Consider the following 56192-nt stretch of genomic DNA (forward strand, 5'->3'; position numbering starts at 1 on the left):
GTCTCCAGCTCCGCGACCGCGGCCGCGATCTCCTCGAGGATGCCGGCGCGGGCCTGGGCGGTCGTGTAGCTCATGGGCGCAGCCTAGTCGCCGCGCTGCAACTTCTCGTGCATGCCGCCCTCCCCGCGCGGCAGACTCGCCGCATGCTGCAGCTCGAGAACGATCTCGCGGCCGAGCTCGAAGCCCGCGACGAGCTGCTCGTCGCGTGCCGTGAGGTCCTGGCCGGCACGGGAACGGGCGCCGCCTCCGCGCTCGTCCAGCACATCGACGCGGTGCTCGACCTGGGCGCGGACGACCTGCGCCACTGCTGAGCGGCGACGTCGCCGTCGCCGGACGGGACCGTCGGAGCCGACGCGGCGGCAGGGACGAGGCATCGCGGGACGCCCGAGGCCCGAGGCGCGTCCTGGACCCGCTGCGTCCGGGAGCTCGCTGGGATGCGCGCTTCCCGGACGCCGGGCGTCCGGACGTTCCGCCGTGGACTAGGGGCAGACGACGAGCAGCTTGAACTGCTCGTCGGTGGGCGTCAGGTCGGCGTGGGAGCCGACCCGGACCTCGACGACGCCATCGGCCTCGTTCACGATGTTGGCGCCCGCGCGGACGGACAGCTTCTTCGTGTTCGCGAACACCGAGCAGCCGGTCAGGTTCGCGGGGAAGTCGACCTCGGCGAAGCCGGTGGCGCCGGGTGCGATGACCGGAGCCGGCGACGACGACGCGATCGGCGTCGCGGTGTCGGTGACGCCCTCGACGAACAGTGACACGGCGTCCTGACCGGCCGTGCCCGCGGGACCCGTCGGGCCCGTCGGGCCGGCCGCGCCGGACTGGCCGGCCGCACCGGTGGGCCCCTGCGGGCCGGTCGGGCCGCTCTGGCCGTCCGCGCCTCTGGCGCCCTGCGGGCCGGCGGCGCCGTTCGCGCCGACGGGGCCCTGCGGGCCGGCGGCCCCGGCCGGACCGACCGCGCCCTGATCGCCCGTGGCTCCCTGGTCGCCCTTCGCGCCCTGAGCACCGGTCGCACCGTCGCGGCCGTCCTCGCCGGCTAGTCCCTTCTTCGCCGATGCCGACAGATCGACCAGGCCGATCGAGCCGTTCTTGATGTCCTTGCCGGTGATCAGCTTCGCGGCGACAGCCGTGGCGCCGAGGACCAACGACATCACGAGCGCCACCACGAGCGGCGCCGAGATCTTCTTCATGTCGGGGTGTCTCTCCTGTGGGTCGGGCGCCGTGACACCACGCCACAGCGGCTCCACCGTCGAGATCGGACGGGACCTGGGGATCTGAAGGAGCAGCAGGCCCGCGGACGGCATCCCCCGGGCCTCGGGCGGCACGCCCCGCAGAACGAGTTCAGCCGCCTGATCCGGCGGCTGAACTCCCTGCTGGTCTTGTCCTTCAACGTCACCCGACTCGAACGAGCCGGGTCCCAGTGGAGACGGCGGGAATCGAACCCGCGTCCGCGACCGCGGACGAGCAGCGTCTACGAGCGTAGCCGGCACTCTGATCTCATCCTGGGCTCGCCTTGCCGGCCGGGTTGCTCAGGACCAGCTCCCTGAAGATGTCCCCGGTTCGGCGGAAGCGGACCTCCCCGGGTGAGTCGGCATCTGATCCCGGCGATCCCCGCGGCCGACAGGCAGGGGCCGAGACCTCACGGCTCTAGCGGTGTGCTAGGCGGCGAGGGCGTACTCGTGAGAGTCCGCACGTATGGTTTTTCCGGGGTTTTACGAGGCCACCCGGAACCTCGACTCGCAACCACCCGCCCGAAACCGACCACGTCGAAGCCTGTCGTCCCCGGGGTGAGTGTCCTTCGCCACGAAGTGTAGCGCGACGAGGAACTGGCGCCTCGCAGTGATCCGGTAGAGGATGAGCGGCGAACACTCTTCATGCCGGGCGCGGGAGCGCTCCGGCGCGGGAGACCCCACACCACACCACCTGGAGGACGCACGCACCATGCGCAAGCTGTTCCTGAGCCTGTTCGCGATGATGTTCATCGCGACGGGCCTCGTGGTCGCCGGCTGCGGTGACGACGACGACAACTCGTCGTCGTCGTCCAGCACGGCGACCCAGACCGACGGCGGCACCGCCGACGCGGCCCTCGGCACCGAGTCCGGCGCCGCCGAGCTCCGTGCCACGCTGACGTCGACGCTCGACGAGCACGTCTACCTCGCCGCGATCGCCATCGGCCAGGGCCTGGGCAACGGGCTCGACTCGGGCGAGTTCAAGGCCGCCGCGGCGACCCTGGACAAGAACTCGGTCGCGCTGTCCGATGCCATCGGCTCGGTCTACGGCGAGGACGCCGGCAAGGCGTTCCTGCCGCTCTGGCGCAAGCACATCGGCTTCTTCGTCGACTACGCGAAGGCCAAGGCGACCAAGGACAACGCGGCCGCCGAGAAGGCCGCCAAGGACCTCGACGGCTACCGCACCGACTTCGGCGCGTTCCTGAACGGCGCGAACCCGAACCTCCCGACCGAGGCGGTCGCCGAGGAGCTCAAGCCCCACGTCGAGTCCGTCTTCGCGGTCGTCCGCGCGGCGGCCACCGGCTCGCCGAAGGTCTACGAGCGCATCGTCGAGGCGGCGTCGCACATGCCGAACACGGCGAACGTCCTCGCGGGCGGCATCGTCAAGCAGTTCCCCGACAAGTTCTCGGGCGCGACCGACGCGGGCGCCTCCGAGCTCCGCGCGCTCCTGACCGACCAGCTCGTCGGCCATGAGTACCTGGCGGGCATCGCCATCGTCACGGGCGTGACCGAGGGCCTCGACTCCGGTGCCTTCAAGGCCGCCGCCGAGGCGCTGGACACGAACTCCGTCGCCCTGAGCGAGTCGATCGGCTCGGTCTACGGTGACGACGCCGCCAAGGCGTTCCTGCCCCTGTGGCGCAAGCACATCGGCTTCTTCGTGGACTACACGAAGGCCAAGGCGGAGAAGGACGACGCCGCTGCCGAGAAGGCCGCCGAGGAGCTCGACGGCTACCGCACGGACTTCGGCGCGTTCCTCGAGGGCGCGAACCCGAACCTCCCGGCCGACGCGGTCGCCGAGGCCCTGAAGCCGCACGTCGAGGCGACGTTCGCCGCCATCGACTCGGTCGTCGCGGGCGACGGCAAGGCGTTCGACCTGCTGCAGACGGCGGCGTCGCACATGCCGATGATCGCCAACACCCTCGCGGGTGGCATCGCCAAGCAGTTCCCGGACAAGTTCCCGGCCTCGTAGCACTTCGGGCGCACACCGAAGGATGTAGGTGACGTACGCGGGCGGGTCCGAAAGGACCCGCCCGCCGTCGTCTAGATTGGATGTCATGAGCACCACTGAGCTGGACGTCGCCTGGAACCTCGAGGACCTCGTCGACGGCGAGGGCGCCGCCGGTGTCGACCGGCAGCTGGACGAGGCGACGAGCCGCGCCTCCGCGTTCGCGCAGCGGTACGCCGGGAAGGTCGCGCAGCTCGACGGGCCGGGTCTCGCCGAGGCGATGGCCGAGCTGGCCGCGATCACCGACCTCGTCGGCCGCGCCGGCAGCTACGCGTCGCTGCAGTTCAGCGCCGACACGCAGAAGCCCGAGCACGGCGCGCTGATGCAGAAGGTGCAGGAGCGCGGGACCGTGATCGAGACGACGCTCGTGTTCTTCGACCTCGAGTGGGCGGCGATCGACGACGCGCGCGCCGAGGAGCTGCTGCAGGCCGACGGCCTCGAGCAGTGCCGTCACCACCTGCGCACCGCGCGCGCCTACCGGCCCTACCTCCTCTCCGAGCCGGAGGAGAAGCTCCTGGCCGAGAAGGCGGTCAGCGGCCGTGACGCCTGGTCGCGCCTGTTCAGCGAGCTGACCAGCGCCCTGCAGGTCCACCTCCCCGACCAGGACGAGCCGGTCGCGCTCGACGTGGCGCTCAGCCGCCTGCAGGCCGGGGACCGCGAGGTGCGCCGCACCGCCGCCGAGGCCGTCACCGCGGCGCTCGAGCCCGGGCTGCGCACGCGCGCCTACCTCTTCAACACGCTGCTGCACGACAAGGCGGTCGACGACCGGCTGCGCGGCTTCCCCTCCTGGATCTCCTCGCGCAACCTCTCCAACGAAGCCAGCGACGAGTCCGTGCAGGCGCTCGTCGACGCCGTCAAGGGCGCCTACGACATCCCGCGCCGCTGGTACACGCTGAAGGCGAAGCTGCTGGGGATCGACCGGATCGCCGACTACGACCGGGCCGCGTCGGTCACCGGGGACGAGGAGCAGATCCTCTGGGAGGACGCCAAGGACCTCGTGCTCGAGTCGTTCAACGACTTCTCCCCCGTGCTCGGCGACACCGCCCGGCGGTTCTTCGACGAGCGCTGGATCGACGCGCCCGTGCGGCCCGGCAAGCGGGGCGGGGCGTTCTGCGCGTACACGACGCCGACCGTGCACCCGTACGTGCTGCTGAACTACACGTCGCTGCGCCGCGACGTCCTGACGCTCGCGCACGAGCTCGGCCACGGGCTGCACGCCGCGCTGGCGATCCCGCGCGGCCCGTTCGAGCAGCACACGCCCCTGACGGTCTGCGAGACCGCCTCGGTGTTCGGGGAGACGCTCGTCTTCAAGCGCCTGCTCGGGCAGGCCGACACGCCCGAGTCGCGGCTGTCGCTGCTCGCCGGCAACCTCGAGGACGGCATCGCCACCGTGTTCCGGCAGGTCGCGATGAACCAGTTCGAGCACGCGGTCCACACCGCGCGCCGCGAGGAGGGCGAGCTGTCGGTCGAGCGGTTCGGGGACCTCTGGCACCAGACCCAGCACGACCTGCTCGGCGACGCCGTCGAGCTGACCGACGGGTACCGCAGCTGGTGGTCCTACATCCCGCACTTCATCGGCTCCCCCGGCTACGTGTACGCGTACGCCTACGGGCAGCTGCTGGCCCTGAGCGTGTACCGCCGCTACGAGGAGGAGGGCGCGTCGTTCGTCCCCGCGTACGTCGACATGCTCGCCGCGGGCGGCTCCAGGAGCCCCGAGGAGCTCGGGAAGATCGCCGGCCTGGACCTCACCGACCCCGGCTTCTGGACCGCGGGCCTCGGGCTCGTGCGTCAGCGCCTGGAGGAGGCGGAGGAGGCCGCCGAGGCGGTCCTCGCCACCCGCGGATGAGCACCCCGGGCCACCCACCGACCCCGCCGGCGGGCTGGCTGCCACCGGCCGCCGCGCCGGACCCGGCGCGGCGGCCCGACGCGGCGGCGGGCACCGGCCCCGACGACCGACCCGGGCCGCCCGCGGGTGTCCCGTCCGACCCGCCGCCGCGCCCCGACGGCTGGCGGCGCTACGTCGGCCCGGTCGCGGTCGTCGGCGCGTTCCTGCTGAAGTTCGGGAAGGTCGCGTTCGTCGCGCTGAAGGGCGCGAAGTTCCTCACCACGAGTCTGTCGATGCTCGTGTCGATCGCGGCGTACTCGCTGATCTGGGGGATCTGGTTCGCGATCGGCTTCGTCGTGCTGCTGCTCGTGCACGAGCTCGGGCACGGCCTGCAGATGCGCCGCGAGGGGATCAAGACGTCCCCGATCGTCTTCGTCCCGTTCATGGGCGCGGTCATCGCCATGAAGGACCTCCCCAAGGACGCGGCGATGGAGGCGCGCGTCGGCCTCGCCGGGCCGGTGCTCGGGTCGCTCGCCGCGGCGCTGTGCCTCGTCCCCTACGCGCTGACCGGCGACGAGTTCTGGCGGGCGCTGGCGTTCGTCGGGTTCTTCCTGAACCTGTTCAACCTCGCGCCCGTCACGCCGCTGGACGGCGGCCGCGCGATCGCCGCGCTGACGCCGTGGATGTGGTTCGTCGGGCTCGGGCTCGTGTTCGTGATGGTCTTCACGTTCCCCAGCCCGATCCTCGTCCTCATCGCGCTGCTCGGCGCCTTCGACGTGTACACGCGCTGGAAGCGGCGCGCCGAGCCCGGCGGCCGCGAGTACTACCGCGTCCCGAAGGCCACCCGGGCGCGCGTCGCCGCCGTGTACGTGACGCTGCTCGTGGCGTTGGCCGTCGGCATGGACGCGACGTTCCTCGAGCGCGACCTCGACGACGTCTGAGCGCGGGTGCGGCTCAGGCGTAGCCGGCGTCGCGCAGGGCGCGCTGGGTCTCGCGCTCCTGGTCGCGCTTCTTGATCGACTCGCGCTTGTCGTAGGCGTTCTTGCCGCGACCGAGCGCGATCTCGACCTTCGCGCGCGGCCCCTTGAAGTACAGGCGGGTCGGCACGAGCGTCAGGCCCTTCTCCTTGACCTGGAGCTGCAGCTTCTCGAGCTCGCGGGCCTTGAGCAGCAGCTTGCGCGGCCGCTCCGGCTGGTGGTTCTCGCGGGACGCGGGACCGTACGGGGGGATGTGCACGTTGTGCAGCCACAGCTCGCCGCCGGAGACCGCGGCGTACCCGTCCTTGATCTGGGCGGTGCCGACGCGCAGCGACTTCACCTCGGAGCCGCGCAGCACGATGCCGCACTCGAGCGTGTCGAGGAAGTCGAAGCGGAACGCGGCCTGCCGGTTGGTCGCCACGTCCCCGGAGGCCATCTTGCGCTTGCCCTTGGACATCTCCGTCTGAGACTACGCGGTGGCCGCGCCCGGCAGCGGACGCGTCACGAGCCCCTCGGCGACCGCCCACTCCATCGTGCGGCGGAACGTCTCGCGCACCGGCGTGTACTGCAGCCCCAGCTCGCGGGTCGCGCGCGAGCCGTCGTAGCGGTGCCCGTGGAGGATCGTGTCGACGCGCGCACGGCAGATCGGGGAGGTGCGGCCGGTCACGGCGAGCGCGCGCTCGACGAGCGTCGCGGTGCCGCGGGCGAGCGCGGGCGGCACCATCGGCACCTTCCCGCCGACCCCGGCGAGCTCGGAGACCAGCAGCAGCGCCTCGGTCGACGTGATCGTCGCGCCGTTGAGGACGTAGCGCGACCCGGGCGTCCCGGCGGTCTCCGCGAGCACGTGCGCCGCGACGACGTCCTGCACGTCCACGACGCTCACGTAGGTGTCGACGAACGCGCGCAGGCGGCCGTTGAGGTAGGCGATGATGATCGCCCCGTTGCCGCCCCGCCGCGGCGGCCCCTGCACCGAGGACGGGTTCAGCGCCACGACCTCGACCCCGTCGCGCTGCGCGGTCGCGAACGCGACCCGCTCGGCCTCGTGCTTGCTGCGGTCGTAGACGGAGAGGTAGCTGCCGCGGTGCGGGGAGTCCTCCGTGCCGACCGTGCCGTGCGCCTCCCCGAGCGACGCGGCCGACGAGGTGAAGACGACGCGCCGGACCCCGGCCGCGGCGGCCTGGCGCACGACCGTCTCGGTCCCGCGGACGTTGACCGCCAGCAGCCGCTCGGGATCCTTGGGGCAGTGCGAGTTGACGCCGGCGACGTGGTGGACGACGTCGCAGCCCGCGAGACCCTGGGCGACCGCGGCCGCGTCGAGGACGTCGCCGCGCACCACCCGGGCGCCGAGCGCCTGCAGGGCGGCGGCCGCGTCATCGGTGCGGGCCAGCCCGACGACCTCGTCGCCGCGCTCCACGAGCCGTCGGGTGAGCTGCCCGCCGATGAACCCGCCACCGCCGGTCAGGAAGACGCGCGCCATCAGGCCGCCTCTCCCCCGCCCGCGCCGTCGGACGCGGCGGCGTCGGCGCCCGCGCGGGCCGCGCGGCGACGGGCGAGCTTCGGGTCCGGTGTCGTCCGGGCCCCCTGCTGCTCGAGGAACAGGCGGACCTGCTCCATGACCTCGAAGCGGTCGTCCTGCGGCGTGGCGCGGATCGGGGCCCCGAAGGTCACGGAGATCGGGTGGCGCGAGAGCCGCGAGGGCCGCTCCATCCAGCGCCGGCCGGTCGGCATCGCCACGTGGGTGCCCGCGGTGTGCACGGGCACGATCGGCAGCCCGTAGGTGGCGGCGAGCACCGCGGCGCCGGTGCGGAGCTTGCCGACCGACCCGTCGCGGGAGCGGGTGCCCTCCGCGTACACGACGAGCGACCAGCGGTCGTCGATCAGGCGGCGCAGGTGCGCGGTGGCGTCCTCGTCCAGGCCGCCGCCGCGGCGCTCCAGCGGGATCGTGCCGAACGCCAGCGACACGCTGACCGCGAGGTGCTGCTTGGCGTAGAAGTAGTCCGCGGCGGCGGCCACCGCGGTGCGGCGCCGCCAGCGCGGCGGCAGCGAGCGCAGCAGCACCGGGGTGTCGGCGTGGCTGGCGTGGTTGGCGACGAACAGGACCGGCGCGTCGAGCCCGTCCAGGTGCTCCTGCCCGCGCACGGTGCGGTGGCAGTAGAAGGAGATCAGCGGGTCGAAGACCCCGCAGACGATCCCCCTCGCGGGCCAGCCGCGCCGGCGGGGTCCGCGCCCAGGACGTGTCGTACATCGTCAGACGATCTTGCCGGGGTTCAGGTTGCGCCCCGGGTCGGTGCCGTCGAACAGCGCGCCGAGCAGCCGCACGCCCGGCGCGGAGATGTCCTCCTGCAGCCACTGCGCGTGCTCGGTGCCGACGGCGTGGTGGTGGGAGAGCGTCGCGCCGTTGTCGACGAACGCCTGCTGGATCGCCTGCTTGACGACGTCGTACTCGGCGAGCATGTCGCCGCCCGGCGAGGGCGGGAACGCGAACGTGAAGTACAGGCAGGCGCCCGCGTGGTAGCTGTGCGACAGGTGGCACATCAGGTAGCCCTGGACGCCGAGCTGCGCGAACGCGCCGTGCCCGGCCGCGGTCACGGCCGTGTGGACCGCCTGCAGCTTCGACCACGGCATCGCGGTCTCCGACACGTCGGCGGCGGCCCCGCGGTCGAGCAGGAAGTCGCGGATGTACGGCGTGTCGAACTTCTTCTGGTCGTACAGGACGCCCGGGCTCGCGCCGATGCAGAGGCCGCCGTGGCGGCCGACGATCCGCCCGACGCCCTTGCGCTGCGCCTTGACGTGCTCCGGGGAGCCCTCGTAGCCGATGAACGACAGGCACATCTGCTCGAGGTCGTAGCCCTTGCGCTTCTTCAGGAACAGCTGCAGCGCCTTGGACTGGACGGTGTCCAGCAGCGTCGACGCCTTGCGCGTGGCGAACGAGAACTGCGTCTCCGGGGCGTCGGAGACGCGCGTGACCGACGGGGTGTACTCGCTGGCCGCGATCTCCTCCATCGCCGCGAGACCGGCCGCGAAGGTCGGGAACAGGTAGCCGAGGATCGTGCGCTCGGCGGGCAGGCGGCGGACCTGCACGGTCGCCTCGGTGATGATCCCCAGCCGGCCCTCGCTGCCGAGGACCATCTCGCGGATGCTCGGCCCGGTCGACATCGTCGGGTTGGGCTGCACCACGAGCGTGCCGGTCGGGGTGACGACCCGCAGGCCCTTGGTGATGTCCGCGACGTCCCCGTAGCGGTCGGACTGCATGCCCGACGAGCGCGTGGCGATCCAGCCGCCGAGCGTCGAGTGCGTGAAGGAGTCCGGGAAGTGCCCCATCGTGAAGCCCTGCGCGCCGAGCTGCTGCTCGAGGTCGGGGCCGTACACGCCGGCCTGGACGCGCGCGAGCCGCGACGCCGGGTCGATCGCCAGCACGCGGTCCAGGCGGCTCATGTCGACCGACAGGACCGGCCGGGTCTCCTCCGCGGGCGGCTCGATGCTGCCGGAGATCGAGGAGCCGCCACCGAACGGGATGACGACCGCGTCGTGCTCCAGGGCGGCCGCCAGCACCGCGGCGACCTCCTCCTCGGTGCCCGGGCGCAGGACGGCGTCGGGCACGCGCGGCAGGTCGGCGCGACGGGTGCGGATCAGGTCCCGGATGGACTTGCCGCGCGCGTGGATCACGCGGTCCAGCGGGTCGACCGAGACGTGCTCGGCCCCGACCGCGGCCCGCAGCGCGTCGCCCAGCGCCTCGGGGAGGGTGGGCTCGGGCACGCCGAGGTCCTCGAACCGGGCCGGCTTCGCGGTCGCGGTCGTGATGTCGAGGCCGATCCGCTCGCGGATGAAGCCGGCGAGCTGCGGCTTGTCCTCGTGTGTGAACTCGATCCCCTCGAGGCCCCAGCCCCACCACTTCATCGCCTGCGGCATGCCCCTGACCCTACCCGGCAGGGGGTTCAGGACGGCTCCAGGTCCACCCGTCCGCGGGGTGCGTCGATCCCGCGTACCCGGACCCGCAGCGGGTCGCCCAGGCGCACGGCCCGGCTGCGCCCGTCGCTCCGCAAGGCGGTGCCTTCCGGGTCGAGCTCCCACCAGTCGTCGCCGAGCCGGCGCACGGGCACGAAGCCCTCGAAGCCGTCGCCGAACGCCACGAACGCCCCCGCGCCGATGAGGCCGACGACCTCCCCGTCGAACTCGCGGGCGCCCGCGCCCTCGAAGATCCGCCGCTCCAGCAGGAACGCGCGGGCGACGTCGTCGGCGGCGCGCTCGACCTGCATCGCGTCGCGTTCGCGCGCGGACGCCCACAGGCCGGCCTCCTCGAGCCGCGCGGCGCGCGGCGGCTCCTCCCCGCCCCGATCGACGCGAGCAGCGCGCGGTGGCAGACGAGGTCGGGCGAGCGGCGGATCGGGGAGGTGAAGTGGCAGTAGTGGCGCAGGCCGAGCCCGGCGTGCCCGGTGGGCTGCGGGGAGTACGCGGCCTGCTTGAGCGTGCGGAGCACCAGCGACGTGAGCGCGGCACGACCGTGGCCGCGCGCGCGGACGTGCTCGTCGACGCGGCGCGAGACCTCCGCGACGAGGGCCCCGGCGCGCGCGGGGGTCAGGTCGTCGGGCACCGCGGGGACCGGCACGTCGAGCGTGGCGAGCTGCGCGAGGAGCCGCTCGACGCGGGGCGGGTCGGGCTGCTCGTGGATCCGGTACAGGGTCGGGAGCCCGCGCTCGGTGAGGGTGCGGGCGACCTGCTCGTTGGCCGCGATCATCAGGTGCTCGATCAGCCGGTGCGCCTCCGACGCGACGCTCGGCGTCAGCGCGGTGACGTGCCCGGCCCGGTCGAAGCGGAACTCCGGCTCGGAGGACTCGACGGTGAGCGCGCGGCCGTGCGCGTCGCGGCGCTCCTGCAGGGCGGCGGCGACGCGACGCGCGACGGCCAGCGGCGCGCCCCACGGCTCGGCTGCGGTGGCGCGGCCCTCCAGCACGCGGTCGACGTGGTCGTAGTCCAGGCGGGCGTCGCTGCGCACGAGCGAGCGGTGGAACGCGACGCGCACGACGTCGGCGCCGTCGAGGTCGAGCTCGACGGTCACCGCAAGCCGGTCCTCGCCCGGCACGAGCGAGCACGCCTCGTCGGAGAGGGCGTGCGGCAGCATCGGCTCGACGAGGCCGGGCACGTACACGCTCGTGCCGCGTTCCATGGCGATGCGGTCCACCGGCGACCCCGGCCGCACGAACGCGCTCACGTCGGCGATGTGCACCCACACGCGCGCGCGGCCGTCCTCCAGCTCGCGGGCGCTGATCGCGTCGTCGAAGTCCTTGGCGGTGACCGGGTCGATCGTGAACGTCGGCAGGTCCCGCAGGTCCACGCGCGCCCCCGCCCCGGGGTCCTCGCCGCCGAGCACGCGGTCCCGCGCCTGGACGGCCGCGGTGGTCACGCCGGGCGGGAACCGCCGGTGCAGTCCGCGGTGGACCATGAGGCCCTCGAGGACGTGCCGGGCGACCGTCGGGTCGCCGAGCACCCGGTCGATCCGCGGCTTCGCGGCGCGCCCGCCGCCGGCTCCGGTGCGCGCGACGACGAGCCGGCCCGGCCGGGCGTCGTGGTGGGGCGGCACCGCCAGCGGCCGGCCGCGCTCGAACAGCGGCTCGACGAACGTCAGCTTCCCGCGGCGCGCGACGGTGCCGACGAGGAACGGGCGGATCGGTGCGGGCGCACCGTCCCCGTCGCGGCCCCACGCACCCGTGCCGCGCCCCGGACCGCCGCGGCCGCCGCGCCCCGACCCGCCGGAGCCGCCGCGTCGCGGCTGCCGGCCGTGGCCGCGGCGGGCGCTCACAGCTTCTTGCGCAGCTCCGTCAGCGCGCGGTCGAGCCCCTCGTCCTTCGTGGTGTCGAGGTCGTCCTGCGCCCGCACGTCCGGCTGGATGCCGGCGCCCTGCTTGACGCCCTTGCCGCCGAGGTTGCGGCCCTTGGGCGTGAAGTACTGGCCGGCGGTGATGTCCAGCGCGCCGCCGTTGGAGAGCTGGATGACCTCCTGGAAGACGCCCTTGCCGAACGTCTTGGTGCCGACGACCTCGGCGCGGTCGCGGTCCTGCAGCGCGCCGGTGACGATCTCCGACGCCGAGGCGGTGTCGCGGTCGACGAGCACGACGAGCGGGATGTCCTTGGCGACCGGGTCACCGGTCGCGTTGAGGGTCCGCGAGGGCACCGAGCGGCCGCGGGTGCTGACGATCGGCCCGTCGGGCAGGAACGCGCTGGCGACCAGCTGCGCCTCGCTGACGAGACCGCCGCCGTTGCGGCGCAGGTCGAACACGATCCCCTGGGCGCCCGCGGCGAGCGACTTGCGGATCGCCGCGTACACCTCGGCGTGCGCGCCGGAGGAGAACTGCGCCAGGCCGATGACCGCGAGCTTCTTCCCGTCGACCGTCTCGACGCGCGAGGCGACGACCGGCACGCTCACCCGCGCCCGGGTCAGCTCGTAGTCGCGGCGCTTGCCGTCGCGCGACACCGTCAGCGTCACCTTCGTGCCGGGCGGGCCCTTGATGCGGTCGGTCGCCTGGCCGGACTTCTGGCCCTTCAGCGACCGGCCGTTCACGGCGACGATGACGTCCCCGGCCTTCAGCCCCGCGCGCTCGGCGGGCGTGTCGTCGTACACGTCGGAGATCCGCAGGCCCTCCGGGTGCTCGCCGACCGTCAGGCCGACTCCGGAGAACTCGCTGTTCTGCACGTCCTGGAACTGCCGGTACTCGGCGGGCGTGAAGTAGTTGGAGAAGCGGTCGTCCAGCGACTGGACGGCGCCCGCGATCGCCGCGTCGGTGAGCTTCTCGGGCCCGACCTTCGCGTAGTAGCGGTCCTCGATCGTGTCGAGCGCCTCGCGGACCACGCGGGTGTCCTGGTCGCGGACGAGCGCGTCACGGGCGAAGTCGGGCAGGCTGTCCGGGTGCCCGCCGAGGTAGATGCCGCCGGCGAGCAGGGCGAGGCACAGCACGACCGCCACCACGGCGGTGCGCACGAACGGGCCGAGGCCCGCGGGCGGTCGGAGCGGGCCACCGGCCGGATCGTGACCGGGCTGGTGGCGGGGATCGTCGAGCATCACTCCCAGGGTACGGGCTGACCCGTCACCTGCGGATCACCGTGGGCGCCCGGACGCGCTCAGACGCGCAGGAACCGGCGCAGCGACAGCCCCGAGCCGATCGCGCTCACGGCGACGCTGGCGACGAGCAGCAGCGCGGCGAGCGCGCCGAACCCGAGCGTCTCCGGCGTGCCGATCAGCGGGAAGTTCGAGGCGAACGGGTCGACGATCGCGATCTTCCCGACGAGCAGCAGCAGCACGGCGGTCCCGCCGCCCAGGACGCCGAGCACGATGCCCTCGATGACGAACGGCCAGCGGATGAACCAGTCGGTCGCGCCGACGAGCTTCATGACCTCGACCTCGCGGCGGCGCGAGTAGAGCGACAGCCGGATCGTGTTGGAGATCAGCAGCACGCTCGCGAGCACCAGCAGCACGGCGAGCAGGCCGGTGACCCACTTGATCGCGCCGGTGATCGTCAGCAGCTTCTGGGTGTCGTCCTTGCGGTTGCGGACCTCGTCGATCGCGGGATCGATCGTGGAGCGCGCGCCCGACGCGGTGACCGGGGACAGCTCGTCGCGGAGCTTCGGCGCGTTGGCCGGGTCGTCCGGGGTGACGCGGAAGGCGTCGGGCAGCGGGTTGGAGCCCAGCAGCTCGTAGGCCTCCGGGTTCTTCTTGCGCTCGCGCTGCAGCGCCTCGGACTTCGAGACGTACTCGACCTTGCCGACGTAGCGGGTGTTCTCCGTCAGCTCCTGGCGGACGCGCTCGACGTCCGCGTCCTTGGCGTCCTTCTTCAGGTACACGTCGACGAGCACCTTGCCGCGCACCTCGTTGGCGGCGCCCGTGGCGGTCTGGACGATCGGGATGAAGACGCCGAGGACCATGACGGTCAGCAGCACCGACGCGACCGCGGCGGCACTCGGGACGGCGTTGCGGCGCACCGACTGGAGCGCCTCCTTGGCGAAGAATCCGAGCTTCATGGCGTGTGCGTGTCCCTAGTCGCGGAAGGCGGAGTCGAAGTCGTCGTCGTCCGCGCGGCGGCGCGGGGCGGGCGCCGGCTCGCCGCGCATCAGCGCGCCGAACTCGGCGGTCGACTCCTCGCGCTGGCGGTAGCCGCCCGCGATCTCGTCGCGGATGATCCGGCCCTTCTCCAGCTCGATGACGCGACGGCGCATGCGGTCGACCATCGCGTGGTCGTGCGTGGCGACCAGCACGGTGGAGCCCGCGCGGTTGATGCGGTACAGCAGCTGCATGATCCCGATCGACGTCTCGGGGTCGAGGTTGCCGGTCGGCTCGTCGGCGATCAGCAGCGGCGGGTGGTTGACGAACGCGCGCGCCACCGAGACGCGCTGCTGCTCGCCGCCCGACAGCTGGTGCGGGTAGTTGTGGAGCTTCGTCGAGAGGCCCGTGAGGCGCAGGATGTCCGGCACCTTCGCGCGGATCTCCTTGCGGCCCGAGCCGGTCACCTGGAGCGCGTACGCGACGTTCTCGTACACGGTGCGGTTCGGGAGCAGCTTGAAGTCCTGGAAGACGATCCCGAGGTTGCGGCGGTAGTACGGGACCTTCTTGGCGTCGATGTCGCCGAGGTCGCGACCCGCGACCCGGATCGAGCCGGAGGACGGCTCGTGCTCCTTGATCAGCAGGCGCATGATCGTCGACTTGCCCGAGCCGGTGTGCCCGACGAGGAACACGAAGTCCCCGCGGTCGATCGAGAACGTCGCGTTCTCGAGACCGACGTCGCCGGACTCGTAGGTCTTGGAGACGCCCCGGAAGTCGATCACCGACGAGGACGTCGGCGGCGGGGACACGGCCGCGCGCTGGCGGGTGTCGGGCGTCTTGGCGGCTGCGCGGCGGCGCGCGCGCAGGTCTGCTTCCGTGGCGGCCATCGTCCAAGAGGTTTGCAAACCCGGGCGGTCTTCCCTGCCGGTGCACGGGGCCTTGCACGGCGCCCTGCCTACACTGCGTGCATGCCCCAGATCGCCTCGGAGACGCTCGCCAACGGCCTCCCGCTGCACCGCATCCACCTCGACGGCACGCGTGCCACCACGATCCTCGTGGCGTTCGACGCCGGTGCCCGCACCGAGCGGCCCGAGGAGAACGGCATGGCGCACTTCCTCGAGCACCTCGTGTTCAAGGGCGGCGAGAAGTACGACGACTACCGCAAGGTCAACGAGACCGCCGAGCGGATGGGCGGCTCGCTCAACGCGTACACCTCCCACGACCTCGTCGCGTTCCACATCACCGTCCGGGCGGAGAGCGCCCCCGACGCGATCGACCTGCTCACCGACTTCGTCGGCCGACCGAAGCTCGACCAGGACGAGCTCGACCGCGAGCGCGGCGTCGTCATCCAGGAGATCGCCCGCTACGACGACCAGCCGTCCGCGGTCGCCGAGCACCTGATCGACCGGGCCGCGTTCGGCGACCACCCGCTCGGCCGCTCCGTGCTGGGCCCCGCCGAGCACCTGCGGACGTTCACGCGCGACGCGATCGTGGCGTTCCGCGAGCGCCGCTGGACCGGTGCGCGCGGCGGCGCGTTCATCGTCGGCAACACCGACCACGTGGCGGCCAACGGGGCGACCGCGGCGCTGTTCGAGCGGTTCCCCACGATCGGCGAGCCCGAGCCCTACGAGCCCGCGCCCGCGTTCGTGCCGCAGACGCTCGTGGAGCGCCGCGACAGCAACCAGTCGCACCTGCGGATGAGCTACCGGCCCGACATCGACGTCGACGACCGTGCGCAGCGGGCCGCGATGACGATCTACTCGACGCTGCTGGGCGGCTCGATGGGCTCCCGCCTGTTCGACGAGATCCGCGAGCAGCGCGGCCTCTGCTACTCGGTCTACGCGATGGACCACGCGTACGCGGACGTGCCGGTCCTGCAGCTGAGCGCCGGCCTGGACTCCAGCAAGTGCGGCGAGGCGTACGCGCGGATGAAGGAGATCGTCGCCGAGCTGCACGCCGACGGCCCCACCGAGGAGGAGGTCCAGCGTGCCCGCGCCTACGCGGCCGGCCGCCGCGTCCTCGCGTTCGAGAACACCAACGCGGTCGCGCGCTACGCCGCCAACCAGGCGATCGTCCACGGCGAGGACCTCGATCCCGACCGGGCGATCGAGGCGCTGGACGCCGTGACGTTCGACGAGGTGGCGGCGATCGCGAAGAAGGTCGACCCGCAGACCCTGTCGGTCGCCTGCGTCGGCCCGCACGACGCCGACGAGTTCTGATCCCCGGGGTGGCGCGGGCGGCCCGCCTGCGCCACACTGCCCCGCGGTGACCGTCGTGGAGGCGATCAACGACCGTGAGCTGCGCCGCTACGTCCAGCGCGTCGGTGACCGCTGGCCGCTGAGCGCCGCGCACCTCGGTGGGGCGCGCGTCGCGGACCGGCGCGGCGCCGGCCTGCAGCGCGAGCGCGGCGAGGAGTTCGTCGTCGTCCTCGTGTCCGCGGGCTTCGACGGGGTCCCGTGGCTGGAGCGCGTCTACCAGGCCGGCAGCCTCTGGGACGCCCAGGAGATGGGCGACCGCGCCGAGGTCCACTGCTACACCCCCGTGGAGCTCGAGCGCAAGCGCGCCGCGCTGCCCGCCGTTCGGACAGCCGTCGAGCAGGGCCTGGACCTGCTCAACCCCGGCGCCTGAGCGTCCGAGACCCCTCGCAGCGCGGGCATCCCGCCCGCCCGGACACGGAGGTCCCCTTGCGCACGACTCCCCTGGCCGCCGCGGCGGCCATCCTGCTCACGCTGCCGGCGGTCGCCGGCGCCGCGACCCGCGACCGCAACGACGACGGCATCCCCGACTCCTGGGAGAAGCGCCACAAGCTCGCGCTCGTCGCCGGGCAGGACGCCCGCGACCAGGACCACGACGGCCTGACGAACCTCGTCGAGTGGCAGGCGGGCACGAACCCGCGCCGCCGCGACTCCGACCGCGACGGGCGACCCGACGGCCGCGAGGACAGCGACCGCGACGGGCTGCGCAACCGCTTCGAGGGCCCGACCGGGCACGACGCGGGCGAGGCCGACACCGACGACGACGGCGTCAAGGACGGCCGCGAGGGCGCCGGCCGGGTCCGCCGCGTCTCCGGCACGACCGTGACGATCGACCTCGGCGGCGGCCGCACCGCGCGCGCGACGGTCACCGACGAGACCGTGTCGCGCTGCGGGACCGCCGACGACTGGCTCTCGGGCGTGCTCGACCTGCCGCTGGTGGACGACCTGGCCGACGAGGCCGGTGACGCGGTCGGCGACGTCGTCGAGCTCGTCGACGAGGTGCTCCCGGCGCTGCGGTCCGCCGGTGCCGAGGACGACGGCTCCGGGGACGACGGCACCCCCGTCGACGTGCCGTTCGTGGACCTCCCGGCCGACGGCGCGCCGGTCGAGGACGTCCCGACCGAGGACGCGCCCACCGACGAGGGCGACGCGGCGGACACGGCCGACGAGGACGCGTGCCCGGACGGCGCGGTCCAGAAGGGCACCTGGCTGCACGCCTCCGGCCTGGAGGACGGCACCTTCGCCTGGCTGGACGTCGTCTCCGACGAGCAGGACTGAGCGGACCCGACCGGGTCCACGGGGCGCGCGCCGACGGCCACGTCGGCGCGCCCGCGCCCCGGGGCGCTAGCCGATCGCGACCATCCGCTCGATCGGCACGCGCGCCCGCTCGGCGATCGCCGCGGGCACCTTCACGACCCCGGTGCCGTCACGCAGGCAGTCCCGCAGCTTCGGCAGCGTGATCATCTTCATGTAGCGGCAGCTGGCCTCCGCGTTGGCGGGCACGAAGTCGACGTCGGGGGCGGCGAGCTGCAGCGGGTGCAGCATGCCGGTCTCGGTCGCCATGACGACCGTGCGGCCGCTCCCCCTTGGCCTCCTGCGCGTAGTCGAGCATCCCGCCCGTGGACAGCATGTGGACGCCGGTCGCGTCGACGTCCCCGGCGGCCACGTACTCCATGACGCTCGTCGAGCAGCCGCACTCCGGGTGGATCAGGAAGTCGGCGCCCGGGTTGGCCTCGCGCACCGTGGTGATGTCCGACGGCCGGATGCCGGCGTGCACGTGGCACTCGCCGTCCCAGACGTGCATCTTGCGGCCGATCGACTTCTCCACGTAGGCGCCGAGGAACATGTCGGGCCCGAAGAGGATCTCGGTGTCCTGGCCGTGCTCGCGGTAGATGTGCTCGACGACCTTCACGGCGTTGCTCGACGTGACGCAGTAGTCGGTCAGCGCCTTGATCTCGGCCGTCGTGTTGACGTACATGACCGTCACGGCGCCGGGGTGCTTGGCCTGCCACCCCTGGAGCTCCTCGGGCGTGATCGAGTCGGCCAGCGAGCAGCCCGCCTCGAGGTCCGGGATCAGGACCGTCTTCTCCGGGCAGAGGATCGACGCCGTCTCGGCCATGAAGTGCACGCCGCAGAAGACGATCGGGTCGCCCTCCGAGGCCGCGGCCTGCCGCGACAGCCCGAGCGAGTCGCCGACGTAGTCGGCGATGTCCTGGATCTCCGGCAGCTGGTAGTTGTGGGCGAGGATCACCGCGCCGCGCTCGGCGGCCAGCGCGCGCACCTCGCTCTGCAGGGCGTGGATCTCCTCGGGGGACGGAGCGGCGACACCGCCACGGACCGGGGCCATCGGAAGGTTCACGTCAGGGGCTCCAGGATGAGGGACAGGTCCAGGGCCGGCGCCGAGTGGGTCAGCGCACCGACCGAGATGAAGTCTACGCCTGTCGCGGCGCGGGCCCGGACGCTGTCCAGCGTGACGCCGCCGCTGGACTCGGTGTCCGCGCGGTCGCCGACGCGGGCGACGGCCTCGCGCAGCCCCGCCTCGTCGAAGTTGTCCAGCAGCAGCCGCGGGGCTCCCGCCGCCAGCGCCTCGTCGAGCTCGGCCAGGTCGCGCACCTCGCACACGAGCGGCAGGTCGGGGAACCGCTCGCGCGCCGCGCGGACCGCCGCGCCGACGCCGCCGGCCATCGCCGCGTGGTTCTCCTTGATGAGCACCTCGTCGTAGAGGCCGACGCGGTGGTTCGTGCCGCCCCCGTGGGCGACCGCGGCCTTCTCCAGCAGCCGCAGCCCGGGGGTCGTCTTGCGCGTGTCGAGGATCCGCGTGGACGTGCCCGCGACCGCGTCCGCGTAGGCGCGCGTGAGCGTCGCGACGCCGCTGAGGCGCTGCAGGAAGTTCAGGGCGGTGCGCTCGGCGGCCAGCAGCGCGGCGGCGTCCCCGGTGGCGGTCAGCACCAGCGTGCCGGGCGCCAGGCGCTCCCCCTCCGCGACGTGCCAGTCCAGGGCGACGTCCGCGTCGCAGGCGCGGAAGGTCGCCTCGGCCACCGCGAAGCCGGAGAGCACCCCGGGCGCCTTCAGCGTGATGCGCGCGACGGCGCGGGTCCCGGGGGGACGGTCGCGAGCGCGGTGACGTCCCCGGTGCCGACGTCCTCCGCCAGGGCGGCGCGGACGAGGTCCTCGATCTCCATGGCCGGGAGGATGGCAGTCAGTCCGCGGCGAGCACGTGCACGTGCGCGAACGCGGGGTCGCTGGCCCCGTGCAGCCGCGACCCGCTCGCCGCGAGCGCCCGCAGGTACGCGACGGTCTCCGCGGTGATGCGCTCGCCCGGCAGCAGCGCCGGGATGCCGGGCGGGTAGCCGGCGATCGACTCGCACGAGACGCGCCCGACCGCGTCGTCGACCGGGACGCGCTCGGCGCGGCCCAGGAACGCCTCGCGCGGCGGGACGACCATCTCGTTCTCGACGACCGCGGGCGGCGCCACGAGCGCCTCCCCGGTCCCCTCGACGCTGACGACCTTGACGATCTCGTCGATGTCGCCCGCCACGCGCTCCAGCGCCGTCGGCGTCTCCGCCATCCCGACGAGCAGCACGAACGTCGCGTTCGTGGCGAGCTCGACGTTCACGTCGTAGGCGCGCCGCAGGGCGTCCGCCACGCGGTGGCCGGTCGCGCCGGTGCCGCGCACGTCGACGACGATCCGCAGCGGATCCCAGTCCGCGACCCCGGGCGTGCCGACGAAGTCCGCGCCGATCACGCGCAGGCCGGGGACGGTGCCGAGCTTCTCGCGCGTGCGGCCGATCGCGGCGAGCGTCTCGTGCAGCAGCGCCTCGCCGTGCATCGCCAGCTGCCGGCGCGCGGCGTCCAGCGAGGCCATCAGCAGCGAGGACGGCGAGGTCGAGCGCAGCAGCCGCAGCGTCCGCGCGACCGCCTGCGCGTCGATGCGGCCGGTGTCGGCGACGTGGAGGATCGCGCTCTGCGTGAGCGCCCCGACGATCTTGTGGGTGGACGTCAGGACCGCGTCGGCGTCGAGGTGCAGGGCGCTCTGCGGCACGTCGGGGTGGAAGCCGAAGTGCGGCCCCCAGGACTGGTCGACCACCAGCGGCACGCCGTGGGCGTGCGCGACGCGCGCCAGCGCGGCGACGTCCGCGCACATCCCGTAGTAGGTCGGGGACACGACGAACGCCGCGGTCACGCCCTCCCCCGCGCGCGTCAGCGCCTCGTCCAGGCGCTGCGGGTCGACGCCGTGCGCCATGCCGAGCTCGGACTCGACCTCGGGCGCCACGAACGACGGCAGGCCGCCGCTGAGGACGAGGCCGTCGACGAGCGACGCGTGCGAGTTGCGCTGCGCGACGACCTTCGCGCCCAGCGGCGCGAGCGCCAGCGCGAGCGCGTGGTTGCCCTGCGTGGCGCCGTTGGTGAGGAAGAACGACCGCTGCGCCCCGTAGGCGTCGGCGGCGAGCCGCTCGGCCTGCTCGTACGGGGTCGGGGACGACCCGAGGTCGATCCCGTGGATGTCCTGCGGGACGTCGAGGGCCAGCGCGTCGTCGCCGATCGCGTGCCGCAGGCCCGGGTCGGCGCCCGGCCCGCCCTTGTGGCCGGGCACGTGGAAGCGGCCCGGCCCGCGGAACCCGTAGCCGACGACCGCGTCGAGGTACGGCGCGCGCGGCTGGTCCTCCCCGTGGAGCACCGGCGCTCAGACCTCGTCGTCGCCGCCCGCGGCGGTCGGCGCCTTGCCCGCGGCCCGCAGCAGCTCCGCCCGCACGAAGCCGTCGAGGTCGCCCTCCAGCACGCGCTGCGCGTCGCCGACCTCGTGGCCGGTGCGGTGGTCCTTGACCATCGTGTACGGCTGCAGCACGTAGGAGCGGATCTGCGAGCCCCAGGACGCGGACTCCGACTCGCCCTTGGCCTTCGCGATCTCCGCCTTGCGGTCCGCCTCGGCCTTCTCGAGCAGCTTCGCGCGCAGCATCTTCATCGCGGTCTCGCGGTTGGAGGACTGCGAGCGCTCGTTCTGGCACTGCACGACCACCCCGGTCGGCAGGTGCGTGATCCGCACGGCCGAGTCGGTCTTGTTGACGTGCTGGCCGCCCGCCCCGGAGGCCCGGTAGGTGTCCACCCGCAGGTCGTCCGGCTCGATCGTGACGTCCCCGACCTCGTCGACGATCGGGGCGACCTCCAGGCCCGCGAACGCGGTCTGCCGGCGGTTCTGCGAGTCGAACGGGCTGATCCGCACCAGTCGGTGCACGCCCTTCTCGGCGTTGAACAGGCCGTAGGCGTTCTCGCCCTCGGCGCGGAAGGTCGCGGTGGTGATCCCCGCCTCCGCCCCCGGGCTGGCCTCCAGCAGCTCGACCCGGAAGCCGCGCGACTCCGCCCAGCGCATCTGCATGCGCAGCAGCATCTCCGCCCAGTCCTGCGCGTCGGTGCCGCCCGCGCCCGCGTTGACGGTCACGAGCGCGTCCCCGGCGTCGTAGGTGCCCGAGAACAGCCGCGCCTCCTCGAGCTCCGCCAGGCGGGCGGTGACCGAGGCGATCTGCTCCTCGAGCTCGGCGGCGAGCTCCTCGTCCTCGTCGGCGAGCTCGGCGAGCCCGTCGAGGTCCTCGACGTCCCGCTCCAGCGCCCGGAAGCCCTCGAGCCGCTTCGTGGTGCGCGCGTGCTCGGCGCTGACCTTCGGGGCGCGCTCCTGGTCGTCCCAGAAGCCCGCGGCGCCCATCTCCTGCTCCAGCTCGGTCAGCTGGGCGGCCAGCGCGTCGGGCTGCACGTGGGCGCGGAGCTCGTCGAACTGGGTGCGGATCGCCTGCAGGCGCTGCGGTGTGGGCTCGTTGGAGGTGGGGGTCGACATCGACCGTCGAAGCTAGCACCGCGCGGGCGCTATGGTCGGTCGCGTGAACGTGCTGAGCCCCCTCGTGGTGCCGCCGAAGCTCCTCGTCCGCGCGCTCGACGACCTGCACCAGCTCGCCACCGTCGCGGTCCGCGCGTCCGACCAGATCGACCGGCTGCTGACCCTCGGGGAGCGCATCGACGAGCGGACCGCCGCCCTGCTGACGCTCGGCGAGCGGATCGAGGAGCGGACCGACGCGATGCTCGCGCTCGGCGAGCGGATGGAGGGCCACGCCGACGCGATCCTGCGCACCGGTCAGCACCTCGGCGCGCAGGGCGAGCAGCTGATCGCCCACGGCGTGCTGCTCGAGGAGCGCGCGCAGGAGGTCTCCGACCGCGCCCGGGAGGTGCTCGAGGCGCTGCCGCTGCTCGAGAAGGCGATCGGGCTCGCGATGCCGCTGGAGGGCGCGGTCGAGCGGATCGGCCGCGTCGCCGACCGGCTCCCCGGCGGCGGCCAGCGCAAGCCGCGCGGCTGAGCGCCGGGCGGCTCAGGCCCGGGCCGGGTCGCCGACGCTCGACGCCTCGCGGCGTGCGAGGTCACCGGGCGCGATCTGCCCGCCGCCGTGCCCGACCGCCTCGAGCTGGTCGGTGATCAGCCGCCGCGCCCGGCCGAGCGTCTCGTCGATCGCCTCGACGGCCTTGTCGACGTTCCCGGCCGTCGCGAGGTACTTGGCGACGACGAGCCCCTGCACGATGTTGTCGTTGATCTCCAGGGCCGCGCGCTCGCGGTCCTTGCTGAGCCGCTCGGCGCGGTCGATGGCCACGCTCGCCTCGGCGGCGAACAGCAGCGCCGCCGTGCCGACGCGCTCGGCCAGGCCCCGCCGGGGCGCCGTCCAGGCGAGGGCGAGGACGCCGACCGCGCGGCCGTCGCGCAGGATCGGCTGCGCGAGCCCCTGGACGGTGCCGTCGAAGCGGTGGCGGCCGCGGCCCGTCGCGGTGGTGAGGATCGTCTGCGGCCGGCCCGTGCGGTACGCGGCCTGAAGCGCCTCGCGCGCCGGCTCGCCGTTGAACACGAGCCCGGCCTCGGACGCCCCGGCCATCGCGGTCACCTGCATCCCGGCGCCGTCGTCCAGCGGCTCGAGCATGATCACGACGTCGGCGCGCGCGGACTGCTGCAGGCCCTCGCAGGTGCTGCGGCCGAACTCCGACACGTCGGAGAGCCCGCTCGCCATCTGCGCGACCGCCGCGAGGTCGGCCGCCTGGGCGCGGATCGCGCGGGTCAGGCGGGCGATCATGACGCCGCCGACCCCGACGGTCCCCATGCCCATCAGCCAGTAGGTCGCGGCCACGGGCGTGTCGTCCTGCAGCGCCAGCACGGCCGCGTAGAGGGCCGCGGCGAACGCGAGCTGCGCGACCGCCGCGCCGATCCGGAAGAAGTAGCTGGCGTACAGCGCGATCCACACGTACATCAGCGCGTACGCGGCCGCCCCGTCGCCCCCGAACAGCACGCACTGGCTGATCAGGACGGTGCCGAGCGCGAGGATCGTCTGCAGCACGCCGACGCCGAACCGGCCGGCGCCGACGACCAGCGCCACGACGACCCCGACCGCCAGCACGCACGGGATCGCGACGCCGAGCTCCTCGGTGCTCGCGGAGTGCGGCAGCAGCAGCGTGGTGCTGACCAGCAGCGCGCCCGCCCCGTAGAGGAACGCGAGCGCGTGCGCCATCACCGTCCGCTCGGTGGGTGTCGTGCCGTACGGCACGGCTACGGGGTTCGAGGGCGCCATCCGCGGATCCCATCGGCGTCGCCCGGCCCGGACTTGAGCGTCCCGGGGCCGGTGCGACGGCGCATCTCAGCGGCTCAGGCGCCGTGGCACTTCTTGTACTTCTTGCCCGAGCCGCACCAGCACGGCTCGTTGCGCCCGGTCGTCTCGGTGTCGTCGAGGCGGCGCTGCTGGACGGCCGGGACGAGCTCGCGCTCGTCGTCGACGAGGACCTCGCCGCCGCCCGCGGCCTCCTGCAGCGCGCTGGGCTGCTGCGTGCCCGCCCCGCCGGAGTACTGCGCGTTCTGCAGCGCCGGGCCGTCGCCCGCGCCGGCCTGCGCCGGGTCGGCGACCTCGCCCTCGACCTCGACCTGCACGTGGAAGATCATGCGCGCGAAGTCGGACCAGATGGTGTTCATCAGGTCCTCGAAGAGCGTGAAGCCCTCGTTCTTGTACGCGACCAGCGGGTCGATCTGGGCGAACCCGCGCAGGTGGATGCCCTCGCGCAGGTAGTCCATGTCGTAGAGGTGCTCCTTCCACCGCTGATCGATGATCTGCAGCAGCAGGTAGCGCTCCAGGGCGCGCATCAGCTCGTCGCCGAGCTCGGTCTCGCGCGCCTCGTAGCGGCCCAGTGCGTCCTCGGCGAGCCGGTCGACGAGCTCCTCGCGGGAGATGCCGGACGCGATCACCTGGTCGCTGTCGATCGAGACCGGCCAGATGTCCTCCAGCGCGGTCCACAGGCCGTCGATGTCCCACTCCTCGACGTAGTCGCCGGGCGTGTACTCGTCGACGAGGCGCTGCACGACGTCGCCGAGGTTCTCACGGGCGGTCTCGCCCATGTCGCGGCCCTCGAGGACGTCGTCGCGGTAGCGGTAGACGACGTCGCGCTGCTTGTTCAGCACGTCGTCGTACTCCAGGACGCGCTTGCGGATGAGGAAGTTCTGCTCCTCGACCTTCTTCTGCGCCTTCTCGATCTGCTTGGACAGCATGCCCGCCTCGATCGGCTCCTCGTTGCCGTCCGCGTCGAGCGTCCCGAGACGGTCGAGGATCTTGTAGATCCGGTCGCCGGCGAACAGGCGCACCAGGTCGTCCTCGGCGGAGAGGAAGAAGCGGGACTCGCCCGGGTCGCCCTGACGGCCGGCGCGGCCCCGCAGCTGGTTGTCGATCCGGCGCGACTCGTGCCGCTCGGTGCCGATGATGAACATGCCGCCGGCGTCCATCACCTTCTGGCGGTCCTCCTCGACGCGTGCCTCGAGCGCGGGCAGGACGCGGGCGAGCGTCTCCTCGTAGTCGGGGTCGCCGGGCTTCAGCCCGAGCTTGCCCTGCACCTCGACGGCGGCGAGGTGCTCGGCGTTGCCGCCGAGCTTGATGTCGACGCCGCGGCCGGCCATGTTCGTCGCGATCGTGACGGCGCCGAGCTGGCCCGCCTCGGCGACGATCTCCGCCTCGCGCGCGACGTACTCGGGCTTGGCGTTGAGGACCTCGTGCTTGATGCCGAGCTGGTTCAGGCGCTCGCTGAGCATCTCGGAGACCTCGACGGAGATCGTGCCCACGAGGATCGGCTGGCCCTGCTCGTGGCGGGCGGCGATCTCGCGCACCACCGCCGACCACTTGCCGTCCTTGGTCTTGTAGACCTGGTCGTTCTGGTCCATGCGGACCATCGGCCGGTTGGTCGGGACCTGCACGACGCCGAGCTTGTAGATCTTCATGAACTCGGTCGCCTCGGTGAGCGCCGTGCCCGTCATGCCCGCGAGCTTGTCGTACATGCGGAAGTAGTTCTGCAGCGTGATGGTGGCGAGCGTCTGGTTCTCCTCCTGGACGCGCACCCCCTCCTTCGCCTCGACCGCCTGGTGCAGGCCCTCCGACCAGCGCCGGCCGTCGAGGATGCGGCCGGTGAACTCGTCGATGATCTTCACCTCGCCGTCGATCACCTCGTAGTCGACGCCGCGGTGGTAGAGCGACTGCGCCTTCAGCGACTGGATCAGGTGGTTGACGAGGTGCCCGTTGTCGGCCCGGTAGAGGTGGTCGATGCCGAGGAACTTCTCGGCCTTCGCGACGCCCTGCTCGGTGACCGCGACGGTCTTGTGCTTCTCGTCGAACTCGAAGTCGAAGTCCGCGACGAACTCCTTCTTCATCCGCGGGTCCATGTTCTCCGGCTTCTTGCCCGAGACCATGACCTTGGCGAGCTTCGCGAACCGCTGGTAGTCCTCGGCCGCCTGCTCGGGGGCGCCCGAGATGATCAGCGGCGTGCGCGCCTCGTCGATGAGGATGTTGTCGACCTCGTCGACGATCGCGAAGTTGTGGGTCGCGAGCGGCCGGCCGTCCTCGGTGTAGCGGCCGCCGTGCTGGACCTTCTCCTCCAGCGACGTGGCCATGTTGTCGCGCAGGTAGTCGAAGCCGAACTCGGAGTTCGTCCCGTACGTGATGTCGCACGCGTAGGCGGCGCGCTTCTCCTCGTAGGGCTGCATGTTCTGCAGGATCCCCACGGTCAGCCCGAGGAAGTGGTAGAGCGGCGTCATCCACGACGCGTCGCGGCGGGCGAGGTAGTCGTTGACCGTGACGACGTGGACGCCCTTGCCGGCGAGCGCGTTGAGGACGACGGCGAGCGTGCCGGTCAGGGTCTTGCCCTCACCGGTCTTCATCTCGGCGATCTGCCCGGAGTGCAGCACCATGCCGCCGATGAGCTGGACGTCGAAGTGCCGCATGCCCATCGCGCGGCGTGACGCCTCGCGGGTGATGGCGAAGCACTCCGGCAGGACGGCGTCGAGCGAGTCGCCCTCCTCCTGCACGCGCTCCTTCAGCTCCTGGAAGCGCTCGCGCAGGACCTCGTCGCTCTCCTGCTCGAGCGTCTCGGCGAAGGCCCCGATGGACGCCACGCGCTTCTCGTAGGACTTGAACTGCTTCTTCTCGCCTGCATTCAGCGCGCGATCAAGGAGACCCATGGAGCGAGGGTACCAGCGCAGCGGTGCCCGCCGACCCCGTGGGAATCGGCGGGCACGCTGTGGGTGAGAGGGCTCTGGGCCTGGCGGCGAGGCGGCGCCGCGCCGCGCCCTGCTGCCCTCCGTGACGCCCCCGGCAAGGGGCGCATGGGTTCAGGTCGTGTGGGTCAGGTCAGCTGCCCGAGCCGCTGGCCGAGGCCGCCCATGGCGTGGGCCTCGCGACGGTGCCGGCGGACCTCCTTGCGGCGCTTGACCTGGCGGCCGAGCTCCTCCTCGCAGAGGTTGATCGCGTGGCGCAGGTCGCGCGCGGAGTCGTGCGCCCGCAGCGTGCAGCCCTTCATGTGGAGCGTGATCTCGACGACGAACCGCTCCGGGATCCGGGGATTCGCCTCCTCGGAGAGATGGACCTCCAGCACACCCCCCTTCACCTGCCGTTCGATCTTCGCGAAGCGCTTCCGCACGTGCTCACGGAGGTCCTCCGTGACCGGGACGTTGCGGCCCTTGCACTCGATCTGCATCCCATGACCTCCTGGGTCGGGTTGGCGGTGTGGGACGACCATAGCCCCACCCGCACCGAACCGCAACACGTCATTGCGTCCATCTGTGATAAGGGCTCGATCAGGCCCCGCGGAGGGCCCGGACGGCGGTCACCGCGAGCACCTCCGGGACACCGCCCTGCCGCAGTGCGCGGGCGCACGCGTCGAGCGTCGCGCCCGTGGTGTGGACGTCGTCGACGAGGACCACGCGGCGACCGGACGGCAGCCGTCCCGGCCGGGCGTGCACCGACAGCCGCGTGCCGGCAAGCCGCTCGGCGCGCCCGGCGCCGAGCTGGTGGTCCGCGCGCCCCCCGGTGCGGCGCAGCGCCCCGGCGGCCACGGGCGCCCCGGTGCGACGCGCGAGACGGCGGGCCAGCAGGCCCGCGTGGTCGTAGCCGCGGCGCCGGCGCCGGCCCGGAGTCAAGTCGCGTGTTGTGGTGTAGCTCGCTCGTCGGGTACATCGCGGCGTGTCAGGCCGTGTGGAGGGGGCTCTTCTCCTCTCGGATCGCGTTGGGGGTGTCGCTGAGGTGAGCCCGGAGGGCGAGCCGAGGCGAGACCCCCAACGCGTGCAGCCTCCAGCGGAGGGGGTCAGGCCGCAAGGCTCGCGACCTCCAGGTCGTGGACCTCGTCGGCGTCCTCGATGGGGCCCGCCAGGACGACCGCCATCGACTCTTCGGAGAGGTAGCGCCGGCAGGTCAGCCACTCGTCGTTCTGCTCGATCAGGACGGCGCCGCAGAGCCGGATCGCGGACGCGTCGTTGGGGAAGATCCCGACGACATCCGAACGCCTGCCGATCTCCTTGTTGACCCGTTCCAGCGGGTTGGTCGAGCGCAGCTTGCTCCAGTGCGCTTTCGGGAACGCGTAGAACGCCAGGAGGTCCTCTTCGGCAGCATCGAGCAGCTCGCAGACCTTCGGAGCGACCGGTGCGAGGCGATCGAGCAGTTCGCCGACGCGGCGGCGCGCCTCGGTGCCGTCGGCGGCCTGGAAGACCTCGCGCAGGCCAGCGCTGATCAGGCCGCGCTCGTTGCGGCGGCAGTGGCCGTGCATGTTGCGGACGAAGTGCACGGTGCAGCGCTGCCACGGCGCGTCCAGGACCTGCGCGATCGCCGCCTTCAGGCCTTCGTGGTGGTCGCTGATCGCGAGCTGCACCCCGTGCAGCCCACGGGCTTTCAGCGAGCGCAGGAACGCCACCCAGAACGGGCCCGACTCGACCTGGCCGATATCCAGGCCGATCACCTCCCGCACCCCGTCCTGATTGACCGCGTAGGCGACCACCAGCGCCTTCGAGACAACCCGGCCGCGCTCGCGGACCTTGACGTGCTTGGCATCCAGCCACAGGTACGGATAGGCGTCCGTGAGCTCGCGCTCACGGAACTCGGCCACCAGCTCGTCCAGATCACGACAGAGCCGGCTGACGCGGTCCTTGCTCATCGCCCCGATCCCCAGCTGCTCCACCAGCCGATCGACCTTGCGGGTGCTGACGCCGTTGACGTAGGCCTCCATCACCACGCTCACGATCGCCTGCTCACACCGGCTCCGAGGCTCCAGGAAGCTCGGGAAGTACGACGGCCCGGACCGCGTCCTGGGGATCGCCAGCTCGATGCTCCCCACCCGGGTGTCCCACGCCCGCTGGCGGTACCCGTTGAGATTCGCGACGCGGTCCTCGGACCGCTCACCGCGGCCCGCCCCGGTCAGCTGCGCGACCTCGGCCTCCATCAACTCACGCACGACCAGCGCGACCGCGTCGCGCAACAGATCTCCGTGCTCGCCGCTCATCGCTCGCGCAACGACATCGGCAGGGGTCATCATCCGGTCCTCGGCCATCGTGGTGCTCCATTCATCGATCCTGTGGAAGGGACCGACGAGCATGGACACCACGGTGGTCGGACTACGTCCGGACCCGGTGTCCTCCTACACCACTTCTACCGACGTGACCCGGCCCGGGTGCGCGGGCACCGGCACGAGCGTCGCGCCCGCCAGCAGGCCCGGTGGCGCGGTCGCGGCGATCGCCGCGGCGAGCAGGTCGGCCGCCGCGGTCGCGCCGCGGAACTTCAGGGCGGTGACGAGCGTGCGCGCGGGGCCCTCGTGCGCCAGCGGCGCCCAGGCGGCGGCGTAGGCGTGCAGCGCCGCGGGACACGGGCGCCCGCACGGGGCGGGCAGGCCGCAGCGCGCGCAGCGCGGCCCGACGAGCCACGGCAGCGCGCCGCGGCACGCCCCGCAGAGGTCGTGGCCGGGCGCGCGGCAGACGAGGCACTGCGGTGGGACGAGGAGGTGCAGCAGGTCGCGGGCGGTCATCGCGCCATGGTGGCCCGACCCGGCGTCACGGATCCACACCCACCTGCAACGATCGTGTGCGATGTCTGTGTCGCCCGACACGTCCTGGACGTTCGCTCCCGGGCCCGCGCTCCTCGTCGCCCTGCTCCTGGGCGCGTACCTGTGGCGGTTCCGTGCGGTCCGGGCGACCGCCAGCGGCCCGCGCGACGCCCCGGTGTGGCGGCTGTGCGTCTTCCTCCTGGGGATCGTGCTCCTGTGCGCCGCGCTGTTCTCGCCGCTGGACATCCTCGGCGAGCAGATCTTCGCGATGCACATGGTCCAGCACGTGCTGCTGCTGGACATCGTGCCGATCCTGCTGATCCTCGGGCTCACGAAGGTGCTGCTGCGGCCCGCCACCCGTGGCCTGCACCCCCTGGAGCGCCGCGCGGGCTGGTTCGGCGGCCCGGTCTTCGCGATCGTCCTGTACGTCGGCGTGATGTGGATCTGGCACATCCCGGCGCTCTACGACGCGGCGGTCGAGCACCCGTTCGTCCACGTGCTCGAGCACATCTGCTTCACCTTCGGCGGGGGCCTGTACTGGTGGCACCTGCTGTCCCCGATCCGGTCGCGCCTGGCGCTCGGCGGCCTGGGACCGGTCGTCTACATGGTCGTCACGAAGGTCCTCGTCGGGATCCTCGGGATCTTCCTGACCTTCGCGCCCAGCGCGCTGTACGCCGTCTACGAGGAGGGCCCGCGCTACTGGGGCCTGTCGGCGACCGACGACCAGGCGCTGGCCGGGGCGATCATGGCGATCGAGCAGTCGGTCGTCATGGGGATCGCGCTGGCGTTCCTGTTCATCCGCGCGCTCGGCGAGTCCGACCGCGCGGACGAGCGCGCCGAGCGCTACGAGACCCGCGCCGCGTCCTGAGGCGCGCGGGCCGGGCCGGGCGCGTCAGCTCCCCGGCCGGCGGAGGTTCTCGGTGATGCCGACGTGGCCCGCGATGCCGCTGATGAGGATCGAGCCGGCGGGGAGCTCGGTGCCGGGGAAGACGACCGCGTCCTTCAGGCAGGCGCCGTCGCCGATGACCGCCGCGTCGCCGATGACGAGCGGGCCCTGCAGGCGCACGTGCGTGCCGATCGTGACGTCGCGGCCGATCCAGACGGGCGGCTCGACGAGCTCGACGCCCGCGAACGAGCTGCCGTCGCCGAGCACGAGGCCGGGCTCGATCTCCTCGCCCTCGGCCCGCAGGTCCAGACCGCCGGTGATCGCGTCGAAGGTGCCCTGCTTGAGCTCCACGAGCGACCCGACGTCGTTCCAGTACTCGTCGCCGATGTCGTGCACGTGGAACGGCACGTCGTGGGCGAGCAGCGCCGGGAAGACATCGTTGGCGAAGTCGACGAACGCGGAGTCGGGGAAGTAGTCGAAGATCTCCGGCTCGAACAGGTAGATGCAGGTGTTCGCGAGGTCGGAGAGCGCCTCGTCGGGGTGGGGCTTCTCCTGGAAGGCGCTGATGCGGCCCTGCGCGTCGTGGACGATCACCCCGTACTCCTGGGTGTCGGCGACCTGCTTGGCCGCGATCGTGGCGACGCCGCCGTTCGCGCGGTGCGCGGCGAGGAACCGCTCGATGTCGATGTCGGTGAGCGCGTCCCCGGAGAACACGAGGAAGGTGCCGTCGCCGAAGAACTCGCGGCAGCGGCGCACGCCGCCCGCGGTGCCGGAGAGCTCCTCCTCCTCGACGTACTCGATCGCGTCCCCGAAGTAGTCGCGGATCGTGTCGGGGAAGTAGTGGAGGTTCGCGACGATGTCCTGGATGCCCGCGCGGCGCAGGTGGTCGACGATGTGCGCCATCACCGGCCGGTCGAGGACCGGGACCATCGGCTTCGGGATCTCGTGGGTCAGGGGGCGCAGCCGGGTGCCGAGGCCGGCGGCGAGGACCTGTGCTCTGATCTCCATGCGGGACGGACGGTACCGCCCCGCGGCTTCGGCGGGCGTGCCGACGCGCCTACGGCGCGGGGTCCCAGGTCGTGCGGTAGGCGGCCTGCTCGTCGCTGAGCGTGTCGATCTGCACGCCGAGCGACGCGAGCTTGAGCCGGGCGATCTCGCGGTCGACGCGCTCGGGGACCGGGTGCACGCCGGGGCCGAGCGCGCCGCGGCGCAGCACGAGCTCCTCGGCGGCGAGGGCCTGGTTGGCGAAGCTCATGTCCATGACCGCGGCCGGGTGGCCCTGGGCGGCGGCGAGGTTCACGACGCGCCCGGAGGCGAGCAGGTTGAGCCGCCGGCCGCCGAGGTCGACCTGGTCGACGAGCGGCAGCACCGGGACGGGCGGGCCGACGGCGGCCGCGCGCAGGGCGGGCAGGTCGATCTCGACGTCGAAGTGCCCGGCGTTGGCGAGGACCGCGCCGTCCTTCATGCGCGCGAAGTGCTCGGCGCGCAGCACCCGGGCGACGCCGGTGACGGTGATGAAGACGTCGCCGCGCTCGGCGGCGGTCAGGGCCGGGAGGACCTCGTAGCCCTCCATGCGGGCCTCGAGCGCGCGGCGCTCGTCGACCTCGCAGACGACGACGATCGCGCCCATGCCGCGGGCGCGTTGCGCGATGCCCTTCCCGGTCCAGCCGTAGCCGAGGACGACGACGGTGCGCCCGGCGAGCAGCAGGTTGGTGGCGCGCAGGATCCCGTCGAGCGTGGACTGCCCGGTGCCGTAGCGGTCGTTGAAGACCCGCTCGGAGAGCGCCTCGTTGACGGCGATGACGGGCACGGCGAGCCGGTCCTGGGCCTCGAGGGCGCGCAGGCGCACGAGGCCCGTGGTGGTCTCCTCGGTGGCGCCGAGCATCCCCTCGAGGACGCCGGGGTGGGCGGCGTGGATGACGCTGACGAGGTCGGCGCCGTCGTCGAGCGTGATCTGCGGGCTGCGGGCGACGAGCGCCCCGACGTGCGCGACGTAGGCGTCGAGGTCCTCGCCGCGGCGGGCGTGGACCTCCGCCCCGTCCTCGACGGCGAGGGCGGCGGCGACGTCGTCCTGCGTGGAGAGCGGGTTGGCGGCGGCGAGCGCGACCTCGGCGCCGCCGGCGAGGAGGGCCCGGACGAGGTTGGCCGTCTCCGCGGTGACGTGCAGGCACGCGGCGACGACGACGCCCTCCAGCGGGCGCTCCTGCGCGAACCGCTCCCGCAGGGCGGCCAGGACCGGCATCTGGGCGTCGGCCCAGTCGATGCGGTCCCGGCCGGCGGCCGCGAGCGTCAGGTCGGCGACGTCAGACACGCGACCGCCTGCCCCGGGAGTGCCCGGAGGCCCGGATCGTCGTCCGTGCGGGTGCGCGCACCGGCGTCGACACGGAATGCCCAGAGGCCCGAACCGTCGTCCGTGCGGGCGACCGGGGCGCGGGGCAAGTACGGACGTACGGGCCCTTCGCCCCGGGTGCGCGCACCGGCGTCGACACGGAATGCCCAGAGGCCCGGATCGTCGTCCGTGCGGGCGACCGGGGCGTGGGGCAAGTACGGACGTACGGGCCCTTCGCCCCGGGTGCGCGCACGGACGTCGAGACGGGTCTCTGGGGCTAGTAGCGGTAGTGGTCGGGCTTGTACGGGCCGTCGACCTTGACGCCGATGTAGTCGGCCTGCTCCTGGCTCAGCGGGGTGAGGTTGACGCCGAGGGCGTCGAGGTGCAGGCGGGCGACCTTCTCGTCGAGGTGCTTGGGGAGGACGTAGACGCCGATCGGGTAGTCCTCGGTCTTCGTGTACAGCTCGATCTGGGCGATCGTCTGGTTGGTGAAGGAGTTGGACATGACGAACGACGGGTGGCCGGTGGCGTTGCCGAGGTTCAGCAGGCGGCCCTCGGAGAGGACGATGATCGAGTGGCCGTCGGGGAACTTCCACTCGTCGACCTGCGGCTTGATGTTGATCCGCTCGATGCCCTCGGTCTGCTGGAGGCCGGCCATGTCGATCTCGTTGTCGAAGTGGCCGATGTTGCCGACGATGGCGTTGTGCTTCATCCGGGCCATGTCCTGCGCCTTGATGATGTCCTTGTTGCCGGTCGTGGTGATGAAGACGTCGGCGGTCTCGACGACGTTGTCGAGGGTGTCGACCTGGTAGCCCTCCATGGCGGCCTGGAGCGCGCAGATGGGGTCGATCTCGGTGACGATGACGCGGGCGCCCTGGGCCTTCAGCGAGGCGGCGGAGCCCTTGCCGACGTCGCCGTAGCCGCAGACGACGGCGGTCTTGCCGGCGAGCATGACGTCGACGGCGCGGTTGATGCCGTCGACGAGCGAGTGGCGGCAGCCGTAGAGGTTGTCGAACTTCGACTTGGTGACGGAGTCGTTGACGTTGATGGCCGGGAACAGCAGCTTGCCGTCGCGGTGCATCTCGTAGAGGCGGTGGACGCCGGTGGTCGTCTCCTCGGTGACGCCCTTGATCTCGGCGGCGATCTTCGTGTAGCGCTGGGTGTCCTCGGTGAGGGACTTCTGCAGCAGCGTGAGGAAGATCTCGAACTCCTCGGAGCCGCCGGTGGACGGGTCCGGGACGGCGCCGGCCTCCTCGAACTCCTTGCCCTTGTGGATGAGCATGGTGGCGTCGCCGCCGTCGTCGAGGATCATGTTCGCGGGGCTGCCCTCGGGCCAGCCGGCGACGACGCGCTCGGTGCACCACCAGTACTCCTCGAGGGTCTCGCCCTTCCAGGCGAAGACCGGGACGCCCTGGGGGGCGTCGGGGGTGCCGTTGGGGCCGACGGCGACGGCCGCGGCGGCGTGGTCCTGGGTGGAGAAGATGTTGCAGGAGCACCAGCGGACCTCGGCGCCGAGGGCGGTGAGGGTCTCGATGAGGACCGCGGTCTGGATCGTCATGTGGAGCGACCCGATGATGCGGGCGCCCTTGAGCGGCTGGGAGGGGCCGAACTCCTCGCGGGTGCGCATCAGGCCGGGCATCTCGTGCTCGGCGAGCTGGATCTCCTTGCGGCCGAAGGCGGCGAGGGAGAGGTCGGCGACCTTGTAGTCGTCCGGGGCCAGAACGGTGGTGGTGCTCATCGTGTCCTTGTGGTCGTTCACGTGGGAGGCGCCCCGGCCGCGGCCAGGAGCCTCGAGTGCTTGTCCTGCTCCCAGCTCAGCCAGTCGCTGGCGGGGACGCCGGTGGGGCGCGCCGGTGTGGCCTCGAACCACGCCTCCACCGCGTCCCGCAGGTCGCGGTCGCGGCGCAGGCGTAGTGCGAAGCCCATCTCGCCGAGTCCGAGCTCGTGCTCGCCCAGCAGCTCGCGCAGGGTGCGCAGGCGCTGGAGCTCGGCGGGTCCGTAGAGGCGGTAGCCGCCGCTGGAGCGTTCGGGCTCGATGAGCCCGAGGCGCTCGACGTAGCGGAGCATGCGGGGCGACCAGCCGGTCGTCTCGGCAGCCTCGTTGATGGTCAGCGCGTCCATCCGCGGGCAACCTTACCACGATCGTGTCAAGGTTACCCGCGGCGGACGACCTCGCAGTGGCGCACCGTGTCGTCGGGGTCGGCGTCGACGACGTCGCGCCCGGGGCCGCAGTCGATGCGGTCGCGGCCGTCGGCCGCGGCGAAGACCCGGTCGTCGCCCGCCCCCGCCTCGATGACGTCGCGCCCGGCGCCGCTGCGCAGCCGGTCGTTCCCGCCGCCGCCGCGCAGCACGTCGTCGCCGGCGTCGCCCTGGACGTAGTCGGCTCCGGGCCCGCCGTCGACGAGGTCCGGTCCGCCGCCGCCGTACATCGTGTCGGGGCCGGCGTGCCCGAACAGCAGGTCGGGGGCGGCGGTCCCCGGCTGGTAGTCGCCCCAGAGGACGTCCTCCCCGTCGCCGCCGAGGAACAGGTCGGCGCCCGCGCCGCCCAGGAGCTTGTCGGCCAGCGGGGTGCCGACGCGCACGTCGCCGCCCGTGTCGGAGGAGAGGTGGACGTCGCCGCGCCCGGGGACGTGCGGCTCGGCGGCGGCGACGATCCGCTCGCAGCCGACGAGCAGCGCGGGCGACGCGACCTCCCGGGCGGCGGGCGTCGCGGTCGGGGCGTCGCCGCGCGGGACGTCGACGAACAGCAGGTCCTCGCCGGGGCCGCAGTCGATGAGCTCCTCCTTGCCGCCGTCGTTGGCGGCGAGCACGTCGTCACCGGCGCCCGCGTAGAAGCGGTCCCGGCCGGTGCCGCCGAGCAGCTGGTCGTCACCGTCGCCCGCGCGGATCGTGTCGGGCCCGGAGCCCCCGTCGAGCAGGTCGTTGCCGCTGCCGCCGTCCAGGACGTCGGGGGCCTCGTCGCCGGCGAGGCTGTCGCCGCCGGCGCCGCCGCTGAGCGTGTCGTGGCCGAAGCCGCCGCTGAGGGTGTCGTCGCCGTCGCGGCCGAGCAGCCGGTCGTCGCCCGAGGCGCCCTCCAGGGCGTCGGACCCGGGCCCGCCGTCGAGCCGGTCGGACCCGGTCTGCCCGGCGAGCACGTCGGCGTCCGGGCCGCCGAGCAGCCGGTCGGGGGCCTCCCTCGCCGCGCAGGAGGTCGACGCCGGGACCGCCGTCGAGCGTGTCCGAGCCGGTCCCGCCGTAGAGCCGGTCGTCGCCGGTGCCGCCGAGCAGGCGGTCGGCCCCGCGGCCGCCGGAGAGCCGGTCGCGGCCGCCGAGGCCGCGCAGGACGTCGGCGCCGCGCCCGCCCCGGAGCGCGTCGGCGCGCGCGGTGCCGCGCACGGTGCGGGCGGCGCGGGCGCGCGGGGCGGTGCCGGGGGGCGCGACCGGCCGGGGCGCGGCGACGACCTGGCGGCGCGGCAGCACGCAGCCGCGCAGCGCGTCGGCGCGGTCGGCGGAGACCGCGTCGGCCGCGTCGCAGGCGACCGCGTCGCCCTCGCCGTCGTCGAAGGCGATGACGGCGTCCGCCCCCGCGTCGCCGCGCAGCACGTCGCGGCCCTGCTGGCCGCTCAGCGCGTCGTCGCCGCCGCCGCCGGCGATCCGGTCGGCGCCCGCCCCGCCGAGCAGCACCTCGGCCGCCGGACCGCCCGTGAGCACGTCGGCGGCCGCGGTCCCGACGAGCGTCTCGACGTCGGCGGCGACGTCGTCGCCCTCCCCCGCCGCCCCGTCGTCGGCGCCGCCGCCGACGGTCACGGTGACGCCGGCGCCGCGCCCGGCGTAGGAGACCTCGTCGCGACCGGCGCCCCCGACGAGCCGGTCGCCGCCGGTCCCGCCGAAGAGGCGGTCGTCGCCGTCGGCCCCGAGCAGGGTGTCGGCGCCCGGCGTGCCGAGGAGGACGTCGTCGTGCGGGGAGCCGATGACGACCGAGAAGCCGGTGCCGTCGATGCGGTCGAGCCCGACGGTGTTCGGCAGCGCGTCCCCGGACGCCTGGCCCGCGCCGAACGGCGCGACGACCCCGGTCGGCCAGCGCGAGAGGTCGAGGGTGTCGGTGCCGCCGCGTCCCGCGAAGCCGCGCGACGTGCCCGGGTGCGCGACGAAGCGGTCGTCGCCCGGCCCGCCCTCGAGCAGCTCGACGTCGGCGCCGACGAGATCGCCCTCGCCCGGGGCGCCGTCGTCGGCGGCGCGGCCGTCGGGGGTGACGGTCGCCCCGGGGCCGTCGGGGTAGCTGACCGTGTCGCGGTCGCCGCCGCCGCCGGCGAGCGCGTCGGGACCGGGGCCGCCGGTCAGCCGGTCGGCGCCCTCGCCACCGGCGAGCCGGTCGGCGCCCGGGCCGCCCTCGAGCTGGTCGTCGCCCTCGCCGGCGTCGAGCAGGTCGTCGCCGCTGCCGCCGTCGAGGCGGTCGGCGCCGCCCTCGGTCCGCAGCGTGTCGGTGCCCGCGCCGCCGTCCAGGACGGCGTCGAGCCGCAGCCCGGTCGCGGCGAGCGTGTCGTTCCCGTCGTCGCCGAACAGGGTGATGCGCCCCGACGGGACGCCGGCCTCCTGGAAGGCGGCGAGCCGGTCGTCGCCCGTGCCGCCGCTCGCGGTGCCCTCGTGACGCAGCTGCAGCCGGTCGTTCCCGGCCCCGCCGTAGAGCGTGGGCTGCTCGGTGCGGTCCCCCACGACCGTGAGCTCGTCGTCGCCGCTGCCGCCGGCGAGGACGTCGACGTCGCGCAGCCGCTCGTCGAGGCCGACGCCGCCGTTGCCGGTCCCGCCGATCTCCAGGCGCACGGGCTCGGTGGCGGCGGAGGCGTCGAGCGTGTCGCGGCCGGTGCCGCCGCCGATCGCGTCGAAGCCCGGGCTGGCGAGGACCACGTCCGCGCCGTCTCCCCGGCGACCAGGTCGTCGCCCGGACCCGGGTCGACGTGGTCGGTCCGGAAGCTGCCGGCGACGACGTCGTTGCCTGGGCCGGCGACGACGTCGAGCGCCACCGAGCCGCTCGCGGTGAGGACGTCGTCGCCGTCCCCGAGCTCGACGCGGGCGAGCGGCGCGTCGAGCGCCGGGTTGGGCGCGACCTCGCAGATGACCGAGATGCCGAAGCTCGTGCAGCCCGAGCCCGCCACCGGGTCGCTGCCGGTCGCCCCACGGGCGACCCGGACGGCGGTGTGGTACCCCTCGACGACGAGCTCGTCCGCGTCCCCGGGCGCGGTCCGCACCACGACGCGGTCGGACTCGACCGCGACCGTCGCGGCGCGTGCGTCCGCGGTCCCGACGGTCAGCAGGACCGCCGTGAGCAGTCCCAGGGTCCCTCCCGTCGGCCGCATGGGCGCAAGCATGACGGCTCGCCGCGACGGGTGTCGCGGCAAGCCCGGGGAGGCCGGACTCAGCGCGCGGCGAGCTCGCCCTTGAGCTGCTCGACCGAGGTGAGCGGCGCCGGGTCCTGGCCGCGCAGGACCGCGAGGTAGAGCGAGACGAGGTCGCCGAGGAGCACGAGCGAGAAGACCCGCTCCGCAGCCGTCGTGCCGACCGAGGAGACCACGTGGGTCGAGGTCGCGTGCGGCGCCACGAGCTGGCGCGTCAGCTCGATCCGGCCGCCCATCCGCGGGTGGGAGTCGCAGTCGTCGAGGAAGACCGCGGCGAACGGGCCGAGCCCGGCCGCGCCCTCCCACGCCTGGATCTCGTTGTGGTCGAGCTCGGGCAGCTCGTGCGAGAACGCCGGGAGCTTCGCGTTGGCGTTCAGCTGGCTCTTCCAGCGGTACGCGACCGGCGCGGTGACCCCGCAGCCCGCGATCACCGGCACGCTGCCGTGCAGCGCGCGGGCGAGGCTCTTGGCCAGGCCGTCCTCGGGCCCGTCGGGTCCCCACGCGTCGACGAGCTCCTCCAGGTGCTCGGCGGCGACGTCGAGGTCGGACGCCAGGCGCGGGCCGGCGCCGCACTGCGCGGCGACCTCGAGCGCGGCCACGGTCATGTAGCCGACCGCGGCCCGGGAGCGCAGGCCGCCCGCCATCGGGATGACCGGCACGCCCTCCTTGCGGGCGAGCTTCGCAAGCGCGCCGCCGGTCGTGCAGACGACGCGCCGCGCGCCGAGCGCACCCGCCGCCTCGTAGCAGGCCAGCACCTCCTCGGTGTTCCCCGAGTAGCTCGTGCACAGGACGGTCGTGTCGGGCGTCGTCCACGGCGGCAGCGCGTAGTCGCGCGTGGTGAGGATCGGGCGCACCGCGTGGTCGCCGAGGATCGCGCGGGCCAGCAGGCCGCCCATGCCCGCCCCGCCCATGCCCGCGACGACGAGCCCGGCGGCGCTGTCCCAGCCGGTCATGCCCGCCGACTCCGCCTTCCACAGCGCGTCGCGCAGGTGCTCGGGCAGCGCGAGGACGTCGGTGACCTGGTCGGTGGTGTCGACCGCGGCGACCGCCTCACGGTCCAGCGGCGTGCGCTCCGTCGTGCTCATCCCTCTCTCCTCCTGCTGCACTCGCGGCTCAGAACCGGACGGCGCCGTCACCGACGGTCGCGCCCGGGAAGATCTTGACGCCCCGCGACAGGACGTTGTCCGCGCCGACGGTCGTGCCCTCGCCGAGCACGGCCTCCTGCTCGACGACGGTGCGCTCCCCGACCGTGGCCCGCGGGGCGACGATCGCGTCGCGCACGACCGCGTCGGCCGCGACGCTCGCGCCGTCCAGGACGATGCTGCGCTCGACGGTGGCGCCCGCGGCGACGGACGCGCCCGCGCCGATCACCGCGCCGGGACCGACGGTGGCGCCGGCCGCGACGGCGGCGCCCGCCTCGACGATCGCCGGGGCGATCACGGTGGCGCCGTCGGCGACGTCGCCCGCGACGGCCAGCCCGTCGGTCAGGCGGTCGAGCACCTGGGTCGTCACGTTGCCGGCGAGGATGTCGGAGGTGCCCTGCAGGTAGCGCTGCGGGGTGCCGATGTCCAGCCAGTAGGCGGAGCGGTCGGCGGAGGCGTACAGGCCGTTGCCGACGAGCGCGGGCCACACCTGCGTCTCGATCGACACGTTCTGGTCGGGCTCGATCATGTCGAGGACCGAGCGCTCGAGGACGTAGATGCCCGCCGAGATGAGGTACTCGTCGATGCCGCCGAGCTGGTCCGGGCCGGGCTTCTCGAGGAAGCCGGTGACCGCGCCGTCGTCCTGCGTGAGGACGAGGCCGTAGGCGGACGGGTCGGTGACGGGCACGAGGCCGAGCGTCGCGGTCGCCCCGGTGCGCTCGTGCTGGGCGATCTGCGCGCTGACGTCGACGTCGGTGAGGACGTCGCCGTTGAGCATCAGGAACCGCTCCTGCAGGTGGTCCTGCGCGAACTTCAGCGCGCCCGCGGTGCCGCGCGGCTCGGGCTCCTGCAGGTAGGTGAGGCGCACGCCGTAGTCGGAGCCGTCCCCGAGCGCGGCCTGCACCGCGTCGGGCAGGAAGCCGCAGGCCATGACGACGTCGTCGACCCCGTGGCCGCGCAGCCACTGGAGCATGTACGCCATGAACGGCCGATCGACGAACGTGACGATCGGCTTCGGGATGCCGGAGGTGAGCGGCCTGAGCCGCGTTCCCTCGCCGCCGACCAGGATCACCGCCTGCATTCCGTGCCTCCTCCTCAGCCTCGGCCGATGCCTTCGTACGTGAGCCCGGCGCCACGGACGGCGTCGGGGTCCAGCGCGTTGCGTCCGTCGATGACGGTGGTGCCGGCCATCAGGCGGGCGACCTGCGTCCAGTCCAGGCTGCGGAACTCGTCCCACTCGGTGACGAGCACGAGCGCGTCGGCGTCGGTGAGGGCGTCGAGTGCGTCCTCGGCGAAGCGGACGCCCTGGATGAGCTTGCGGGCCTCGTCCTCGGCGATCGGGTCGAACGCGCTGACGAGCGCCCCGGCCGCCTGCAGCCGCGCCGACAGCACGAGCGAGGACGCCTCGCGCATGTCGTCGGTGTTGGGCTTGAACGCGAGGCCGAGCAGCGCGATCCGCTTGCCGACCAGCGGCCCGAGGTGCTTCTCGAGCTTGCCGATCACGCGGCGCTTCTGCAGCTCGTTGACCTCGATGACCGAGTTCAGCAGCTGGAAGTGGTAGCCGGAGTTGCCCGCGAGCTGCTTGAGCGCCGTGACGTCCTTCGGGAAGCAGGAGCCGCCGAAGCCGATGCCGGGCTGCAGGAACTTCGGGCCGATGCGGCTGTCGAGGCCCATGCCCTTGGCGACCTCGAGGACGTCGGCGCCGGTCTCCTCGCAGACGTTGGCGATCTCGTTGATGAACGAGATCTTCGTGGCGAGGAACGCGTTGGCCGCGAGCTTCACCATCTCGGCGCTCGCAATGTCCGTGCGGACGAGCTCGCCCGGGCCCTCGCCGCCGTGCTCGGCGGTGAGCAGCGGCCGGTAGAGCTCGACGACCGCGTCGCCCGCCCAGTCGCCGTCGTCGCCGACGACCACGCGGTCGGGCTGCAGGAAGTCGTCGATCGCCGAGCCCTCCTTGAGGAACTCGGGGCAGGACACGTAGCGGAAGCCGCTCTTGCCCTGCTCCTCGAACAGCCGCTTGATGTTCTTGCCGGTTCCGCAGGGCACCGTCGACTTCATGACCAGCGCGTGCCGGTCGGAGGCGGGCATCGCCCCGACGACCGCGTGGACGGCCGAGAGGTCCGCGTCACCCGAGTAGGTGGGCGGGGTGCCGACCGCGACGAACAGCAGGCGCGCGTTGTCCAGCGCGTCCGGGATGTCGGTCGAGAAGTGCATGCGCTCGCGGTTGCGGGCGATCATCTCGGTGAGACCGGGCTCGTAGATCGGGATCTCACCCTGCTTGAGGCGCTCGATCTTGCCGGCGTCGATGTCGATGCAGTAGACGTCGCTGCCGAGCTCCGCGAAGCCCGCCGCAGTGACGAGTCCGACGTAGCCGGTGCCGATGACGCCGATGGGCTCTCGCTCTGCCATGAGGCGGGGAAGGCTAGCGACCCGGGCGCACGGACCGTCGCCTCAGTCGGCGCCGACCCGCGTCAGCGACTCCGCGATCCCCAGCATCTGCGCGTTGCTGAGGGACTGCAGCAGCGTGTTGTGGACCCAGTAGGCGGCCCGCTCGGTGCGCCACGCGACCATCCGCAGGCGGCTGCCGTCGAAGTACAGCTCGTAGGTGCGGCCGGCGATCCGGCGCGTCTCGGACGGGGAGCGCAGGATCGGCGGGTCCTTCCAGGTGGTGCCCTGCACGCCGTAGTACTGGCCGACGCCCGGCGCCTTCACGACCAGCCGGTAGGCGCGGTGGCGGCGCCGGTCGCGGTCGAACAGGTCGTAGGTGCGGCTGTCCTGGGCGCGGTAGTCCGCCCCGAGCGCCGCCCAGCGCGGGAAGTACACGGGGAAGGCGAGCTTGACGCCCAGGCGCACGCCGAGGTCCTCCGCGGTGCGGCGGTCGGCGAACAGGCCGCGCGGGACCGTGCTGCGCCGCGCGGACCGCGGGCGCTGCGCGCGGCGCGTCGGGGAGGACGTCGAGCGCGTGCGGCCGCGGGCCGCCGGGGCGGCCCGCGCGTCCAGGAAGCGCTCGCGCACGCGCCGGAGGTCGTCGGCGCCGATCTCGAGATGGTCGCCGACGTCGAACGCGGGGAAGCGGATCTCGGCGAGCGGCTTGCCGGTCGCGCGGTACACGAGCTTCAGCAGCCGCAGGACCGCACCCGTGCTCTTGATGTCGGTCTGGGTGTAGCGGCCGAAGATCTCGAGCAGCTCGTCGCGGTCGGAGACGAGCCGGGAGATGCCGATCTGGTCCTTGGCCTGGCGCAGGAAGTCCTGCTGGCGGGCGGCGCGGACGAGGTCGGAGTCGAAGTGCCGGTAGCGGACGTAGTCGAGCGCGTCCTGCCCGCACAGCCGCTGGTAGCCGGCCGGCACGTCGATGGTGGCGTAGTCGGGGCCGCCGCCGGCGGGCGGGTCGTTGTCGTTGAAGTACCGGCGGTCGATGTCGGCGTAGACGCAGCCGAGCCGGTCGACCGCACGCCGGAAGCCGCCGAAGTTCACGTTGACGACGTGGTGCACGTCGAACGGCCGGTCGGGGGTCCCCAGCAGCGCCTTGACCGTGCGGACGGCGAGCGTCGGCCCCCCGAGCGAGTACGCGGCGTTGATCTTGTCGGTCCCGTATCCCGGAATCTGCACCTTGAGGTCGCGCGGCAGCGACATGACCGACGTCGCGCCCTTGTCGGGGTCCAGCCGCACGAGGATCAGCGTGTCGCTGAGGCCCTTGACCGTGCCGCGGTCGGCGTAGCGGATGTCGGAGCCGAGCAGCAGCAGCGTCTGCGGCTTGCCGCTGGGGACGTCGGCGAGGACGTTCTCGAGCTTCGGGCCGCGCGGCGGGTCGACGATCGGCTGCAGCGGGTCGACGAGCGTCCCCTTGATCTCCATCAGCGCCGCGGTCGCGGTGCCGACCGCGGTCAGCAGGACGATCAGCAGCCCGCCGAGGGCGAACCGGCGGTAGAGGCCCCAGGCGACGCCGGGCGGGGCGTCGTCGGGGCCGTCGCTCACTTGCCGCCCTCGCCGAAGCGGCCGAGCGTCGCCGCGATGCCGAGCATCTGGTCGTTGGAGAGGTTCGTGGTCAGCGAGTTGGAGACCCAGTAGACGGCCCGCTTGGTCCGCCAGGCGACGAACCGCAGCCGCTCGCCGTCGCGGAACAGCAGCAGCCGGCGGCCGTTCACGACGCGCGTGGAGGTCGGTCGCTTCAGCAGCGGCGGGGTCCGCCAGGTGGTGCCCTGCACGCCCACGTACTGGCCCTCGAGCTGGTTCTGGAGCATCACGATCCGGTAGGCCTGGTGCTTCTTGCCGGCCCGGTCGCGCAGCGTGTAGACGCGCGGGTTCGGGTCGTTGGGCTGGTTGGTCGTGAACCGCCCGGAGTTCGTGATGCGGGTCGGGAAGTACAGCGGGAAGGTCACCTTGCCGCTGGCGACCGTGTTGGCGACGAGGTCCTCGCCCTCACGCCGGACGTTGCGCAGCAGCGAGTAGTCGATCTTCGCCGCCTTCTTGCGCTTGGGCTTCTTCTTCGCGCTGCTGCTCGCGCCGGTCGAGGACGACGAGGAGGACTGCTTCTTCGCCGGCTGCAGCGACGGCGGGTCCTCGAAGCGGCGGACGGTCCGCTCGATCGCCGCGTCGTCGGAGGTGACGTAGGAGACGCCACCCTCCTCGGCGAACGAGCCGGGGAACGGCACCTGCTTGACGGGCTTGCCGGCGCTGAACAACGCGAGCTTCAGGACGCTCTCGAGGCCGGCGACGCTCTTGAGCTGCCCGTCGGCCTGGACGGACTCCTTGAAGATCTCCAGCAGCTTGTCGCGGTCTCCCGCCAGACCGGAGGTCCCGACCTGGTCCTTCATCGCGCGCAGGAAGTCCTGCTGGCGCGCACCGCGGACGAGGTCGTTGTCTGCGTGGCGGAAGCGGACGTAGTCCAGCGCCTTCTGGCCGCACAGCCGCTGGTAGCCGGGGTCGATGTCGATCTCGGCGTACTGCTGGCTCGGCGGCACGCCGACGTTGGAGTGGTAGTAGCGGCGGTCGATGTCGGCGTAGACGCAGCCGACCGTGGTGACGAGCTTGCGGAAGCCGCCGAAGTTCACGTTCAGGACGTGGTTGATCTCGATCCCGAGGACGTCGCGCAGCGTCTCGAGCGTGAGCGCCGGGCCGCCGATCGAGTACGCGTCGTTGAGCTTCGAGGTGCCGTGACCGGGAATCGTGACCTTCAGGTCGCGCGGGATCGACAGGACGGTGATGACGTCCTCGTCGGGGTCGACGCGCACGAGCATCATCGTGTCCGAGCGCGCGGGCAGCGACCGGCGGAGGTTCTTGTTGTTCTTCTTCAGGTCGCTGTAGCGCCGGTCGGAGCCGAGCAGCAGGAACGTGCGCGGGTCGCCCGCCTCGGCGCGGTCGACGCCCTGGTCCTTCTGCGCGCCGTCCCCCTCGCCGATGACGGTGTCCAGGCCGGGCAGGCCGCCGATGTCGTCGGCGACGCCCTTGATCTGCAGCAGGCCGGCGGTCGCCGTGGTCACCGCGACCGCGAGCACGATCGCCAGGCCGCCCAGGAGCGCCTTGAGGATCTGGTTGCGCCCGAGCGGCGGCGGACCGTCGTCGGGGGCCAGGGGCGAGTTCGGGTAGACGCTCATGCGTGTCCCCCTCCTTCCAGGGCGCGGAGCCCGGCGGACGGCTGCTCGAGGTGCGCCGGCAGCGTGCGGACGAAGTCGCCGAGCGCCACGCGGTAGCGCTCCAGCGACGAGATCGAGACCCACTCCTCGGGGCCGTGGTGGCCGCTGCCGACGGGGCCGAACTCGACCGCCGGCACACCGGCCTCCAGGAACGAGATGGCGTCGGACGCGCCGTCGCGCCCGACCGACATCGCGTCGCCCTGGATCGCGCTGCTGATCGCGCTGCGCAGGGCCAGGACGTACGGGTTGCTGCGGCTCACCATCGCGGGAGCGCGCGTGAAGCACTTGACGATCTCGAGATCGGCGATCGTGCGGACCTGGGCGAGGATCTCCCCGGGTCCTGCGTCGGCAGGAAGCGGATGTCGACGTCGATCCAGCAGCGGTCCGGGACCTTGTTGAACGCGTCGCCGCCCTCGATGCGGGCGAGGTTGATCGACGGGCGGTCGAACATGTCCGAGCTCTGCCGGGCGAACGGGAGCGTCTCGATGCGCCGGTAGGCGTCGTGCGCCTTGAGGATCGCGTTGTCGCCCTGCCACGGCGTCGAGCCGTGGGCGGCCCGCCCGCCGACCTCGCAGCGGATCGCCAGCACGCCCTTGGCCTGGACGCCGATGTGGAGGTCGGTCGGCTCGCCGGTGATCGCGAAGTCGCCGCGCAGGCCGTCGGCGATGATCCGGTCGGTCGAGCGGTCCTCCACGTCCTCGCTCTCCTCGTCGGGCACGCAGACGAACAGCACCCGGACGGCGTCCTGGCGGGCGGCGTCGCCGGTGGCGAGCATCATCGCGGCGAGCGCGCCCTTCATGTCGTAGGCGCCGCGGCCGATGAGCCGGTCGCCCTCGACGCGTGGCGTGAACTGGTGGTCGTGCGCGGGCACGACGTCGAGGTGACCGTGGAAGATCACGAGGGGGCCGTCGGCGGGACCGGCCTCCGCGGTGATGACCGGCAGCCCGTGGTGGTCGCGGTGGGCGACGCGCACGTCACGGGACTCCAGCCAGCCCTTCACGAAGGCGGCCGCGGCGTTCAGCTCGTCCGGCTTCGACGTGTCGTACGTCATCAGCCGCTCGGCGAGGGCGCGGGCGTCCATCTCGCACCATGGTAGCCGCTGCCCCGTACGCTGCGGGTCATGTCCGCCCGCATCGTCCTGTTCGGCGCGACCGGCTACACCGGCCGGCTGACGGCCCGGGCGCTCGTCGCCCGGGGCGCACGGCCGGTCCTCGCGGGCCGCAGCGCCCCCGCGCTGGAGGCGCTCGCCGCCGAGCTCGGGGGCCTGCCGACGGCGGTCGCCGACGTCGACCGGCCCGCGTCGGTCCGGGCGCTGGTGGAGGCCGGGGACGTCCTGGTCTCGACCGTCGGGCCGTTCACGCGCTGGGGTGCCCCGGCGGTCGAGGCGGCGATCGACGCGCGCGCCCACTACCTCGACTCGACCGGCGAGACGCCGTTCATCCGGCGGATCTTCGAGTCCTGGGGGCCGCGCGCCGACGCGGCCGGCGTCGGGCTGCTGACCGCGTTCGGCTACGACTGGGTGCCCGGCAACCTCGCGGGCGCGCTGGCGCTCGCCGACGCGGGCGAGCGCGCCTCGCGCGTGCGGATCGGCTACTTCATGACCGGCCGCGGCGGGTCGAACGACATGAGCGGCGGGACGCGGGCGAGCATCGTCGAGGCGCTCACCGAGCCCGCGTTCGCGTTCCGCGACGCCGCGATCGTGACCGAGCGTGCCGCCCGGCACGTCGCCCGGTTCGAGACGAGCCCGGGGCGCTGGAAGTCCGCGGTCTCGGTCGGCACGAGCGAGCACTACGCGCTGCCGCGTCTCGCCGCCGGCGTCCGCGACGTCGAGGTGTTCCTCGGCTGGTTCGGCCCTGCCTCGCGGCCGCTCCAGAAGCTCTCCGCGGCCGGCGCGCCGCTGCTCGCCGTCCCGGGTGTGCGGGGCGCCGTGCGCCGCGCCGGAGCCCGCCTGGTGCCCGGCTCGACCGGTGGCCCGGACGCGCAGGCCCGCGAGCGGACCGGGTCGCTGATCTTCGCCAGCGCGCACGACTCGGTCGGCAACGAGCTCGCGAGCGTCCGGCTGACCGGGGTCAACGGCTACACGTTCACCGGGGAGATCCTCGCCTGGGGCGCGGTCACCGCGGCGGCCTCAGGGCTCCAGGGCACCGGCGCGCTGGGCCCGGCCGACGGCTTCGGCCTCGAGGCGCTCGAGCAGGGATGTCGCGAGGCGGGCATCGAGCGGACGTGACCGGGGTAGACCCGGCCCATGAAGATCGAGCACATCGAGCAGTGGATCGGCCGCGACGTCCTGGACGGCGACGGGGAGAAGGTCGGGAAGCTCTCGGAGGTGCACTTCGACGGCGACCGGCCGGTCGTCGGCGAGATCAGCACCGGGCGGATCTCCAAGAAGCAGCACCTCGTGCCGCTGCGCGAGGCGTCCGCCACGCGCGACGACCTGCGCGTCCCGTACCCGAAGGACACGATCACCGCCGTCGGCGGGCCGGCGCCCGACGGCAGCGTCACCCACGAGGAGCTCGCGGCGGTCGCGCAGGCCTACGGCGTGCATCTCGGCGTCGACGACGGCCCCCGCACGCTGGAGGGCTCCAAGGCCCGCGAGGCGCGCCTCGCCGCCGCGGCGGCCGCCCTGGCCCGCGCCGAGGAGCTCGAGCGCGAGGCCGCGCTGCGCGCCGAGGAGACGCAGGCCGCCGAGGAGCGCGCCCGCGAGGCCGCCGACGCCGTCGAGCAGGCACGGGCCGCGCAGCGGTCCGCCGAGCGCGCCGCCGCCGAGGCCCGGGCGCAGGCCGGTCCCGCCCCGGCGACCACGACCGCCTGACCTCCACCCCACCCATCCCGCGAACGACGACGGGCGCCCACCGGGCGCCCGTCGTCGTGCTGCGTGGATGGGTCCGCCGACGCTACTGCGCGTCGCCCGACGCGACGCTGAGGAACATCTCCCAGCGGCGCCGGTCGCGGATGGCGTTCTTCTGCGCCTCGGACTGCGGCTCGGCCGCGTCGAACGCGGCGTTGGCCTTGTCGAGCTTGGCCTGGAGGTCCGCGGTGTCGAGGTCCTCCGGCTTGATCGCCTCCTCGGTGAGGATGAGGACCTTGCCCTCGGCGATCTGCACGTAGCCCTCGCCCTGCGCGAACCGGGTCGGCGGCTGCTCCTCACCGTCGGCGTAGAGCCGCAGCTCCGCGGGCGCGAGCATGCCGAGCAGCGGCGCGTGGTTGGCCCGGATGCCGATGGAGCCCGTCTCGGTGCGCGTCGAGACCATCTCGACGTCGCCCGCGAAGACCTCGCCCTCCGGCGTCAGGACCTCGACCGTGAATGTCGCGTGCCCCGCCACGGTCAGGCCTTGGCGGCGGCCACGACGTCGTCGATCGTGCCCTTGAGGTAGAAGGCGCGCTCGGGCAGGTCGTCGTGCTGGCCCTCGAGGATCTCCTTGAAGCCGCGGATCGACTCGGCGATCGGCACGTACGCGCCGGGGGTGCCGGTGAACTGCTCGGCGACGTGGAACGGCTGCGACAGGAAGCGCTCGATGCGCCGCGCGCGGCCGACGACGAGCTTGTCCTCCTCGGAGAGCTCGTCGATGCCGAGGATGGCGATGATGTCCTGCAGCTCCTTGTAGCGCTGCAGCAGCTCCTTGGTCGCGTTGGCGACCGCGAAGTGCTCCTCGCCGAGGATGTCCGGCTTGAGGATGGTGGACGTCGAGTCGAGCGGGTCGACCGCCGGGTAGATCCCCTTCTCGGAGATCGCCCGCGAGAGGACCGTCGTCGCGTTCAGGTGGTTGAACACCGACGCCGGGGCGGGGTCGGTGAGGTCGTCCGCGGGGACGTAGATGGCCTGCACCGAGGTGACCGAGCCCTGGCGGGTCGAGGTGATCCGCTCCTGCAGCTGGCCCATCTCGGACTCGAGCGTCGGCTGGTAGCCGACCTGCGAGGGCATGCGGCCCAGGAGCGCCGAGACCTCGGAGCCCGCCTGGACGAAGCGGAAGATGTTGTCGACGAACAGGAGCACGTCCTGGCCGCCCTGCTCGCGGAAGTACTCCGCCATGGTCAGGCCGGACAGCGCGACGCGCATGCGCGCACCGGGCGGCTCGTTCATCTGGCCGAAGACGAGCATCGTCTTGTCGATGACGCCCGACTCCTTCATCTCGAGCCAGAGGTCGTTGCCCTCGCGGGAGCGCTCGCCGACGCCGCAGAACGCGGACAGGCCGCCGTGCTCCTTGGCGAGGTTGTGGATGAGCTCCTGGATGAGGACGGTCTTGCCGACGCCGGCGCCGCCGAAGAGGCCGATCTTGCCGCCCTTGGCATAGGGGGCGAGGAGGTCGATGACCTTGATGCCGGTCTCGAACATCTCGGCCGTCGGCGTGAGGTTCTCGACGTCCGGAGCGGGACGGTGGATCGGCCAGCGCTCCTGCGCCTCGACGGCGGGGCCGTCGTCGATCGCCTCGCCGAGGAGGTTGAAGATGCGGCCGAGGGTGGCCTGGCCGACGGGCACGGTGATCGGGCCGCCGGTGTCGATCACGTCGACGCCGCGGGCGAGGCCGTCGGTCGCGTCCATGGCGACCGCGCGGACGCGGTCGTCGCCGAGGTGCTGCTGCACCTCGAGCACGAGGGTGGCGCCGTTGAGCTCGACCTCGAGGGCGCTGTTGATCTCGGGGAGCTTGTCCGCGAACGAGGCCTCGATGACGACGCCGTTGATGACCTCGATCTTGCCGACGTTCTTGGTGAGGGTGCTGGCTTCCATGATGTCTTCCGGTTTCGGGAGGGTCGGGAGAGGCTTCGCGGGTCCTACAGCGCCTCGGCGCCGGCCACGACCTCGAGGATTTCCTGGGTGATCGCGGCCTTGCGGGCGCGGTTCAGATCGAGCGTCAGCGAGCTGATCAGCTCACCGGCGTTCTCGGAGGCGTTGCGCATCGCGGTCATGCGCGCGCCGTGCTCGGAGGCCGTGGACTCCAGGAGCGCGCGGAACAGCGAGATCTCGACGTAGTCGGGGACGAGGCGCCCGAGGATCTTGTCGGGGTCGGGCTCGTACTCGACGAGGGCGTGGTGACCCGTGTCCTCGGTCACGTCCTCCCCCACCTCGGCCTCGTCGACGATCGTCGCGTGCTGCAGCGGCAGGAGCACCTCGCGGCGCACCAGCTGCGTCATCGCCGACACGTAGCCGTTGTAGAAAACCTCGACCTGGTCGAGCTTGCCGTCCGCGTAGGCCGCCATGAGGTCCTCGGCGATCTCGCGGGCGTTCGCGTAGGCGGGACGGTCGGAGAACCCGACGTACTCGCCCTCGAGGTGCAGCTTGCGGAACGTCAGCGAGCTGACGCCGCGACGGCCGGCCGCGTAGAACACGACCTGCTTGCCCTGCTCGCGGTGCTCCTCGGCGGCCTTCAGGCCGGCGCGGATGATCTGCGAGTTGAAGGCGCCCGCCAGGCCACGGTCGCCCGTGACGAGGAGGATGCCGACGGTGTCGACCGACTCGTGCTGCGTCAGCACGGGCAGGTTCGGCACGTTGCCCGCGGCCTCGGAGGCCTGCCGGGCCATCCGGCGCACCGCGCCCGCGTACGGGCGCAGCGCCTCGATGCGCAGCTCGGCGCGGCGCAGGCGCGCCGCGGCGACCATCTGCATCGCGCCGGTGATCTTCTGGATGTTCTTGACCGAGCCGACGCGGCTCTTCAGCGATTTGAGATCTGCGGGCATGGTGGTCGGGAGGGCTCCTCTCTACCGGGCCGGGGCCTAGACGGCGGCCGGCTCGGCCGACGCGGAGGACTCGATGCCGGCACCGGACGTGACGGTGGCCGCGTCCTCCTCCGGGTTGCCCTCCTCGTCGAGGTCGTAGCCGAAGTCCTTCGACCACCCGGCGACGAGCGTGTCGACCTCGGACTGCGTGCCGTCCGACCAGTCACCGCCGGCGATCTTCTCCAGCAGCGGGGCGGCCTCGGCGCGCGCCCGACGGAGCAGGCCCTCGAGGAACTCGGGGACGCGGCTGGTCAGGATGCGGTCGATGTAGCCGTTGGTGGCGGCGAACAGCTGGATCGTCTGCTCGGCGACGTTCAGCGGCGAGCGCTCGTTCTGGTTCAGCGTCGCGACGAGGCGCTCGCCGCGGGCCAGGGTCTTGCGGGTGTCCGCGTCGAGGTCGGAGCCGAACTGCGCGAACGCCTCGAGCTCGCGGTACTGGGAGAGCTCGCCCTTGATCTTGCCGGCGACCTTCTTCATCGGGCCGATCTGCGCCGAGCCGCCGACGCGCGACACCGAGATGCCGACGTTGATGGCCGGGCGGACGCCCGAGTTGAAGAGCTTCGGCTCGAGGAAGATCTGCCCGTCGGTGATCGAGATGACGTTCGTCGGGATGAACGCGGAGACGTCGCCCGCCTGCGTCTCGATGATCGGGAGCGAGGTCATGGACCCGCCGCCGAGCTCGTCGTTGAGCTTGACCGCGCGCTCGAGCAGGCGGCTGTGCAGGTAGAAGACGTCGCCCGGGTACGCCTCGCGGCCCGGCGGGCGGCGCAGCAGCAGCGACATCTGGCGGTACGCGTACGCGTGCTGGGTGAGGTCGTCGTACACGGTCAGCGCGTGGCCGCCCTTGTAGAGGAAGTACTCGCCCATCGCGCAGCCCGCGTAGGGCGCGAGGAACTTGATCGGCGCGGCCTCGTCGGCCGGGGCGGCGACGATGATCGCGTTGTCGAGCGCGCCGGCCTCCTCGAGGGTCTTGGCGAGCTGGACGACGGTCGCCATGCGCTTGCCGATGGCGACGTAGATCGAGACGACGCCGGTCGCCTTGTTGTTCATGATCGCGTCGAGCGCGATCGCGGTCTTGCCGGTCTGGCGGTCGCCGATGATGAGCTCGCGCTGGCCACGGCCGATCGGGATCATGGCGTCGATCGCCTTGATGCCGGTCTGCAGCGGCTCCTTCACCGGCTGACGCGAGACGACGCCGGGGGCCTTGAACTCGACCGGGCGGTACTCGGCGGGCGTGATGTCGCCCTTGCCGTCGAGCGGGTTGCCGAGCGGGTCGACGATGCGGCCGAGGAACTCGTCGCCGACCGGGATCTCGAGGAGCTTGCCGGTGCGCTTGGCGGTGTCGCCCTCGACGACCTTCTGCCACGGGCCGAACAGCACGGCGCCGACGTTGTCGGCCTCGAGGTTCAGCGCGAGGCCGGTGACCCCGTGCGGGAGCTCGAGACGCTCGAACGCCATGCAGTTCTCGAGCCCGTGGATGCGGGCGATGCCGTCGGCGACGGACAGGACGGTGCCGACCTCGGTGAGCTCGGCGGAGCCGGCGTCGAGGCCCTCGATGCGGCTCTTGAGGATGCTGGTGATCTCGTCGGGCTTGATCTGCATGACGTGGGAGGTCTCCTGAGTGGACGCGACCTAGGCGGTCGCGACCTGCTTGCGAAGGGATTCGAGACGCGTCCGGATCGACGCGTCGAGGATGTTGTTGCCGACGCGCATGACGATGCCGCCGATGACGTCGGGGTCGACCGTGGTGGTGAGCGCGACCTTGCGGCCGGTCTGCTCGCCGATGCGGGCCGAGAGCTGCTGCACGAGGGCGTCGTCCAGGGCGATCGCGGAGGTGATCTCGACGGGAAGGAGCTTGTTGGCGTCCTCCCACAGAGCGTCGTACTCGCGCCGGATGCGGAAGATCACCGGCATGCGGTGCTTCTCGACCAGCAGCTCGAGCACATTGCTCACGATCGGCTCCGCATCGGACACCGCGCGGCGCAGCCCGTCCAGCTTCTCCTCGGTGGAGAAGTAGGGCGAGAAGAGGAAGACCTGCAGGTCGCGGTTCCCGTCGACGGCGTCCGTGAACGCGCCGAGCTGGTCCCGGACGACCTCGGCCTTCCCCTGGGCCTGCGCGACCTCGTACAGGGAGCGGGCGTAGACGCGGGCGATCTCTTCCATGTCTAGCTGTTCCGCTCCCCGCCGAGGGCGGAGAAGTCGAGCTCGGAGAGGGCCTCCTCGACGAGCCGGCGCTGGTCCTCCTCGGTCAGCGTCTTGCGCGTGACCTTCTCGGTGGCCAGGACGGTCATCGCGGCGACCTCCTTGCGGACCTCCTGCAGGGCGCGCAGCTGCTCCTGCTCGATGTCCTTCTGGGCCTGGGCGACCTTCTCCTCGCGCTCGGCGCGGCCGGACTCGACGAGGGAGCGCTTCTCCTCCTCGCCGGCCTTCTGCGCACGCGCGACGATGTCGTCGGCCTGGACGCGGGCATCGGCCAGGCGCTGGCGGTACTCCTCCAGCAGCTGGTTGGCCTCGGCCTTGGTGCGGTCGGCGGACTCGATCGAGTCCTCGATGAGCTTCTGCCGCTTGTCGAGGGCCTCGGCGATCGCCGGGAACGCCAGCTTGTAGAGCAGCGCCATGGCGACTCCGAAGATGACGAGGGTCCACACCATCAGGCCGACGCCGGGCTCGACGAGGAAGGACCCTCCCCCCTCGGCGGCCTCGGCGCCACCTTCGGTGGCGGCGAGGATCGTGGTGGTGACGGCGGAGAGCATCGCGACCTAGAGGAAGAACGCGATGAGGCCCGCGACGAGGCCGTAGAAGAAGCACGCCTCGCAGAGCGCGAAGCCGAGCCACTGGATCGAGGTGATCTCGTCCTTCATCTCCGGCTGACGGGTCACCGACTCGATGACCTTGCCGAAGATCTGGCCGATGCCGATGCCGGCGCCGACGGCACCGAGGCCGCCACCCACGCCGAGGGCGATCGCGCGACCGGCGTTGGCGCCGTACGCCTCGGGGTCGGCTGCAGCCTGCGCGAGCACGGTGATGGTGCTGAGGTCCATGGTCCTGATTCTCCTTGGGGGTTTCGTGCGACGAGTGAGGTCTCGGGCCTGCGGCGACCGGGGCCGCCCCAGGTGGGTCCCGGGGTCGGTTAGTGGTGGTCTGAGGTCGCCCCGCCGAGGTAGATGGCGGTGAGGGTGGCGAAGATGAAGGCCTGCAGGGTGGCGACGAGGCCGACCTCGAACATGAAGAGGCCGACGGCCATCGGGAAGGTGACGATGCCGAGCGCCTCGATGCCGAGGGAGCACGACGAGCGCGCCGCCCATGAACAGGATGATGAGGTGGCCCGCGAGGATGTTCGCGAAGAGGCGGACGCTCAGCGAGATCAGCCGCATGAAGTTCGACATCAGCTCGAGGACGAAGACCATCGGGACGATCGCCTTCGGCACGCCGGCCGGGATGAAGCTCCGCATGTAGCCGCCGAAGCCCTTGGTCCGGATGCCGACCGCGTTGTAGATGATCCACACGAGCAGCGAGAGCGCGAGCGGGATCGAGAGGTTCGCGGTCGCCGCGTAGAGGGCGAAGGAGGGGACGTCGAAGCCGAAGATGTCGACCTTGTGCGCCGTGTTCGTCGGCAGCGGGATGTAGCCGAGCATGTTCGAGAACCAGATGAACAGGAACAGCGCGGCGATGAACGGGAACCACTTGGCGGCGACGCTGTGGTCCATGTTCTGCTTGGTGATGTTGTCGCGCATCGTGGTGTACGCGAGCTCGACCAGCGTCTGGACGCGGTTGGGCTTCTGCTTCATGCGGCGGGCGACGTAGATCATCGTCGCGCACATGAAGATCGCGGCGACGAGGACGTACATCGTGGCCTTGTTGAAGGCCAGGGGCCCGAGCTCGAACCAGGTGTCGAGCTTGAACTCCTCCTGCGGCTGGAAGAAGTCGTTGTCGGTCCGCGAGAAGCCGAAGATCGCGACGAACAGGACGATGACACCGACGTAGATGCCGAGGCCGATGCCGACTTTGGCTTTGGTCGTCATGACGGGGAAGCGTTCCTCTCGAACGAGCGTGCGAGCAGCGAGTTGGCGAAGTAGAGCGTGAAGGCGGCGAAGACGAGGACGGCGGCGGCGAGCCCGTCCTCCCGCTCTCCGGCGGTTCCGACGGCGAGGATCGTAAGGCCCACGAGCCACGCGCGTCCGATGACGCCGCCGAGGTTGTATCCGATTGCGGCGCGGACGTCCTCGCGGGTGGCCGCGCGCCGGGCGAGCGCGAGCTCGAGGACGCGGTTGAGGACCCACACGCCGGCCCCGGCGAGGATGCCCAGGACGGGCGCCCCGAGGAGGCAGACGACCGGCGCCGCCATGACGATCAGGACGATGTCGGCGAGCCGCAGCGGGCTCGTCCCCAGGCGGGGACCGCCCGGGGTCGGCTCGGGGGCCGACGGGTCGGACGGGGCATCGATCATGAGTTCCTGATGGGGCATGGGAGGTGCGGCGCTGCTCCCTGGACGTGCGAAGCCCGCGCAGCGCGCGGGCCGTGACACTCCACCTTCGGGGACAGCGGAGGAGTGCCACCCACACCCTACCTGATCCGCCGAGCTTGTAACAACATTGTGACACTCGGCGCGAGCGCGCCGGGCGACGGACCGCCGTCGATCAGCGACGGGCGGCGCGCTGGCGGGCGATCAGCACCCGCTGACGGCGCAGCAGCCCGTCCAGGACGGTGAACGCCGGGCGCGGCCCGCGCGGCCCGATCAGCGCGCTGTCCCAGCTGTCCTGCGGGCTGATCGTGTCCCAGTGGTAGAGGTAGACGCGCGAGATCCGCCGGCTCGTCCCGGCCAGCCGGTCGAGCACGAACCGCGTGACCCGCGCGGCGTGCTGCGTCCCCTCGGTGAACCCCACGGTCTCCTTGCGGCGGTTGCGCCGGGCGACCAGTCCGCCGGTCTCGGTCAGCCACACGTCGCCCTTGACGGCGCGCAGCAGCGAGCGGGTGCGCGCCGTCGACATCCGGTTGGCGTCGACGTAGTTGTGCAGGCCCCAGATCTTCGGCTCGACCCTCAGCGCGCGGCGCAGCTGCCGGGTCCAGCGGATCATGTTCGGCATGTCCAGCAGCTCGGCCGGCAGGATCGTGCAGCGCGGGCAGGCCTGGCGCAGCTTGCGGTAGTAGGCGGCGACGAGCGCCGGCCGGGTGCAGGTCGGCTGCCCGCAGTGGTTGGGCTCGTTCCAGACCGCGAACGTCGTCGCCCACGGGTAGCGCTCGCGGAACCGCTGGAACTCGTACTTGAACCGCTCGGGCGTGGGCAGGACGCGCCGACGCCCCTCCCCTCGCGAGTTCGAGAACGTCACGAGCACGCGCGAGCGCGCGCGGCGCGCCGCGCGCATCCAGGCGTCGACGTCCTGGGCCTGCCAGTCGATCGTGCGGACGTCCCACGGGACGACGATGCGCGCGTCGCGGACGCCCAGCT

The 56192-nt window shown here is 72.8% G+C and carries 51 protein-coding genes, 1 other RNA gene and 3 pseudogenes (2 of these 55 running past the window's edge); 11 read left to right on the plus strand and 44 right to left on the minus strand.

Going from position 1 to position 56192, the window contains the following annotated elements; all coding sequences use genetic code 11:
* Positions 1–74, minus strand: partial view of a hypothetical protein gene (locus tag GKE82_RS07210; RefSeq protein ID WP_154732838.1) — the start only. It extends 388 nt beyond the left edge of the window; 74 of the gene's 462 nt are visible here — the first part of the coding sequence; the start codon lies at positions 72–74; its stop codon lies beyond the left edge, outside the window.
* Between the two features lie 69 nt (positions 75–143).
* On the opposite strand from GKE82_RS07210, the gene GKE82_RS07215 reads away from it, so the two are divergent.
* Positions 144–311, plus strand: coding sequence for a hypothetical protein (locus GKE82_RS07215; RefSeq protein WP_154732839.1), 168 nt, complete (start codon positions 144–146; stop codon positions 309–311).
* A 168-nt stretch (positions 312–479) separates the two neighbouring features.
* On the opposite strand, the gene GKE82_RS30355 is transcribed toward GKE82_RS07215, so the two are convergent.
* Together GKE82_RS30355 and ssrA are read right to left on the minus strand one after the other, a co-directional pair.
* A complete protein-coding gene (locus tag GKE82_RS30355; protein WP_304503266.1) occupies positions 480–1187 on the minus strand; it encodes a hypothetical protein in 708 nt (235 codons plus the stop codon).
* Between the two features lie 228 nt (positions 1188–1415).
* Positions 1416–1781, minus strand: a transfer-messenger RNA (tmRNA) gene (gene ssrA, locus GKE82_RS07225).
* A gap of 157 nt (positions 1782–1938) precedes the next feature.
* Here ssrA and GKE82_RS07230 point away from each other — a divergent pair.
* The 3 genes from GKE82_RS07230 (at position 1939) to GKE82_RS07240 (ending at position 5997) form a co-directional block, all read left to right on the plus strand.
* Positions 1939–3195: a copper amine oxidase gene (locus tag GKE82_RS07230; protein ID WP_154732841.1), complete on the plus strand. Its 1257-nt coding sequence runs from the start codon at positions 1939–1941 to the stop codon at positions 3193–3195.
* Between the two features lie 85 nt (positions 3196–3280).
* Positions 3281–5077, plus strand: coding sequence for a M3 family oligoendopeptidase (locus GKE82_RS07235; RefSeq protein ID WP_154732842.1), 1797 nt, complete (start codon positions 3281–3283; stop codon positions 5075–5077).
* Positions 5074–5997 (plus strand): site-2 protease family protein, encoded by a 924-nt coding sequence (locus tag GKE82_RS07240; RefSeq protein WP_154732843.1) that lies wholly within the window; start codon positions 5074–5076, stop codon positions 5995–5997. The genes GKE82_RS07235 and GKE82_RS07240 overlap by 4 nt, the downstream gene beginning before the upstream one ends.
* A 13-nt stretch (positions 5998–6010) precedes the next feature.
* On the opposite strand, the gene smpB is transcribed toward GKE82_RS07240, so the two are convergent.
* The 9 genes and pseudogenes from smpB to ftsE all read right to left on the minus strand — a co-directional run bounded on the left by smpB (position 6011) and on the right by ftsE (position 14948).
* Positions 6011–6490 carry an SsrA-binding protein SmpB gene (gene smpB / locus GKE82_RS07245; protein WP_107569321.1) on the minus strand — a complete coding sequence of 160 codons (480 nt, stop codon included), beginning with the start codon at positions 6488–6490 and terminating at the stop codon, positions 6011–6013.
* Between the two features lie 12 nt (positions 6491–6502).
* The gene (locus tag GKE82_RS07250; protein ID WP_154732844.1) at positions 6503–7510 is read right to left on the minus strand and encodes an SDR family NAD(P)-dependent oxidoreductase; all 1008 of its coding nucleotides are present in this window, start codon (positions 7508–7510) and stop codon (positions 6503–6505) included.
* Positions 7510–8172 (minus strand): lysophospholipid acyltransferase family protein, encoded by a 663-nt coding sequence (locus tag GKE82_RS07255; RefSeq protein ID WP_196189101.1) that lies wholly within the window; start codon positions 8170–8172, stop codon positions 7510–7512. Before GKE82_RS07255 ends, GKE82_RS07250 begins: the two co-directional genes overlap by 1 nt.
* 108 nt (positions 8173–8280) lie before the next feature.
* Positions 8281–9942, minus strand: coding sequence for an FAD-binding oxidoreductase (locus GKE82_RS07260; protein ID WP_154732846.1), 1662 nt, complete (start codon positions 9940–9942; stop codon positions 8281–8283).
* Positions 9943–9968: 26 nt separating this feature from the next.
* Entirely contained in the window at positions 9969–10289 is a 321-nt protein-coding gene (locus GKE82_RS28010; RefSeq protein WP_230316541.1) for a S1 RNA-binding domain-containing protein, read from the minus strand.
* Between the two features lie 143 nt (positions 10290–10432).
* Positions 10433–11473, minus strand: a pseudogene (locus GKE82_RS28015) (RNB domain-containing ribonuclease); the annotation flags it as partial.
* Between the two features lie 353 nt (positions 11474–11826).
* Positions 11827–13086, minus strand: coding sequence for a S41 family peptidase (locus GKE82_RS07270; RefSeq protein WP_154732847.1), 1260 nt, complete (start codon positions 13084–13086; stop codon positions 11827–11829).
* Between the two features lie 59 nt (positions 13087–13145).
* Positions 13146–14042, minus strand: coding sequence for a permease-like cell division protein FtsX (gene ftsX, locus GKE82_RS07275; RefSeq protein WP_154732848.1), 897 nt, complete (start codon positions 14040–14042; stop codon positions 13146–13148).
* Between the two features lie 15 nt (positions 14043–14057).
* Positions 14058–14948 carry a cell division ATP-binding protein FtsE gene (gene ftsE / locus GKE82_RS07280; protein WP_154732849.1) on the minus strand — a complete coding sequence of 297 codons (891 nt, stop codon included), beginning with the start codon at positions 14946–14948 and terminating at the stop codon, positions 14058–14060.
* An 81-nt stretch (positions 14949–15029) separates the two neighbouring features.
* Here ftsE and GKE82_RS07285 point away from each other — a divergent pair, with 81 nt between their 5' ends.
* From GKE82_RS07285 to GKE82_RS07295, 3 genes are read left to right on the plus strand one after another with little or no spacing between them, the layout of a single operon-like run.
* Positions 15030–16280 (plus strand): pitrilysin family protein, encoded by a 1251-nt coding sequence (locus GKE82_RS07285; RefSeq protein ID WP_107569307.1) that lies wholly within the window; start codon positions 15030–15032, stop codon positions 16278–16280.
* Between the two features lie 46 nt (positions 16281–16326).
* Positions 16327–16689 carry a hypothetical protein gene (locus tag GKE82_RS07290; protein WP_107569305.1) on the plus strand — a complete coding sequence of 121 codons (363 nt, stop codon included), beginning with the start codon at positions 16327–16329 and terminating at the stop codon, positions 16687–16689.
* Between the two features lie 56 nt (positions 16690–16745).
* A complete protein-coding gene (locus GKE82_RS07295; protein ID WP_154732850.1) occupies positions 16746–17594 on the plus strand; it encodes a hypothetical protein in 849 nt (282 codons plus the stop codon).
* Positions 17595–17660: 66 nt separating this feature from the next.
* On the opposite strand, the pseudogene nadA reads toward GKE82_RS07295, so the two are convergent.
* From nadA to prfB, 4 genes and pseudogenes are all read right to left on the minus strand, one after another.
* Positions 17661–18663: pseudogene (gene nadA, locus GKE82_RS07300) on the minus strand (quinolinate synthase NadA).
* An 8-nt stretch (positions 18664–18671) separates the two neighbouring features.
* Complete coding sequence (gene nadC, locus GKE82_RS07305; RefSeq protein WP_309233481.1) at positions 18672–19373, minus strand: carboxylating nicotinate-nucleotide diphosphorylase; 702 nt, start codon at positions 19371–19373, stop codon at positions 18672–18674.
* A gap of 142 nt (positions 19374–19515) precedes the next feature.
* Entirely contained in the window at positions 19516–20994 is a 1479-nt protein-coding gene (locus tag GKE82_RS30625; RefSeq protein ID WP_154732851.1) for an aminotransferase class I/II-fold pyridoxal phosphate-dependent enzyme, read from the minus strand.
* Between the two features lie 6 nt (positions 20995–21000).
* The gene (prfB, locus tag GKE82_RS07315; RefSeq protein WP_107569290.1) at positions 21001–22143 is read right to left on the minus strand and encodes a peptide chain release factor 2; all 1143 of its coding nucleotides are present in this window, start codon (positions 22141–22143) and stop codon (positions 21001–21003) included.
* Positions 22144–22186: 43 nt separating this feature from the next.
* On the opposite strand from prfB, the gene GKE82_RS07320 reads away from it, so the two are divergent.
* Positions 22187–22657 carry a hypothetical protein gene (locus GKE82_RS07320; RefSeq protein ID WP_154732852.1) on the plus strand — a complete coding sequence of 157 codons (471 nt, stop codon included), beginning with the start codon at positions 22187–22189 and terminating at the stop codon, positions 22655–22657.
* Positions 22658–22669: 12 nt separating this feature from the next.
* Here GKE82_RS07320 and GKE82_RS07325 read toward each other — a convergent pair whose 3' ends face one another.
* The 6 genes from GKE82_RS07325 to GKE82_RS07350 all read right to left on the minus strand — a co-directional run bounded on the left by GKE82_RS07325 (position 22670) and on the right by GKE82_RS07350 (position 29654).
* Positions 22670–23908 carry a GAF domain-containing protein gene (locus GKE82_RS07325; protein WP_154732853.1) on the minus strand — a complete coding sequence of 413 codons (1239 nt, stop codon included), beginning with the start codon at positions 23906–23908 and terminating at the stop codon, positions 22670–22672.
* 74 nt (positions 23909–23982) lie between these two features.
* Positions 23983–26826 carry a preprotein translocase subunit SecA gene (secA, locus tag GKE82_RS07330; RefSeq protein ID WP_154732854.1) on the minus strand — a complete coding sequence of 948 codons (2844 nt, stop codon included), beginning with the start codon at positions 26824–26826 and terminating at the stop codon, positions 23983–23985.
* A gap of 164 nt (positions 26827–26990) precedes the next feature.
* On the minus strand, positions 26991–27341 hold the full coding sequence (gene hpf / locus GKE82_RS07335) for a ribosome hibernation-promoting factor, HPF/YfiA family (protein WP_107569282.1): 351 nt from the start codon (positions 27339–27341) through the stop codon (positions 26991–26993).
* A gap of 100 nt (positions 27342–27441) precedes the next feature.
* A complete protein-coding gene (locus tag GKE82_RS26835; RefSeq protein WP_196189102.1) occupies positions 27442–27783 on the minus strand; it encodes a ComF family protein in 342 nt (113 codons plus the stop codon).
* Between the two features lie 164 nt (positions 27784–27947).
* Entirely contained in the window at positions 27948–29183 is a 1236-nt protein-coding gene (locus GKE82_RS07345; protein WP_154735015.1) for an IS256 family transposase, read from the minus strand.
* 87 nt (positions 29184–29270) lie between these two features.
* Complete coding sequence (locus GKE82_RS07350; RefSeq protein ID WP_154732855.1) at positions 29271–29654, minus strand: double zinc ribbon domain-containing protein; 384 nt, start codon at positions 29652–29654, stop codon at positions 29271–29273.
* A 61-nt stretch (positions 29655–29715) separates the two neighbouring features.
* On the opposite strand from GKE82_RS07350, the gene GKE82_RS07355 reads away from it, so the two are divergent.
* The gene (locus GKE82_RS07355) at positions 29716–30540 is read left to right on the plus strand and encodes a cytochrome c oxidase assembly protein (protein WP_154732856.1); all 825 of its coding nucleotides are present in this window, start codon (positions 29716–29718) and stop codon (positions 30538–30540) included.
* Between the two features lie 24 nt (positions 30541–30564).
* Here GKE82_RS07355 and GKE82_RS07360 read toward each other — a convergent pair whose 3' ends face one another.
* From GKE82_RS07360 to GKE82_RS28045, 13 genes and pseudogenes are all read right to left on the minus strand, one after another.
* Positions 30565–31566 carry a sugar phosphate nucleotidyltransferase gene (locus tag GKE82_RS07360; RefSeq protein WP_154732857.1) on the minus strand — a complete coding sequence of 334 codons (1002 nt, stop codon included), beginning with the start codon at positions 31564–31566 and terminating at the stop codon, positions 30565–30567.
* Between the two features lie 49 nt (positions 31567–31615).
* Positions 31616–32869, minus strand: coding sequence for an adenosylhomocysteinase (gene ahcY / locus GKE82_RS07365; RefSeq protein ID WP_309233482.1), 1254 nt, complete (start codon positions 32867–32869; stop codon positions 31616–31618).
* A gap of 295 nt (positions 32870–33164) precedes the next feature.
* The gene (gene ahcY, locus GKE82_RS07370) at positions 33165–34625 is read right to left on the minus strand and encodes an adenosylhomocysteinase (RefSeq protein WP_107569797.1); all 1461 of its coding nucleotides are present in this window, start codon (positions 34623–34625) and stop codon (positions 33165–33167) included.
* Between the two features lie 17 nt (positions 34626–34642).
* Positions 34643–35008: a MerR family transcriptional regulator gene (locus GKE82_RS07375; RefSeq protein ID WP_107569275.1), complete on the minus strand. Its 366-nt coding sequence runs from the start codon at positions 35006–35008 to the stop codon at positions 34643–34645.
* A 32-nt stretch (positions 35009–35040) separates the two neighbouring features.
* On the minus strand, positions 35041–36021 hold the full coding sequence (locus GKE82_RS07380; RefSeq protein ID WP_154732859.1) for a calcium-binding protein: 981 nt from the start codon (positions 36019–36021) through the stop codon (positions 35041–35043).
* A gap of 46 nt (positions 36022–36067) precedes the next feature.
* Positions 36068–37771, minus strand: a pseudogene (locus GKE82_RS28035) (calcium-binding protein); the annotation flags it as partial.
* A gap of 508 nt (positions 37772–38279) precedes the next feature.
* Positions 38280–39344, minus strand: coding sequence for a bifunctional phosphoglucose/phosphomannose isomerase (locus GKE82_RS07390; RefSeq protein WP_154732861.1), 1065 nt, complete (start codon positions 39342–39344; stop codon positions 38280–38282).
* Between the two features lie 28 nt (positions 39345–39372).
* On the minus strand, positions 39373–40482 hold the full coding sequence (locus GKE82_RS07395; RefSeq protein WP_154732862.1) for a sugar phosphate nucleotidyltransferase: 1110 nt from the start codon (positions 40480–40482) through the stop codon (positions 39373–39375).
* A gap of 14 nt (positions 40483–40496) precedes the next feature.
* Positions 40497–41810, minus strand: coding sequence for a UDP-glucose/GDP-mannose dehydrogenase family protein (locus GKE82_RS07400; protein WP_154732863.1), 1314 nt, complete (start codon positions 41808–41810; stop codon positions 40497–40499).
* A gap of 42 nt (positions 41811–41852) precedes the next feature.
* Positions 41853–43376 carry an LCP family protein gene (locus GKE82_RS07405; RefSeq protein ID WP_154732864.1) on the minus strand — a complete coding sequence of 508 codons (1524 nt, stop codon included), beginning with the start codon at positions 43374–43376 and terminating at the stop codon, positions 41853–41855.
* Positions 43373–44995 (minus strand): LCP family protein, encoded by a 1623-nt coding sequence (locus GKE82_RS07410; RefSeq protein ID WP_154732865.1) that lies wholly within the window; start codon positions 44993–44995, stop codon positions 43373–43375. Before GKE82_RS07410 ends, GKE82_RS07405 begins: the two co-directional genes overlap by 4 nt.
* Positions 44992–45363, minus strand: a complete 372-nt coding sequence (locus GKE82_RS28040; protein WP_309233799.1) for a M20/M25/M40 family metallo-hydrolase — start codon at positions 45361–45363, stop codon at positions 44992–44994. The genes GKE82_RS07410 and GKE82_RS28040 overlap by 4 nt, the downstream gene beginning before the upstream one ends.
* Complete coding sequence (locus GKE82_RS28045; RefSeq protein WP_309233483.1) at positions 45291–46115, minus strand: M20/M25/M40 family metallo-hydrolase; 825 nt, start codon at positions 46113–46115, stop codon at positions 45291–45293. The genes GKE82_RS28040 and GKE82_RS28045 overlap by 73 nt, the downstream gene beginning before the upstream one ends.
* 39 nt (positions 46116–46154) lie before the next feature.
* Here GKE82_RS28045 and GKE82_RS07420 point away from each other — a divergent pair, with 39 nt between their 5' ends.
* Both GKE82_RS07420 and GKE82_RS07425 read left to right on the plus strand, forming a co-directional pair.
* Positions 46155–47261: a trans-acting enoyl reductase family protein gene (locus GKE82_RS07420; RefSeq protein ID WP_154732866.1), complete on the plus strand. Its 1107-nt coding sequence runs from the start codon at positions 46155–46157 to the stop codon at positions 47259–47261.
* An 18-nt stretch (positions 47262–47279) separates the two neighbouring features.
* Entirely contained in the window at positions 47280–47846 is a 567-nt protein-coding gene (locus tag GKE82_RS07425) for a PRC-barrel domain-containing protein (protein ID WP_107569258.1), read from the plus strand.
* 82 nt (positions 47847–47928) lie between these two features.
* Here the strand turns inward: GKE82_RS07425 and atpC are convergent, their stop codons facing one another.
* The 9 genes from atpC to GKE82_RS07475 form a co-directional block, all read right to left on the minus strand.
* Positions 47929–48357 (minus strand): ATP synthase F1 subunit epsilon, encoded by a 429-nt coding sequence (gene atpC, locus GKE82_RS07430; RefSeq protein ID WP_158276844.1) that lies wholly within the window; start codon positions 48355–48357, stop codon positions 47929–47931.
* 2 nt (positions 48358–48359) lie between these two features.
* The gene (gene atpD / locus GKE82_RS07435; protein WP_107569254.1) at positions 48360–49760 is read right to left on the minus strand and encodes a F0F1 ATP synthase subunit beta; all 1401 of its coding nucleotides are present in this window, start codon (positions 49758–49760) and stop codon (positions 48360–48362) included.
* A gap of 44 nt (positions 49761–49804) precedes the next feature.
* Entirely contained in the window at positions 49805–50707 is a 903-nt protein-coding gene (gene atpG, locus GKE82_RS07440; RefSeq protein WP_154732867.1) for an ATP synthase F1 subunit gamma, read from the minus strand.
* 36 nt (positions 50708–50743) lie between these two features.
* On the minus strand, positions 50744–52348 hold the full coding sequence (atpA, locus tag GKE82_RS07445; RefSeq protein WP_107569250.1) for a F0F1 ATP synthase subunit alpha: 1605 nt from the start codon (positions 52346–52348) through the stop codon (positions 50744–50746).
* A gap of 30 nt (positions 52349–52378) precedes the next feature.
* Positions 52379–52909 (minus strand): ATP synthase F1 subunit delta, encoded by a 531-nt coding sequence (gene atpH / locus GKE82_RS07450; protein WP_107569248.1) that lies wholly within the window; start codon positions 52907–52909, stop codon positions 52379–52381.
* 2 nt (positions 52910–52911) lie between these two features.
* Positions 52912–53499, minus strand: coding sequence for a F0F1 ATP synthase subunit B (atpF, locus tag GKE82_RS07455; protein WP_107569246.1), 588 nt, complete (start codon positions 53497–53499; stop codon positions 52912–52914).
* A gap of 6 nt (positions 53500–53505) precedes the next feature.
* On the minus strand, positions 53506–54768 hold the full coding sequence (gene atpB / locus GKE82_RS30360) for a F0F1 ATP synthase subunit A (RefSeq protein ID WP_304503267.1): 1263 nt from the start codon (positions 54766–54768) through the stop codon (positions 53506–53508).
* Positions 54765–55211, minus strand: coding sequence for a hypothetical protein (locus tag GKE82_RS07470; RefSeq protein ID WP_154732868.1), 447 nt, complete (start codon positions 55209–55211; stop codon positions 54765–54767). The genes atpB and GKE82_RS07470 overlap by 4 nt, the downstream gene beginning before the upstream one ends.
* A gap of 172 nt (positions 55212–55383) precedes the next feature.
* On the minus strand, positions 55384–56192 hold the 3' portion of the coding sequence (locus GKE82_RS07475; RefSeq protein WP_107569238.1) for a hypothetical protein. The gene runs 163 nt beyond the window's last position; the window shows 809 of its 972 coding nt (coding positions 164–972); its start codon lies beyond the right edge, outside the window; its stop codon occupies positions 55384–55386.

This window comes from Conexibacter sp. W3-3-2 (assembly GCF_009707605.1).
GTDB classification, from domain to species: Bacteria; Actinomycetota; Thermoleophilia; order Solirubrobacterales; family Solirubrobacteraceae; genus Paraconexibacter; species Paraconexibacter algicola.

What these genes read in the sequence shown, in the direction of transcription:
- secA (WP_154732854.1), bottom strand. Translation starts at nt 26,826, where the DNA reads ATGGGTCTCCTTGATCGCGCGCTGAATGCAGGCGAGAAGAAGCAGTTC.
- GKE82_RS07345 (WP_154735015.1), bottom strand. Translation starts at nt 29,183, where the DNA reads ATGGCCGAGGACCGGATGATGACCCCTGCCGATGTCGTTGCGCGAGCG.
- atpA (WP_107569250.1), bottom strand. Translation starts at nt 52,348, where the DNA reads ATGCAGATCAAGCCCGACGAGATCACCAGCATCCTCAAGAGCCGCATC.
- GKE82_RS28010 (WP_230316541.1), bottom strand. Translation starts at nt 10,289, where the DNA reads ATGCAGGTCGAGCGCGCCGCCGACGACGTCGCCCGCGCGTTCCTGCTG.
- atpH (WP_107569248.1), bottom strand. Translation starts at nt 52,909, where the DNA reads ATGGAAGAGATCGCCCGCGTCTACGCCCGCTCCCTGTACGAGGTCGCG.
- GKE82_RS07390 (WP_154732861.1), bottom strand. Translation starts at nt 39,344, where the DNA reads ATGAGCACGACGGAGCGCACGCCGCTGGACCGTGAGGCGGTCGCCGCG.
- GKE82_RS07325 (WP_154732853.1), bottom strand. Translation starts at nt 23,908, where the DNA reads ATGGCGCCCTCGAACCCCGTAGCCGTGCCGTACGGCACGACACCCACC.
- atpD (WP_107569254.1), bottom strand. Translation starts at nt 49,760, where the DNA reads ATGGAAGCCAGCACCCTCACCAAGAACGTCGGCAAGATCGAGGTCATC.
- GKE82_RS07260 (WP_154732846.1), bottom strand. Translation starts at nt 9,942, where the DNA reads ATGCCGCAGGCGATGAAGTGGTGGGGCTGGGGCCTCGAGGGGATCGAG.
- GKE82_RS07230 (WP_154732841.1), top strand. Translation starts at nt 1,939, where the DNA reads ATGCGCAAGCTGTTCCTGAGCCTGTTCGCGATGATGTTCATCGCGACG.
- GKE82_RS07420 (WP_154732866.1), top strand. Translation starts at nt 46,155, where the DNA reads ATGTCCGCCCGCATCGTCCTGTTCGGCGCGACCGGCTACACCGGCCGG.
- GKE82_RS07395 (WP_154732862.1), bottom strand. Translation starts at nt 40,482, where the DNA reads ATGCAGGCGGTGATCCTGGTCGGCGGCGAGGGAACGCGGCTCAGGCCG.
- GKE82_RS07285 (WP_107569307.1), top strand. Translation starts at nt 15,030, where the DNA reads ATGCCCCAGATCGCCTCGGAGACGCTCGCCAACGGCCTCCCGCTGCAC.
- GKE82_RS07410 (WP_154732865.1), bottom strand. Translation starts at nt 44,995, where the DNA reads ATGAGCGTCTACCCGAACTCGCCCCTGGCCCCCGACGACGGTCCGCCG.
- GKE82_RS07360 (WP_154732857.1), bottom strand. Translation starts at nt 31,566, where the DNA reads ATGGAGATCAGAGCACAGGTCCTCGCCGCCGGCCTCGGCACCCGGCTG.
- GKE82_RS07400 (WP_154732863.1), bottom strand. Translation starts at nt 41,810, where the DNA reads ATGGCAGAGCGAGAGCCCATCGGCGTCATCGGCACCGGCTACGTCGGA.
- GKE82_RS07250 (WP_154732844.1), bottom strand. Translation starts at nt 7,510, where the DNA reads ATGGCGCGCGTCTTCCTGACCGGCGGTGGCGGGTTCATCGGCGGGCAG.
- prfB (WP_107569290.1), bottom strand. Translation starts at nt 22,143, where the DNA reads ATGTCGACCCCCACCTCCAACGAGCCCACACCGCAGCGCCTGCAGGCG.
- GKE82_RS07240 (WP_154732843.1), top strand. Translation starts at nt 5,074, where the DNA reads ATGAGCACCCCGGGCCACCCACCGACCCCGCCGGCGGGCTGGCTGCCA.
- atpF (WP_107569246.1), bottom strand. Translation starts at nt 53,499, where the DNA reads ATGCTCTCCGCCGTCACCACCACGATCCTCGCCGCCACCGAAGGTGGC.
- GKE82_RS07355 (WP_154732856.1), top strand. Translation starts at nt 29,716, where the DNA reads ATGTCTGTGTCGCCCGACACGTCCTGGACGTTCGCTCCCGGGCCCGCG.
- ftsE (WP_154732849.1), bottom strand. Translation starts at nt 14,948, where the DNA reads ATGGCCGCCACGGAAGCAGACCTGCGCGCGCGCCGCCGCGCAGCCGCC.
- GKE82_RS07215 (WP_154732839.1), top strand. Translation starts at nt 144, where the DNA reads ATGCTGCAGCTCGAGAACGATCTCGCGGCCGAGCTCGAAGCCCGCGAC.
- smpB (WP_107569321.1), bottom strand. Translation starts at nt 6,490, where the DNA reads ATGTCCAAGGGCAAGCGCAAGATGGCCTCCGGGGACGTGGCGACCAAC.
- ftsX (WP_154732848.1), bottom strand. Translation starts at nt 14,042, where the DNA reads ATGAAGCTCGGATTCTTCGCCAAGGAGGCGCTCCAGTCGGTGCGCCGC.
- GKE82_RS28045 (WP_309233483.1), bottom strand. Translation starts at nt 46,115, where the DNA reads ATGGACGCCCGCGCCCTCGCCGAGCGGCTGATGACGTACGACACGTCG.
- GKE82_RS07270 (WP_154732847.1), bottom strand. Translation starts at nt 13,086, where the DNA reads ATGCTCGACGATCCCCGCCACCAGCCCGGTCACGATCCGGCCGGTGGC.
- atpG (WP_154732867.1), bottom strand. Translation starts at nt 50,707, where the DNA reads ATGCCCGCAGATCTCAAATCGCTGAAGAGCCGCGTCGGCTCGGTCAAG.
- hpf (WP_107569282.1), bottom strand. Translation starts at nt 27,341, where the DNA reads ATGCAGATCGAGTGCAAGGGCCGCAACGTCCCGGTCACGGAGGACCTC.
- ahcY (WP_107569797.1), bottom strand. Translation starts at nt 34,625, where the DNA reads ATGAGCACCACCACCGTTCTGGCCCCGGACGACTACAAGGTCGCCGAC.
- atpB (WP_304503267.1), bottom strand. Translation starts at nt 54,768, where the DNA reads ATGACGACCAAAGCCAAAGTCGGCATCGGCCTCGGCATCTACGTCGGT.
- GKE82_RS07375 (WP_107569275.1), bottom strand. Translation starts at nt 35,008, where the DNA reads ATGGACGCGCTGACCATCAACGAGGCTGCCGAGACGACCGGCTGGTCG.
- GKE82_RS07470 (WP_154732868.1), bottom strand. Translation starts at nt 55,211, where the DNA reads ATGCCCCATCAGGAACTCATGATCGATGCCCCGTCCGACCCGTCGGCC.
- GKE82_RS07350 (WP_154732855.1), bottom strand. Translation starts at nt 29,654, where the DNA reads ATGACCGCCCGCGACCTGCTGCACCTCCTCGTCCCACCGCAGTGCCTC.
- GKE82_RS07235 (WP_154732842.1), top strand. Translation starts at nt 3,281, where the DNA reads ATGAGCACCACTGAGCTGGACGTCGCCTGGAACCTCGAGGACCTCGTC.
- GKE82_RS07425 (WP_107569258.1), top strand. Translation starts at nt 47,280, where the DNA reads ATGAAGATCGAGCACATCGAGCAGTGGATCGGCCGCGACGTCCTGGAC.
- GKE82_RS30355 (WP_304503266.1), bottom strand. Translation starts at nt 1,187, where the DNA reads ATGAAGAAGATCTCGGCGCCGCTCGTGGTGGCGCTCGTGATGTCGTTG.